The organism is Pseudomonas asplenii (assembly GCF_001293465.1).
In the GTDB taxonomy this organism is placed as follows: domain Bacteria; phylum Pseudomonadota; class Gammaproteobacteria; order Pseudomonadales; family Pseudomonadaceae; genus Aquipseudomonas; species Aquipseudomonas fuscovaginae_B.
Genome location: NZ_JSYZ01000011.1, coordinates 267,413 through 313,156, shown reverse-complemented (window position 1 = coordinate 313,156; position 45,744 = coordinate 267,413). Strand labels below are relative to the sequence as shown.

Below are 45,744 nucleotides of genomic sequence, written 5' to 3'. Positions count from 1 at the left end.
AAGGCACGGCAGCGGGATTGAAATCTTCCAGCAGATGCCGGCGTTCGGCGTGCGACAGCAGCGCCAGGTCACGCACCGCCACATCCGCCGTGCACTCCAAAGCCTCGACCAGCTCGGTCAAGGCCGTCTGCATATAGCCGCAGACCCGCTCACCGTCGACTCCGGCCGTGACCTGGACGCTCAACAGGAAACCTTCGCCCTGATCGTCCACCGACAAGGTGCAAGGGTAATTGGTCCGTTCGAGCACGCCGAGCACCTGGGTTCCGGCCCACTGATCGCCACCGCTGGCTTCGCGTGCCGGGCTGTGCCGGTAGTTCAGCAGCGCGCTGAACAGCGGCGACGAGGCCGCCACCGCACTGCAACGCTGGGCCAGGACCAATGGCGCATGTTCGTGCCCGAGCAGCGCGGTCAGGCGCTGGTGGGTCTGGCGCACCGCATCGCGCACCCCGCAGGCGCCAACGTCGACGCGCAACGGCAGGGTGTTGATGAACATCCCCAGCGCCCGATCCGCGCCCTCGCCGCTTTGCATCCGCCCCAGCAGTACCGTGCCGAACACCACGTCGTCACGCCCACTGACGCCACCCAGCACCCGGGCCCAGGCCAGGTGATGCAGGCTCGCCGCGCTCACCCCCAGTTGCCGGGCCTGGGTGCGCAGGCGTTGGCAAAGATCCGCCGGCAGATCGCGGCGGACTTCCTTGACGCCCCGCCCGTCGCCCTGCACCTGCAGCAGGCCGAACGGCAGGGTCGGCTCTTCGACATCGCCGAGCATCTCGCGGAAGAACGCTTCGTGCTGCTCGCGGCTCACCCCCAGGCGCGCCTGGCCCACGTAGTTGCGGTATGGCATGGCTGCCGGCAGTTGCCCGGCCACGCCCTGCAGATGGACGAGCATCTCTGCGCTCATCACGTCCAGCGCGGTGTGATCGAGAGCGATATGGTGGAACAGCAGGATCGCCACCCACCTCCGGTTGGCCGGATCCTCGGCGAACGCCAGGCGCATCAGCGGGGCCCGGGTGAGGTCCAGGCGACATTCGCGGGGGTCGAAGCGACGCTGCAACTGGCCGAGGATATCGCCCTCGGCCGGGTCCAGCGGCAATTGCTCCTGCGGCAGTTCGACATGGCGCAGAACCACTTGCTGCGGCTGCTCCAGACCTTGCCAGAGCAACGCCGTGCGCAGAATGTCATGGCGATCGATCACCGCTTGCAGGGCGTCGGCAAAACGGCGCAGCTGAGCCAGGTCCTGCAGGGCAAAGGTCGCCTGCAGCAGATAGGGATCGCCCTGTTCGGCACTGATATGGTGATAGAGGATACCTTCCTGCAACGGCGCCAGCGGGTAGATATCCTGCACATTGCCGACACCGCCAGGCACGCCGGCGACGATACGGTCGATGCTGTCCTGGTCCAGCTGGGTCAGGGTCAGCATATCCGGGGTGATGCGCTCGCAGTGGGCAGGAATGCCATTGGCCGGCACGACTATCTCGATCCCGCCACCCACGGCGGCCGCCAGCGCCGCCAGGGTCGGCTGGCCGAACAGCACGCGCACGTCGGCACTCAGGCCGGCCTGGCGCATGCGCTCGATCAGTTTCACCGCCAGCAACGAATGACCGCCCAGCTCGAAGAAATGATCCTGGCGGCCGACCCGTTCGACACCCAGCACTTCGCACCAGAGCGCGGCCAGGCTGGTTTCGATGGCACCGACCGGGGCCTGGTAGTCGCGGCTGACGAAGGCATCGGCCGAAGGTTCGGGCAGCGCGCGGCGGTCTAACTTGCCGTTGGGCGAAACCGGGAGTTTTTCCAGGTGCACATAGGCCGCTGGAATCATGTAGTCGGGCAGCAAAGCCTGCAAATGCAGGCGCAGGTCATCGGCCTCGGGAAGCGCCTGGCCGTCCTGCAGGCTGAAATACGCCACCAGGCGTTTTTCGCCGGGACGGTCCTCACGGGCCAGTACCGCCGTGTCCCGCAGGCCAGGGTACTGGCCCAGGCGCGCCTCGATTTCGCCCAGTTCGATACGGAAACCGCGAATCTTGATCTGGTCGTCGTTGCGACCCAGGTAGTCGATATGACCGTCGGGCTGCCAGCGACCCAGGTCACCGGTCCGGTACAGGCGCGCCCCTCCGGTGGTGGCGAACGGATCGGCGATAAAGCGTTCGGCGGTCAGTTCATCACGGTTCAGATAGCCTCGGGCGACGCAGGCTCCACCAATGTAGATCTCCCCCGCTACCCCCACCGGCACCGGCCGGCGTTGTTCATCGAGCAGGTAGATACGGGTGTTGGCCACTGGCTGGCCGATGCTCGGCAAGGTCGGCCAGGCCTGTGGATCGCCGCTCAGGGTCAGGGCCGTGGTGACGTGGGATTCGGTCGGGCCATAGTGGTTGTGCAGACGCGCCGCGTCCAGACGCTCGAAGAAGCGCCGCATCGGCCCGGTGATCCGCAACTGCTCACCGGCGGTGATCACATCCTGCAAGGCGCAGGCCGGCTGCCCGGTTTCGGCCGCCATGGCCTCGGCCAGGGCTTGCAGGGCAATGCACGGCATATACAGCCGTTCGATGCGCTGCTGGCAGATATGCTGGAACAGCCGGCGGAAATCCAGGCGGATATCGGCATGGATCAGCGACAGCTCGCCACCGGCACACAGGGTGCTGAAGACTTCCTGGAACGCCACGTCGAAACCCAGGGCGGCGAACTGCAAGGTACGCTGCACGGGCCGGCCCTGCTCGGCGGCCTGGGCAATCTGCCACTGCATCAGGTTGACCAGTGGCGCGTGGGGCATGGCCACGCCCTTGGGCAAACCTGTCGAACCCGAGGTGTAGATCAGGTAGGCCAGGTGTGCCGAGGTCAGCGCCGGGAGCTGCGGATTGTGCCGGGGCGCGGCGTCGATGCCGCTCTCGCCCCTGGCCTCGGCCTCCAGCCGCAACACCGGCATGGTCGCCTGGGGGAAACGCTCGCGCAGGCCACGCTGGGTCAGCAGCACCCTGGGGGCGCTGTCTTCCAGCATATAGGCCAGGCGCTCGGCCGGGTACGACGGGTCCAACGGCACGTAGCCGGCACCGGCCTTGAGAATGCCCACCAGGCCGGCGACCATTTCCAGGCTGCGCTCGACACAGATCGCCACCCGGTCGTCGGCGCCGATGCCCTCGGCGATCAGCCGGTGGGCAATCTGGTTGGCCCACTGGTTCAGCTCGGCATAACTCAGGCGCTGGCCTTCATAGGTGACGGCCACGGCGTCAGGTTGTGCGGCAGCGTGGACCTCGAACAGTTGATGGACCAGCAGTCCTGGCGGATAGGCGCGATCGAAGGCGTTGAAGTCCTCCAGCAGCTGCCGGCGCTCCTGCGGCGGCAACCAGTCCAGGCTGTGCAGTGGTGCATCGGGCCGGCTGTCCAGCGCTTCGGCCAGTTGCTCCAGCACGGTATGCAGGTAGCCGCAGATCCGTTGCGCGCCGACTCCGGCCACGGCCTGAACGGTCAGGCCGAAGGAATCCCCCAGATCGTCCACCGACAGCGACAGCGGATAGTTGGTCCGTTCCTCGCCACCGAGCACTTCGACACCACCCCAGATCCTGGCCTGACCGACGTCCTCCGGTGCCTGGGCACCCACGGCGGCATGCCGGTAGTTCATCAGCGCGCTGAACAACGGGGTCGGCGCCGCGACGCCACTGCAAGCCTGGGCCAGCGACAACGGTGCATGTTCATGACCGAGCAAGGCCGCCAGTCGCCCGTGGGTCGTGCGCACGGCTGCCTGGATACCCTGCTCCCCTGCCGCGATTCGCAACGGCAGGGTATTGATGAACATGCCCAGGGCGCGATCGGCGCCCTCGCCACCGTGCAGGCGGCCCATCAGCACGGTGCCGAAGACCACGTCCTGGCGAGCGGACAGACGCCCCACCACCTGCGCCCAGGCCAGGTGGTGCAGGCTGGCGTTGCTCACCCCCAGGCGCCGGGCCTGATCCCGCAGCCGCCCGGCCAGGACCGGATCCACCGGCAGGTGGGCCTCCTCGATGCCGCTGCCGTCGCCCTGCAGGTCCTGCAGGCCGAAGGGCAGGGTCGGCTCGTCGACATCGCCGAGCATCTCGCGGAAAAACGCCTCATGCTCTTCACGACTCACCCCCAGGCGAGCCTGGGCGACATGGTTGCGATACGGCACCGAAGGCGCCAGCTCGGCGCCCCGGCCCTGACTGAAGGCCTCGATCTCCCGGCCCAGCAGGGCCAGGGAAGTGGCATCGTCGATCAGGTGATGGAACAGCAGGACTGCGACCCAACCGCCGTTGGCGGCATCCTCGGCGTAGTGCAGACGCATCATCGGAGCCTGGTGCAGATCCAGGCGCATCCGGCGCGGGTCGAAGTGCTGTTGCAACTGGGTCGCCACGTCACCTTGATCCGGATGCGGCAGGAACGCCTCGAGGCGCAGCCGGGCCTGGCGCCAGACCACCTGGACCGGCTCGTCCAGTTCCTCCCAGGCCACGCTGGTGCGCAGGATATCGTGCCGGTCGATCACCGCCTGCAAGGACTCGCTGAAATCCAGCAACCGTTCGAAACGGTCGACCCGCAGCAGAGCCCGCAACAGGTAGGGATCGCCCTCGTCGCTGCTCAAGTGGTGATAGAGAATGCCTTCCTGCAATGGCACCAGGGCATAGATATCCTGGACATTGGCCGCGCCACCCGGCACGCCGGCGACCACGCGGTCGATCTGGGCCTGGCTCAATCGGGCCAGGGGCAGCATGTCCGGGGTGATGTGCCGGCAACCGGCGGGGATGCCGTTGGCCGGGACCTGCACTTCGCTTGCGTGGCCGCTGGCGGCCGCCAGGGCGGCCAGGGTCGGCTGACCGAACAGCACCCGCACATCGGCCTTCAGGCCGACCTCATGCATGCGTTCGAGCAGTTTCACCGCCAGCAGCGAGTGGCCGCCCAGTTCGAAGAACTGATCGTGGCGCCCCACCCTGTCCACGCCGAGCAACTCGGCCCACAACCCGGCCAGGGTCACTTCCACCGCGCCCTCGGGGGCCACGTATTCGCGCCGGGCATAGGCCTCGGCCGCAGGCGCCGGCAGGGCCTTGCGATCGAGCTTGCCATTGGCGGTCAGCGGGAAGGCCTGCAGACTGACGAAGGCGCTCGGCAGCATGTATTCGGCCAGCGTCAGGCGCAGTTGCTCGCGCAGTTGCACGGCGTCCAGCTCGACGCCGGCGGCAGAGATGACATAAGCCACCAGGCGCTTGTCACCCGGCTCGTCCTCGCGCACCAGCACCAGCGCATCACGCACGCCCTCGCAGGCGGCCAGTTGCGCCTCGATCTCGCCCAGTTCGATACGGAAACCGCGGATCTTCACCTGCTCGTCGTTACGCCCCAGGTACTCCAGGCTGCCGTCGGCCAACCAGCGACCCAGGTCGCCGGAGCGGTACATCCGCGCCCCGGGGGCCGGGTCGAACGGATCGTCGAGGAAGCGTGAAGCGTTCAATTCCTCACGGTTGAGATAACCCCGGGCCACGCCCGCGCCGCCGACATACAACTCGCCCACCACGCCAGGCGGTACCGGATGCCCATGGCCATCGAGCAGGTACAGGCGCAGGTCGGGAATCCGTTTGCCGATCGGACTGGCTCCCACGCGCTGGGCATCCTCGGCCTGCAACGGGTAGTAGGTCACGTGCACCGTGGTTTCGGTGATGCCGTACATGTTCACCAGTTGTGTACCGGCATTCACGGCCCGCGCATACCAGGGCTTGAGCATCGCCGTGTCCAGCGCCTCACCGCCGAAGATCACCTGGCGCAGGGCATGGGGCTGGGCGTTGTCGCCCTGGGCGGCAATCAGCTGGCGGAACGCGCTCGGCGTCTGGTTGAGCACCGTCACCCCGGCGCTGCACAGCAGTGCGTAGCAATCCTGTGGCGAGCGGCTGACCAGTTGCGGCACGATCAGCAGACGCCCGCCGTGCAGCAGCGCGCCCCAGATTTCCCAGACCGAGAAGTCGAAGGCGAACGAGTGGAACAGCGCCCAGGTGTCCTGTTCGTTGAAACCGAACCAGTCCTCGGTGGCCGTGAACAGCCGCGCGACGTTGCGGTGCTCGACCATCACGCCCTTGGGCAGACCGGTGGAGCCGGAGGTGTAGATCACGTAGGCCAGGCTCGCAGGCGTCAGCCCCGGCACCTGCGGATTGCGGACGGACTCGTCCCGTAGATCCAGATCATCGAGATTGATCACCGGCACCTGTACCGGCGGCAAGGCTTCCTGCACCGACTGCTGGCTCAGCAGGGCCACCGGTTCACTGTCGCCCAGGGTGTAGGCCAGGCGCTCGCGGGGATAGGCGGGGTCCAGCGGTACGTAGCCGGCACCGGACTTGAGGATCCCCAAGAGGCCGATGATCATCGCCGGGCCGCGTTCGACGCAGATCGCCACCCGGTCATCCGGGCGCACACCGAGGGCCAGCAGGCGATGGGCCACCTGGTTGGCGCGGGCGTTGAGCTCGCCGTAGGTCAGGCTTTCGTCCTGATGCACCAGCGCCACGGCGTCCGGCCGCTCGGCGGCGCGGGCCTCGAACTGCTGGTGGATCGTCTGCGTCTGGGCGAACGGCTGCTGCCCGGCATTCCATGCCTGCAACTGCGAGGCATCGCTCGCATTGAGCACGGAGAACGCGCGCACGGGCAACTGCGCATTCGCCAGCCCCTGGTCCAGCACATGCTGCAGGCGCTCGGCCATCGGCTCGATCTCGTCGGCCTGGAAATACGCCTCGTTGTAGATGTAGTGCAGCCGGGATTCATTGTCGTAGAGGTTGGTGCGCAGGTGGATGGCCAGCGGCGTCTGTTCATGATCGTTCGAGGACTTGTACACCCGGGCGCTCGATTGGCCGAAGCGGATCAGGTAATGGTGCGGCTCGTAGGAGAATGTCAGGTCGAACAGCTGCAGACGGTCGGTACGGCGCAGTTCCAGCAAGCGGTTGAGATCGCTGAGCGGAAAACGCTGGTAGCGGTAATCCTGCTTGACCGCCCGACAGATGCCCTGCACCAGCTCGGCAAACGACAGCTCATCGCCAAACCTCAGGCGCACCGCGCTGAGTTGGGTAAACAGCCCCAGGGTTTTCTTGAACTTGGCATTGGAACGGTTGAGGATCGGCACGCCGACCACCAGCTCATCGCGCGCATGGATCCGGGTGAAGTAGACGTACAGTACCGCCAGCAGAACGTGGAAACGCGAGGCCTGAACGCTCTGGGCCAGTTCGTCGAGGCTGATGTCGAAGTGCCGGGCAAAACCGCAGGTGAAATGGCCGCTGCGGATCGGGCCTTCGCCCTGGGCCTGGAGGTGGCGTGGGGGCAGCAAGGGTTCGGGCAGCTCGCTGTACTTTTCCAGCCAGTAGGCCTGGTCGTGGGCGAAACGCGGCGACTGGCGGTAAGCGTGGTCGTCCTCGATGAAGTCGACATAGGACGGCGCCGTCAGATCGGGCGTACGCTCATCGAGCAGTGCGTTGTAGAGCTGACCGAGAGAAGCGAAGAGCGCATCGATACCCCAGCCATCGAGCACGATATGGTGGGCGTGGATGACAAAGTAATAGCGTTGCTCTTCGATCCTGAGCAAATGGAGACGGAACAACGGGCCGCCGCGCATCTCGAAGGCGGTCTCGATCTGGCGTTGCATCCAGCGCTGGGCAGACTGCCGGGGATCCGCCTCGCCCCGCAGGTCGATCGGTGCCACGCACATCGGCAGTGTTTCGGCAAAGGACTGCAGCGGCACGCCCTCCTCGTCGCGCTGGTCGAGCAGGACCATGCGCAAGGCGTCGTGCTTTTGCATCAGCAGGTCGACCGACCGCTGGAACACCTCGGGATCGAGGTGCCCCTCGATATCCAGATAGCCGCCGATGTTGTACAGCGGCGAATCGCCTCGGGTCATCTGGTCCAGCCAGATATTGCGTTGGGCAGCGGTCAGAGCAAACGCCATACATTTCTTCTCGCAAAGGGTCGGCCTCACCACGACGAAAAGGTGGCGATAGCTAAAAGTTGAGTCGGGTCCGGGGGTGACCTCGCCCAGCCTGGCGAAGCCGCCTCCCGGGAAGCGTCAAGAAGCGCTGGTATTCAGGCGCGCTTGCCCTGTACCGCACAATTCACGTCGGAGACGATCTGCCCGTCCACCAACTTGATGATGCGATCGGCCAGTTGGAAGTACTGGTCATCGTGGGTGATGATCAGGACTGTCTTGCCGCGGCGCTTGAGATCCGGCAGCAGCTCTTCGTAGAAGAAACGCTTGAACGGCGGGTCCTGGTCGGCGGCCCATTCGTCCAGCAGGTAGATCGGCCGATCTTCCATGTAGGCGCAAACCAGGGCCAGGCGTTTCTGCTGCCCATAGGACAGCGCCTTGGTCGTCGAGTAGCCCATCCCCTCGATGCTGATCTTGTCGGCCAGGCCCAGGGTCGCCAGGTATTTCTGCGCGAGTTCCGTGCTGGCATCCTCCTGCTCGTCCGGGCCGATCAGGCGGTTGAACAGCTGGAAGTCGGAGAACACTGCGGAAAACAGGTCACGGTAGTGGTTGCGCGAGGTGTCGGTGATCGGCTTGCCGTCGAGCAGTACCTGCCCCTCCTGGGGGATGTAGAGTCCGCTGAGCACCTTGGCCAGGGTACTCTTGCCGCAGCCGTTGCCACCGACGATATAGATCAACTCACCGGCACGTACCGTCAGGTCGATGGGCCCCAGGGCAAAACCGGAGCCGCTGATCGGATCCACGTAGTTCATGCGCACATTCTGCAACTGGATGCTGTTCCAGTCCCTCTTGTGATCCAGGAACAGCACGTTGGCGGTTTCGCTGGCGAGGGCTTCGGGTTCGGGATGCGGGTCGTTGATGGAGAAACCGAACTCCGCCAGGCGGGCACTGGCGACACGTCCCTGGGCCAGCAGCGGCATGGCGCTGACCAGCAGCGACAGCGGGCCCATGATGTACAGCACGGCCAGCACACTGGCGCTCAGGGTCTTGCTGTCAATTGTGCCGGCCATGGGGGCCACGAACAGCAGGCAACCGATCAGCAGCGACAAGGTCAGTTGACCGACATTGTCGGCCGCGGTGTACCAGAGCCGTTCGAAATAGTTGTAGCGGGCCACCTTGGTCGAGGACTCCTCGATCGCCGAACGGCTGAACCAGCGGCGGCGAATGCCGTTCAGCTTGAGCTCCTTGAGACCGAACACCAGGGCATGGGTGTATTCGTTGAACGCGGTGAACTCGTCGCGCACCTTGCGGGTGACGCTCATGCCCCCCATGAAAAAGCCCATGTAAAGCGTGACCCCCAGCACGATCAGGCCCATGGTCAGTGCGAACACGATCCAGGACAGATAGGCCAGGTAGCCGATACCGAACAGAAACACCGCCGTTTCCACCAGCACCGTCGGCATGATCACCAGGGTACTGTTCAATTGCGGGATATCGTTGGTGAGCATGGTCAGGACATTCGGCGCCCCGCGGCGATCGACCTCTTCCAGGGGCGTCACCAGGATCCTGCGGCACAGGGCAATACGCAGGCGGGTCATGATGCGCATGCTGGCATAGGCGGGAAACAGCGCGGCGCCATTACGGAACAGCAGCGCCACCACGCTCAGACCGACGAACCAGTACACCGTCTGCCACTGGAAGCGCTCCTCGTGGATCGCCTGGTTGATCACATTGACCACCGCGATGGAGGCTACGCCGCTGATCACCCCGGTCAACAGGGTCATCAGGGTCAGCCAGGGATGGTTGCGCCACAGCAGGCGCATGACCGAGCCGGGTTTGGCCTTTTTCTCTTGCCCGTTGTTCATTGGTGACTGTCCTTGAATGCTGGGGCCCGCTCGCCGGCCGGCCGTTTAAAGTCCTGGGAGACCCGGCGTGGGGTCGTTCAGACGGGCTTCCAGACATCGTCCCGGGCGGTCATTTCACCCATGGCGACGACGATCAGCCGAGGTTCCTCGTAGGGGTCGCGGGCATGGGCGGCGAGCATGTTGTCCAGCATCACCACATCGCCCTTGCGCCAGTCGAAACGCACTGCGCAATCCTCGTAGGCCTCGCCGATCAGGGCCATGACCGAGTCTTCGATCGGTGAGCCGTCGCCATAGCTGACCAGCCGTGGCAGGCGGTCGGCACCGAACATGTCCAGCAGGTCCTCGCGCATTTCCTCACCCAGGCAGAATGGATGGTGCAGTTGCACCTGGTTGAAGAAGCAACGCTCACCGGTGAACGGATGGGTGATCACCGCCGGACACTGGGTGCGGATCTGCAGGGTATCGGCGTCGAGCCACTCGAAATCGGTGCCCTGCTCGCGGCAGCGCTGTTCGACGACGTCACGCGAGGAGGTGCCGAAGAACGATTCCCAGCCCGGTTCGACACCGGCGGTAAAGGTGCGGCTGTACATCAGGCCCTTGCGTTCGAAGCGCTCGACCACCTCGGCCGGCAGGCGCCCGAGCACTTGCCGGATATCGGCCAACGGCGTCGCCCCGCCGACCCGCGAGGGTTGTTCGCAGAAGAACCATTGCTTGCGCGGCCAGCTCTCCAGGTGCGAGCTTTCGTTGTGGTAAAGGATCATCTCGCGTTCGGGATAGGGCGTGGAGCGATAGACATTGCGCCCACCCTCCTTCTTCGGCAGGTCGCCGTAGCTGCCATGCAGGCCCGGCGACAGCGCCTCGGCGAAGGTTTCGAAGGCCGCGACCGAACCCAGGTCGAAGCCGCGGAACAGCAGCGCGCCGTATTGGCACAGCAACGCCTCGATCGCCTCGCGTTGCGTGGATGCCCACAGCGCCGGATCCAGGCCGGCCGCGACGGGCTCGACCACCACCGGCAGGCTGATGCCGGGGGCCAGGAAGGACAGGCGCACCAACGGGTCGCCCACTCCATCGGGCCAGGCCGGCGAATTCGGCAGTTCGTCAGCGGTGAAAACCGGCGCAGCGTTAGCTTGAAGACTCATTGAACACTCCTGGACCACAGCCCCTCACATCCACGTTGTATGGCGCGAGACCGAACCGGTCCCAGCGCCGCGCAAGGATAAGAACATCGATGGCGGGGAGCTGTCTGTCACTGCAAACCGGGACAGGCGCCGCGTATGCCGCCCGTGATGGCTTTGTCCCCATTTCCCGCGACAGACGCCGGCGACCGCTCAATGCTGAAATGCGGCCACTGCGGATCGTGCCGGCTCTTTCGCAATGGGTCCCCAGGCCGCAGGGACGTCTCAAGTGCAGCGCAACTCGTCAAGGCGCCGATTCGCTGCACCTGGTTATTACACAGGAGCGTAAGTCATGCCGATCAAGAACACTGGCGAATCGGTCAACACCGCGCCAGCCCCTCTCACGTCCGGTGCTTTCCTGCATGAGATATTCGGTGCACGGGCGCGTGAGTTTCCCGAGCGAACGGCGGTGTCCGACGCCACTCGGACATTGAGCTATGCGCAACTCGACGCGCTGTCGTCGAAGCTCGCGGCGCGCCTGCGCCATGAGGGCGTGAAGGATGGCATGCGTGTCGGCATGTACCTGCCACGCAGCGTCGATCTGGTCATCAGCCTGCTGGGCATCCTCAAGGCCGGCGGTACCTATGTCCCGATCGATCCGCAGTATCCGGGCAAGCGTGTCGAGCACATCGTGCGCGACAGCGGCCTGAACCTGGTGATCGGCGACGCCGCGAACCTGCCGCAGAGCCCGGCCCTGCGCGTGCTGCCACTCGACCAACTGCTGTCCGCGCCGGCACTGGAGCCGAGTGCCGATGTCGGCCGTCGCGACCCGGACCAGGCCACCGCCTACATCATCTACACCTCCGGTTCCACCGGTGAGCCCAAGGGCGTACAGGTTGCCCACGGCAACGTCAGCCGCCTGCTGGAAAGCACACAACGCGTCTACGGTTTCAACGCCCAGGACGTCTGGTCGATGTTCCACTCCATCGGTTTCGACTTTTCGGTCTGGGAAATCTGGGGCGCCCTGGCCCACGGTGGCCAGGTCAGCGTGGTGCCGTATGACGTCTCCCGCTCTCCGAGCGCCCTGCGCCAATGGCTGTCGGACCAGCGCGTGACCGTGCTCAGCCAGACCCCATCGGCCTTCCGCGGCCTCGACGAGGCCGATCGTGGCAGCAAGGCGCCCCTGGCCCTGCGCTATGTGGTCTTCGGTGGCGAGGCGCTGCCGACCACCGTGCTGCGTTCCTGGGTCGCGCGCCATGGCGACCAGAAGCCGGCACTGATCAACATGTACGGCATCACCGAAGCGACCGTTCACACCACCTTCAAGCGCGTCCTGGGCCAGGACCTGGAAACCGGCGCGATCGTCTCCGTCGGCCAGCCGCTGGATGGCTGGCGGCTGCACCTGCTCGACGCCAACCAGGCAGCGGTGCCCCGGGGCACCGCCGGCGAGCTGTATATCGAAGGCGCCGGCGTGGCCCAGGGCTACCTGAACCGTGCCAGCCTCAATGCCGAACGGTTCATCCAGTTGCCCGGCACCTCGACCCGCGCCTACCGCACCGGCGATCTGCTGATCCTGGGTGAAGACGGCGAGTACCGTTACGCCGGTCGTTGCGACGAGCAACTGAAGATCAGCGGTTTCCGCATCGAGCCGGGCGAGATCGAGGCCTGCCTGCAGACCAGCCCGCACGTGGCGGCCGCCCATGTCGGCGCACACGACTATGGCGATGGCGACCTGCGCCTGGTGGCCTATGTGGTCCCAAGCCATGGCCTCGGCGCCTGGACCGAGCAGGTCCGTGGTGAAGTCACCGCCCTGGTGGCCGCCAGCCTGCCGGACTACATGCGTCCTTCGACCTACCTGGCCCTGGCGCAGTTGCCGGTGACCGCCCATGGCAAGATCGACAAGCAGCAACTGCCCTCGCCCACCGGCGGCGTCACCCCGGTCGGCGCGGCCGGCAACCCGGAGCTCAACCAGGTCGAGCAGTTCGTGCTCAAGGTGTGGAACGAGGACCTGGGCCTGAAGAACATCGGTCTGAACGACGACTTCTTCGATTTCGGCGGCACCTCCCTGGCCCTGATCCGTTCGCTGAACAAACTCAAGACCCACTTCCAGATCAGCCTCGACCCCGGTGTCCTGGCGAACGGCGCAACCGCCAAGGTGCTGGCCGACTATATCTCCCGCACGCAACTGGCTCCCGAACAGTTCGTGCTCAAGGTCTGGAACGAGGACCTGGGCCTGAAGAACATCGGTCTGAACGACGACTTCTTCGATTTCGGCGGCACCTCCCTGGCCCTGATCCGCTCGCTGAACAAACTCAAGACTCACTTCCAGATCAGCCTCGACCCCGGTGTCCTGGCGAACGGCGCGACCGCCAAGGTCCTGGCCGACTACATCTCCCGCAACCTTGTTCAAGCCCATTGACCAAAAGGAAAGACCCGTGAGCAAAAAATTCGCCCTGACCCCGGAAGAACGCGCCTCGTTCGAAAAGAACGGTTTCATCGGCCCATTCGATGCCTATTCGCCGGAAGAAATGAAAGAGGCCTGGAAGCGTACCCGCCTGCGCATGCTCGACCGTAGCGCGGCGGCCTACCAGGACCTGGATGCCATCTCCGCCGGCACCAACATCGCCAACTACGACCGTCACCTGGATGACGACTTCCTGGCCGATCACATCTGCCGCGCGCAGATCTGCGACCGCGTCGAAAGCATCCTCGGCCCGGACGTACTGTGCTGGCGCACCGAGTTCTTCCCCAAGTACCCAGGCGATGAAGGCACCGACTGGCACCAGGCCGACACCTTCGCCAACGCCTCCGGCAAGCCACAGATCCTCTGGCCGGAACACGAGGACTTCGGCGGTACCATCACCGTCTGGACCGCGTTCACCGACGCCACCATCGCCAACGGTTGCCTGCAGTTCATCCCCGGCACCCAGAACAGCATGAACTATGACGAAACCAAGCGCATGAGCTACGACCCCGAGGCCAACAACAGCTCGGTGGTCAAGGACGGCGTACGTCGCGGTTTCTTCGGCTACGACTATCGCCAGTTGCAGATCGACGAGAACTTCAAGCCCGACGAATCCGCCGCCGTGCCGATGGTGATGAAAGCCGGCCAGTTCATCATTTTCTGGTCGACCCTGATGCACGCCTCCTACCCGCACAACGGTGAGTCCCAGGAAATGCGCATGGGCTTCGCGTCGCGCTATGTGCCGTCGTTCGTGAAGATCTACCCGGACTCCGATCACATCGAGGAATACGGCGGTCGCATCAGCCTGGAGAAATACGGCGCGGTACAGGTGGTCGGTAACAAGACGCCGGACTACAACCGCCTCGTGACCCATACCACCCGCGGCAAGAAATTCGAAGTGGCCTGATCCCTACCAGCCTGACGACAGTTGGCCTGCGCAATGTGCCTACAGGAGTTGAAATCCATGACTATTTCCACCGACGCAACGTTGCGCCTGTGCGAGACCGTGAGGATGCTTAGGCACCTTGCCATCCACCTGCCCGATCCCGTTTGCCTGAGCTTTCTCGCCCACGGCGATGGCCCGCTCCCCGAGCAGGCCTCGCCCAGCGTCAGGGCCACGGAACGCGCGGTCAACGCCGCCTTTGCGCGGATCGGCGTGCATGCCCTGCAGTACCTGCACGGGGGCGAGGCCCAGCTGTCGTCCTTCGAATACTTTATCAGCCGCAAGATCTGCGAGGCGCTCGACTACCGCTACGATCACTTCGACGATGACGAAGAGAGCACGGCGTTCAAGCGGGCGCTCAAGCATTTCGATTTCAGCGGTGCCGCGCCGCACATCGAGGCGCTGCACCTGACCACCCGCGACAACGTCGCCCTGTCGGTCTATGCCGGCACCCACCGGGAGCGTCCGGCAATCGTCCTCGCCCTGCCCTGCGGCATGCCCTTCGACCTTTGCCGCGACTGGTTCGACGCACTGAGCGAACGCTTCTTCGTGGTCACCTGGGAGACCCGCGGGCTGTTCGGTGCCTGCGAGTCCTTCGATGGCATCGCCGTGGACACCCAGGCCCAGGTCGCCGACCTGATCAGCGTGATGAATCACTACGAACTGTCCACCGCCCACCTGATGGGCATCTGCGGCGGCGCGGTGATCGCCCTCAGTGCCGCCGCGGCCCACGGCGACCGGGTCAGTTCCCTGAGCCTGTGGCATGGCGACTACAACCTGGGCGACGACAACCTGCGCACCGCCCATCAGCAGAACTTCGAGTGGCTGATGGAAGCCGCGGCCCAGGACCGCCACGAGGCCAGCGACCTGCAGACGATGTTCCTCGACCAGGCGACGCTGGCCACCACGCCCGAGCCGATCGCCCATGTCGCGCTCTATCCCTACGTCAACCCGGAGCTGTTCTATCGCTATGCGCGCCTGAACGACGCCTTGAACAAGACCGAGCTGGCCTCGCAGCTGGCGCGGGTCGCGGTACCGACCCTGGTGGTCGCCGGCGACGCCGATGCCACCACGCATATCGGCGGATCGCGCCACATCGCCGCCTCGATCGAGGAGGCCACCCTGCATGTGGAACGCGATGGCAGCCACCTGGCGTTCTTCGAGTCCACCCAGCTGGCCAAGCAGACCGCCTTCAACTTCCTGGAAGAAGTCCTGCAGCCGACTTTCGCCTGACGGTTGCGGACAGACAACAAAAGGGGGCTTGCGCCCCCTTCTTCGTTCCTGCCGCCGGCGACGGCCAAAGCGGCCCGTTTGCGCGGACCGCTGCGTCCGCTATCAGGCGGCGATCATGTTCTTTTCGCGATAGAACTCGAGGTACAGAACGGTACGGAAATCCCGCGAGGCATTGACCGCGAAGTGATCGAGCGAGCCATCGAAGATCACCAGGTTGCCATTGGTGCTCTGGTTGAAGTTGCCGTTGACGTTGAGGTAGGCGTAGTTGCCGGTGACGGGAGCATCGATGGTCAGTTGCATGTGCAGCAGCCCCTCCTCCCAGGTGCCGGTATGGGCATGGGTGCCCAGGAACACGTTGGGTTCCATGCGCAGCAGGGCACAGAGCTTGACCCCAGGGATCTGGGTCAGCAGCTCGATGGTTTCCGGCATCGCCTCACGGGCATAGGGAATCGGTGTGTCGTAGGCCATCAGGCCATACTGGGTCCACTCGGGCATCACTTCCATGTTGTCGCCCCAGCCCCAGATCCAGCCGTACTGACCACCGGCAGCCATGTGTTCATCGACTTCGTTGACGATATCGGTGATCTGCTTGCCGACCCGGTTGATGGTCAGGGTCGGCGCATTCAGGGCGAGAAACTCCTTGCGAATCACCTCCCAGTTGTTGGCCAGGTGCTGAAGCTTGGGGAAGTGACTGGGATCATAAAATGACGGACGCATAGGTCCTCCTCTATCGATTGTTGTCGGCTCGGATGGCGATGCGGGCGCAGTCCTGACGACTGCGCGAGAGCCTGCAAAGGTTGACCCAGCGCCCCTGGCCTGTCTGTCACGGGAATCTGGTACAACAGGCCCGCCACGCGGCCTTCAGGGCTTTTTCACAGGGCGTCGGCCTGTACCGGATCAGCCGTGTGCCGCGGTGCCGCCTCGGGCTGCGCGCCCTCCAGGCGGCGCATCGGCCCATGGCACAGGACACTCAGGGCCAACAGCGCAAAGCAGGCCCCGGCCACCACGAACAGCATTGCCACCCCGCGCCCCGGGCCGACCCCCAGCCAGCGTCCGATCGATTCGGCATAGGCCCCGCCAGGCACCAGCGCCGGTTGAAACCAGTGGTCGACCAGCAGGCCACCGACGAAGATCGTCAGGCTGGTGGTGGCAATGGTCAGCATGCTGATCAAGGCAAAGACACTCGCCCGGTTGCCGGCGGGGATCCTGCGCATCCAGAGCGAGTTGACACTGGCGTCGGCCACGCTCGCCGCGGTAATGGCGACAAAGGCCAGCGAGCAGTAGGCAAAGGCGTGGGAGACCACACCCAGGGCGATCACACACAGCGCCAGCAACAGATCAGCCGCGGCCACCAGGGCCATCAATCGTCGCGGGTTGCCCATGGATATCAGCAGCCCGGCACCGGCGAGCCCGCCCAGGGCCGCCCAGGTGTAGGCCATGCCCAGGGTCTGGCTGCCCAGGGTGGACAGCAGCAACGGCGTCATCATCAGGGTGGCCAGCGACAGCATGGCATTGCGCAGCATGGTGTAGACCAACAGGCCGGCCATCAGCCGAGTGCCGGCAAAAAACCTCAGGGCGGCCGCGACGTTCCCCATCGCTCCGTGCAGCACCGTGCCCTTGGCAGGGCTGTCAGGTCGTTCGCAGGACTGCCGCAGATGGGAAAAGGCCTTGATCACCAGCAAGGTGCCGGAGCAGAAGGTGATCAGGTCCACCGCCAGGATGGTCACCAACCCCGCGTGGGCCATGATCGCACCCGCCAGCAACGGCGCAACCAGCGCCGAGGCGTTCTTGCTGATCCCCATGAGGCCCGAGGCACGGGTGAACTTGTCGGGGGCGACGATCGAGTTGACGGCTGCCTGGTAGGCCGGCTTGCGGAAGGCCGAGACGATCGAGGCCAGGCAGTTGAAGATATACAGGTGCAGCGGCTCCAGGCGATCGAACCAGAGCAGCCCCATGACGGCGAAGAGCAGCAGCGCCAGGCTGACGTCGCAACAGATGATGATCAGTCGATGGCTGACCCGGTCGGCCAGCCCACCGGCCAACGGCAGGAACACCACCGCGGGCAGCGTCGCCGCCAACACCACGTTGGCGAAGGCCACTGCCGAGCCGGTATGGGAGTAGACCCAGACCCCGAGGGCGAACTCCATAAGGGCGGTGCCGACGATCGCCAGGGACTCGCCGCACCACAGAAAATAGAAACTTCGTCCCAGGTCGAAGGATGGCCGACGGCGCGAGAGGCTCATGGGCGCACATCGCGAGGGCTGAAGAGATCACTCACCTTCTGCGCCAGCTGCCAGGCCAGGGAGTAGGCCACCGCGCCCAGCACCAGCGGCGCCAGCCGGGAAAACAGATAGGTACGCAGCACCCGCCTGGCGATCGGCGAGCGGATATCGCCACTGACATGCAGGGGCGTCGGGAAGGTTGCCGCAACGGTGGCACCGAACGCGTCGTCCATCGATTGCACGGCGTGCCACCAGTACACCGGGATGTACAGCGCATCGCCCGGTTCCACCACCGTGCGCAGCGCCTTCAGGTCGCGCGTTCCGGGGAAGCGCCGGGTATCGATGTCATACAGGTAGCCCGCCTCTTCGATCACCGGCCGCAGCGCCCGCCAACTGGCCTCGTCCGGTGGCAGCAGGAGCACTTCCTTGGCACCGACCACCTGGGCCATGAAAGTCTCGTCGACCACATGGAAATGCCAGTCGGTATAGGAATTGCGGTAGAGGAAACTGCGATGGGGCGGGTAATGCCGGGATTTGGACAATTGCGGCATGAACGGCAGGCCGCCGACGTCATCCTTCATCTGCTCGATGGCCGAGCCCTCGGAAAAACGGCAGCTGTCCGCCACCAGGGGATCATGCCCCTCGCCCAGGCCGTCGAGAAACTCGTGAAACGGCATCTCCCGGTAAACCGTGTCGGCATACGCGGTCAGCGCCGCCTTGACCTCGGGTTTCGACCAGCCGATGACTTCCGAGACGATCTTCGAACGCACCACCACCGGCTTGTTGCGCGAGTTCGCCTTGAAGTAGTCCAACTGCTGCCATTTCTGGAACGCCGGCCAGTGGCGCACGGCATTCTTCACCAGGCACGGACGGTTGCGGTTGACGTAGCGACGGATGAATGCCTCCCGGGTAATCGTCAACGCATCGATCACTTCGACAGGGCCTGCCTGAGGATGGTTGGGAAAACGCGACAGACTCCAGAACTTCGACTCAGGGCGGTTCACTTCGGCAATCGATGACATGGTGCGACCCTCGCAAGAACACTCAGGGCCGTTGATATAACAGAGTCACACGCACGCGCCCAAACGCACCGATGCCCGCACCGCGCGGTTGTCCCTGCTTCCCATGACAGACATCAACGGGTGGATGCTCTAGCTTTTTTCGCACGCTTTCCCTCGTCCCGCCGACCGACAATCGAGCCTTCGCGCCGTGCTGTCCCTCGCTCGGAGACGAGCCCACTGATTTCTGCAAACAGGTGCTCCGAAATGGATTCGTCGACCGAAAAGCTGTCCGCGCAAACCAGCGTGTCCCACGAACTGGCTTCGGTCCAGCAGGGTATCTGGCTCGATCAGATCGCCCACCCTGATCTGCCCTACTACAACATCGGCATGTCCCTGGAGATCCGCGGCGAGATCGACATCCCGCTGTTCGAGAAAGCGATCGAAATGGTCGCCAACCGCAACGACACGCTGCGCCTGAGTTTCAGCCATGAAGGCGGCACCGGTCGCCAGCGGGTCTTGCCCGAGGTCAAGGTCAAGCTCGAAGTGGTGGAGTTTTCCGAGGCCGACGACGACGCCGGCCTGGCCATGGAGTATCTGCGCGAAGCCTTTCGCAAACCGTTCGAGTCCTTGACCGGCCAGCTCTGGGAGGCGCGCATGGTGCGTTGCGGACCAAAGCGCCATTACTGGCTCAACCGCTACCATCACCTGGTCACCGACGGCATCGGCGTGGCGCTGATCGGGCATGCGGTGGGCGCCGCCTACAACAGCCTGCTGGCCGGCAACGAGGAAGTCGCCGAGGGCCACTCCTACCTGTCGTTTCTCGAGGAAGACCGTGCCTACCTGCAGTCCTCGCGCTACGAGCGCGACCGTCAGTTCTGGCAGGAAGTCTACGCGCAACTGCCACCGCCGCTGTTGCAGCGCCGCGCCGACTTCAAGGCCGGCAAGGCCAACGAACTGGCGCCCAGCGCCCAGGTCCAGGCGATGCTGCCGCGGTCGCTGTACAACGCCCTGACGCAGTTCGCCAGCGAACGCAGCCTGTCGGTGGCCCATGTGCTGATCAGCGTGGTCGGCACCTATTTCTGCCGCACCGTGGGAGTCGATGAAATCGTCATCGGCATGCCGGTGCACAACCGCACCACCGCCCGCCAGAAAGCCACCGCCGGCATGTTCTCCTCGGTCAGCCCGATTCGCCTGGCGGTCGACCCGCAAGGTTCGCTGCTGGACCTGATGAACGCCGCCGGTGCGCAACTGCGTCGCTGCTACCGCCACCAGCGTTTCCCCATCGCCGAGCTCAACCGCACCCTGCGCCTGGCCCAGACCGGGCGTCGGCAGCTGTTCGACGTTTCGCTGTCGTTCGAAAGCCTCGACGGCGACGATCAGTTTGGTGGCACCTCGTCGCGGGTGATCACCATGGACAACGGCTACGAGCAGACGCCGATGGCGATTTTCGTGCGCGACTACCATCCGTTCGAAGACGTGCACCTGGACTTCAACTTCAATACCGCCTACTACAGCCTCGAAGAGGCCCAGCGCCTGCAACAGCGCATGTTCGCCATGCTCGAAGCGGTGCTGGAACAGCATGACACCCCCGTGGCGCACTTCCCGCTGATGGGCGAGGAGGAACGCCGGCAGTTGCAGGTCGGATTCAACGATACCGCCCGCGTCTATCCGCGTGACGTACTGATCCACCAGTTGGTCGAACAGCAGGTCGCCCAGCGGCCGAACGCCTGTGCCGTACGCGGCGACAGCGGGCCGCTGCTCAGCTACGAACAACTCAACCGCCAGGCCAACCAGCTCGCCCACCGGCTGATCGAACTGGGGGTGGAACCCGATGCCCGGGTTGCCGTCAGCCTGCGCCGCGGCCCGGAGATGGTCATCGCCCTGCTGGGCATTCTCAAGGCCGGCGGTGCCTATGTGCCGGTCGACCCGGACCTGCCGAGTGCCCGCCAGGCCTACATGCTCGACGACAGCGCGCCACGTGCGGTCCTCACCGTCCAGGCGCTACGGGACGGGCTGCCGGCCCTGAACGTGCCGGTGCTGCTGCTCGACGACCCCGACGACAGCGCACAACTGGCGGCACAGCCGACCTTCAACCCGGATCCCCGGGTCCTCGGCCTGCAGCCCGGGCACCTGGCCTACGTGCTCTACACCTCGGGTTCCACCGGGACACCGAAGGGGGTGATGAACGAACACCTGGGCGTCGTCAACCGCCTGCTCTGGGCCCGTGACGAATACGCCGTCGACGCTACCGACCGGGTGCTGCAGAAGACCCCGTTCGGTTTCGACGTGTCGGTCTGGGAGTTCTTCCTGCCGTTGCTCGCCGGTGCCGAACTGGTCATGGCCCGTCCGGGTGGCCATCAGGAACCGGACTACCTGGCCCGGGTGATCCGCGAGGCCGGTATCACCCTGCTGCACTTCGTGCCATCGATGCTCGATCTGTTCCTGGAACATCGTGCCAGTCGCGACTTCCCCGACCTGCGCCGGGTGCTGTGCAGCGGCGAAGCCCTGCCCCGTGGCCTGCAACGACGCTTCGAACAACAACTGGCCGGTGTCGAGCTGCACAACCTCTATGGCCCGACCGAAGCGGCCATCGACGTCACCGCCTGGCAGTGCCGTCCCGGCGATCCGGGCGAAAGCGTGCCGATCGGTCGCCCCATTGCCAATATCCAGATGCACGTGCTCGATACCCTGGGCCAGGTACAACCGCTGGGCGTGGCCGGTGAGTTGCACATCGGCGGTATCGGCGTTGCCCGGGGCTATCTGAACCAGCCTCAACTGACGGCCGAGCGCTTCGTCGCCGACCCGTTCTCCAGCGATCCCCAGGCGCGCCTGTACAAGACCGGCGACCTGGGCCGCTGGCTGGCCAACGGTGCCCTGGAGTACCTGGGGCGCAACGACTTCCAGGTGAAGATCCGCGGCCTGCGCATCGAGATCGGCGAAGTCGAGGCTGCCCTGGCCCTGTGCGCCGGGGTTCGCGAGGTGGTGGTGATCGCCCGTGAAGACGAGCCCGGCCAGGCGGAAAGCAAGCGCCTGGTGGCCTATGTCTGCGGCGAACCGGCACCCGCCGAACAACTGCGCAACGAACTGCTCAAGCACCTGCCCGAATACATGGTGCCCAGCGCCTTCGTGCACCTGGACAAGCTGCCACTGACCGCCAACGGCAAGCTCGACCGCCGTGCCCTGCCCGCCCCGGGCGTCGAATCCCTGGCCAGCAAGGCCTACGAGGCCCCTGTCGGCGAGACCGAAGTGGCCATCGCCGAAATCTGGAAAACCCTGCTCGGTCTCGACCAGGTCGGTCGTCACGACGGCTTCCTCGAACTGGGCGGCCATTCGCTGCTCACCGTGCAACTGCAGGCCCGCCTGCACCAGGAACTGGGGGCCGAGATCGACCTGCGCACCCTGTTCGGCATCGGCTCCCTGCAAGCCCTGGCCCAATGCGTGGACCAGGCCGGCCGTTCCTCGTTGCAGACCATCGAAGCCGTGGCCCGCGACCAGGACCTGCCACTGTCCCTGGCCCAGCAACGCCTGTGGTTCCTCGACCAGCTCGACCACGCCGCCAGCATCGCCTATCACATGCCCGCGGCCCTGCGCCTGCGCGGCCAGCTCGACCGCCAGGCCCTGCAACGGGCCCTGGACCGTATCGTCGCGCGTCACGAAAGCCTGCGCACCACCTTCGAACGCCAGGGCGATCACGTCCGCCAGCGCTTCGCCCCAGAGGACATCGGCTTCAGTCTGCTCGAGCATGACCTGCGGGACCTGGACGAGCAGGCCCGGCAACAGGCCGTCGAGCGACTGGGCCGTGAGGAATCCGGCGCACCGTTCGACCTGAGCCAGGGTCCGCTGATTCGCGGACGCCTGCTGCAACTGGCCGAGGACGAACATGTGCTGCTGGTCACCCAGCACCATATCGTCTCCGATGGCTGGTCCGTGGCCGTGCTGATCGGCGAGTTCAATCGCCTCTACAGCGCCTTCAGCCAGGGCCTGGACGATCCGCTGCCGGCGCTGACCCTGCAATACGCCGACTACGCCGCCTGGCAGCAACAGTACCTGCAAGGCGAACGCCTGCAGGCCCAGACCCGTTTCTGGAACGAGCACCTGAGCGGTGCGCCAGGCCTGCTGGAACTGCCGGCCGATCGTCCGCGGCCCCAGGTACAGAGCTACCGGGGCGCCACCCTGCCCCTGGAACTGCCGGCCACCCTCAGCACCCGGCTGCGCCAGTTCAGCCAGCAACAGGGCCTGACGCCGTTCATGACCCTGCTGGCCGCCTGGTCGATCCTGCTCTCGCGCCTGAGCAACCAGGCCGAAGTGGTGGTCGGTACTCCGGTGGCCAACCGGCCGCGCCAGGAAACCGAGGCGCTGATCGGCTTCTTCGTCAACACCCTGGCCCTGCGGGTCGATGTCCAGGCCCACGAACGCGTCGAGCAGTTGCTGGCGCGGGTCAAGGCCATCACCCTGGAGGCCTACGACCATCAGGACCTGCCGTTCGAACAGGTGGTCGAAGCCCTGCAGCCGGAGCGCAGCCTCGGCCACAGCCCGCTGTTCCAGGCCATGCTGGTGCTGGGTAACACTCCGCAGGACCAGGCGCTGTCGCTGCCCGGCCTGGAACTGACGCCACTGCCCCAGGCCAGCGGCACCACCCAGTTCGACCTGAGCCTGTCGCTCAATGACGACGGCGCAACCATCCGTGGCCAGTTCGAGTACGCCACCGATCTGTTCGACGCCAGCACCATCGAACGCTGGAGCCGCCACCTGCTGCACCTGCTCGACGCCCTGCTTGGCGATATCACGCAGCCGCTGGCAACCCTGCCGCTGCTCGATCACCAGCAGCGTCGCGAACTGCTCACCGGTTTCAACCGGACCTACGTCCCGTTCGCCGAAGGCCTGCGCTTGCAGGACCTCTTCGAACAGCAGGTGCAGGCACGCCCCGAGGCCATCGCGGTGCAGGCCGAAGGCATCGCCCTGAGCTATGCCGAACTCAACACCCGGGCCAACCGCATCGCCCATCGCCTGATCGCCGCGGGCCTGCAGCCGGATGAGCGGGTGGCCCTGCTGGTGGAGCGCAGCCCGGAAATGATCGTCGGCATCCTCGCCATCCTCAAGGCCGGTGGCGCCTATGTGCCGCTCGACCCGAACTATCCGCAGGACCGCCTGCAACACATGCTCGACGACAGCGCGCCACGGGTGCTGCTGAGCCAGAGCGATCTGGCCCGGCAACTGCCGCCACTGTCGATTCCCAACCTGTCGCTGACGGACAGCCCCGGTAACGACGCCAATCCCCACGTCGCCCATCTGACCTCGCGGCAGCTGTGCTACGTGATGTACACCTCCGGCTCCACCGGCAAGCCGAAAGGCGTGATGCTCGAGCACCGTTCCGTGTGCAACCAGATCGGCGCCCTGCAGGAACGCTACGGCCTCAATCCAAAGGACCGCGTCCTGCAATTCGCCACCATGACCTTCGACATGTCCGTCGAGGAGATCTTCGGTGCCCTGCTCTCCGGCGCCACCCTGGTGCTGCGCTCGGACGCCTGGATCGCCGGCACCGCCGCCTTCGCCGCGCTGTGCGAGCAGTACGCGATCACCGTCGCCAACCTGCCTACCGTGTTCTGGCAACAGGTCGCCCGCGATGCCCATGTCCCCCTGCCGACCTCCCTGCGCCAGTTCATGATCGGCGGCGAAGCCGTGGGCAAACAGGCGGTGGCCCAGTGGTTCGAGCGGGAAACCCATCGTCCGGCGCTGTTCAACGCCTACGGTCCGACCGAAGCCACGGTCAACGCCTCGATCCGCCTGATGGAACGCGACAACGAAGACTTCCGCTCCATCGGCACGCCGGTGCGCAATACCCAGCTGCATGTGCTGGATGCCGCCGGTAACCTCGCGCCCCTGGGCGTGGCCGGTGAGTTGCATATCGGTGGCGTCGGCGTGGCCCGCGGCTACCTCAACCGGGCCGAACTGAGCGCCGAACGCTTCATCACCGATCCGTTCAGCACCGCCTCGGACGCCCGGCTGTACAAGACCGGCGACCTGGCCCGCTGGCGCGCCGACGGCACCCTCGAATACCTGGGCCGCAACGACGACCAGGTGAAGATCCGCGGCTTCCGGGTCGAACTGGGGGAAATCGAGGCCGTGCTGGCCGCCTGCGAAGGCGTCAGCGAAGCCGTGGTCGTGGCCCGGGAAAGCCAACCCGGCCAATCCGAAAGCAAGCGTCTGGTGGCCTACCTGTGTGGCGACGCCGTGCCCGTCGAGCAACTGCGCGCGGCCCTGCTGGAGACCTTGCCGGACTATATGGTGCCGAGCGCCTACGTACACCTGGAGGCCATGCCACTGACCCCCAACGGCAAACTGGACCGCCGCGCCCTGCCCGCTCCGGGCCAGGAAGCCTTTGCCAGCCGCGCCTATGAAGCCCCGCGCGGCGAGGTCGAGCAGATCGTCGCCGGGGTCTGGCAGGACCTGCTGGGTATCGAGCAGGTCGGTCGTCATGACCGCTTTTTCGAACTCGGCGGCCACTCGCTGCTGGCCGTCAGCCTGATCGACCGGCTGCGCCAGCGCGGCCTGCATGCCAGTGTCCGCACCGTGTTCACCGCGCCCAGCGTGTGGGAGATGGCCCAGGCCATCGGGCGCGACAGCCAGGCCCTGTTCCAGGCACCGGCCAACCGCATTCCGGCCGGCTGTACCGAACTGACCCCGGACATGCTGCCGCTGGTGAACCTGAATGCCACGCAACTGGAGCGGATCGTCAGCGCCGTCCCCGGCGGGGCCGCCAATATCCAGGACATCTACCCGTTGGCGCCACTGCAGCAAGGTATCCTCTTCCATCACCTGCTGGGCCACGAAGGCGACGCCTACCTGGTGCGCTCGCTGATCGAGTTCGACGACCGCCAGCGCCTCGATGCCTTTGTCGAAGCCCTGCAGACGGTCATCGACCGCCACGACATCCTGCGCAGCTCGGTGCACTGGGTCGGCCTGCCGCAGGCCGTGCAGGTGGTCCATCGCCAGGTGCGACTGCCGCTGGAAACACTCACCCTGAGCCCGAACCAGGACCCGCGCAGCCAGCTGGAGCAACTGAGCGATCCACGACGGCTGCGCCTGGATCTGCAACAGGCGCCGCTGATGCGCGCCTGCATCGCCCGTGATCCACACGCCGAGCGCTGGCTGCTGGCCCTGCTCGACCACCACATGATCAGCGACCACGTGTCCCTGGGCATCGTGCTCGAGGAAATCCGTGCCCTGATGCAGGGCCAGGGCGCCGAACTGCCGGCTCCGCAGCCTTACCGGGAGTTTGTCGCACAGGTCCTCGCCACCCCGGCCGAAGTGCACGAGGGCTACTTCAGACGTCGCCTGGCCGATGTCGACGAGCCCACCGCACCGTTCGGCATCCTCGATGTCCAGGGCGACGGTGCCCGGGTCAGCGAGACCAGCCAGCATCTGGACCCGGCCCTGAGTCTGCGGATCCGGGCCCGTGCCCAGGCCGCCGGGGTCACTCCGGCCGTGCTGTTCCATATCGCCTGGGCCCAGGTGCTCGGGCGCTGCACCGACCGTGATGACGTGGTGTTCGGCACCGTGGTCGCCGGCCGTCTGCAAGGCTCGGCGGGGGCGGACCGCGCCCTTGGGGTGTTCATCAATACCTTGCCGGTGCGCGTGCAACTGGCCCGCTCCGGGGTCGGCTCACTGGTGGACGAGACCTATCGCGACCTCAGCGAAATGCTGGCCCACGAGCAGGCCTCCCTGGCCCTGGCCCAGCGTTGCAGCGGCGTCGCGGCGGGCCTGCCGTTGTTCACCACGCTGTTCAACTATCGCCATTCCTCCGACGGCGGCTCTCTGGCCAACCAGGAGCACGTGCTGGCCTGGGATGGCGTGCGTTTCCTGAGCAACGAAGCGCGTACCAACTACCCGATCGAAGTGGCCGTGGCCGATGAAGGGGGCGGTTTCTCCCTGACCACCCAGGCCATCGACGGTATCGACCCACGGCGTATCGCCGACTACCTCGTCCACGCCGTGAGCGAACTGGTCGCTGCCCTTGAGCAGGACCCCGCGCGTCCGGCCGCCGACCTGAAGGTCGTGCCCGAAGCCGAACGGCAACAGTTGCTCAACGACTTCAACGACACCGCCACCGACTTCGGACCGGCCCAGCCGATCCATACCCTGTTCGAAGCCCAGGTCCGCGCCAACCCCGACGCCGTAGCCCTGCTCTGCGAAGACCGCCAGTTGAGCTATCGCCAGCTCAACCGCCGTGCCAACCATCTGGCCCGGCAACTGCTGGCACTCGGTGTGCAACCGGACGAACGCGTGGCCATCTGCGCCGAACGCAGCCTCGACATGATCGTCGGCCTGCTCGGCGTGCTCAAGGCCGGGGCCGCCTATGTGCCCATCGACCCGGCCCACCCGGCCGAGCGCATGGCCTTCATGCTCCAGGACAGCCAGCCACGGGCATTGTTGACCCAGGCCGCGCTATCGCTGCCGGCCGGCGACCTGCCGCTGTTGCTGCTGGACACCGCCGAATCGCTGCAGGCCGTGGACGAGGCGGTTTTCGACGTCAACCCGGTCGTTGCGGACCTGACGCCTGAGCACCTGGCCTATGTGATCTACACCTCCGGCTCCACCGGCCAGTCCAAGGGCGTGATGGTCGAACACCGCTCGGTGTTCAACTTCTGGCACGTGCTGACCCGCACCACCCACCAGCACTGCCCGACACCCGCCACCGTGGCGCTCAATGCCGGCTTCTTCTTCGACATGTCGATCAAGGGCATCTCGCAGCTGTTCTCCGGGCACAAGCTGGTGATCATCCCGCAACTGATCCGCGCCAGCGGCAGCGAGCTGCTCGACTTCCTCGAACAGCACCAGGTGCACGCCTTCGACTCGACCCCGTCGCAGCTCGACACCCTGCTCGCCGCCGGCCTGCTGGAGCGTCGCAGCTACCAGCCGGTCAGCGTGCTGCTCGGTGGCGAGGCACTCAACGCCAGTACCTGGGAGAAGCTGCGCAACTGCCAGACCATCCGCTTCTACAACATGTACGGCCCGACCGAGTGCACGGTGGACGCGACTCTCGACCTGATCCGTGATCTGGGCGAAAAACCGAGCATCGGCCGGCCGTTCGCCAACGTCCAGGTGCATGTCCTCGATGCCCGGGGCGAGCCCGCGCCGCTGGGCGTGGCCGGGGAAATCCATATCGGCGGCGTCGGTGTGGCCCGTGGCTACCTCAACCGCGACGCGCTGAGTGCCGAACGCTTTATCGCCGACCGCTTCAGCAAGGTGCCCGGGGCCCGCCTGTACAAGACCGGCGACCTGGGTCGCTGGCTGGCCGACGGCACCCTGGAATACCTGGGTCGCAACGACTTCCAGGTGAAGATCCGCGGTTTCCGCATCGAACTGGGGGAAATCGAGAATGCCCTGCTGGCGGTTCCGGGTGTTCGCGAAGCGGTGGTCATCGCCCGCGATGACAGCCAGGGTGACTCGGATAACCAGCGGCTGGTCGCCTATGTCTGCGGCGAGCCGGTGCCGGCCGAGCAGTTGCGCAGTGCCTTGCTGGGCGGTCTGCCCGAATACATGGTGCCCAGTGCCTTTGTGCATCTGGACAAGCTGCCATTGACCGCCAACGGCAAGCTCGACCGTCGCGCCCTGCCCGCTCCTGGCCAGGACGCCCTGGCCAGCAAGGCCTACGAGGCGCCGCAAGGCGAGACCGAGGAGGCCATCGCCGAGATCTGGAAAGGCCTGCTGCACCTGGACCAGGTCGGCCGCCATGACGGTTTCCTCGAACTGGGCGGACACTCGCTGCTGGCCGTGCAGTTGCTCTCGCGGCTGCGCCGCAAGCTCGGCGCCCGGATCAGCCTGCGCGAGCTGTTCGACGACCCCACCGTGCGGGGCCTGGCCGCGCTGGTCAACGCCAGCGCACCGAGCGAGGCACAATCGATTCCCCGGGCCAACCGCTCGGGTCGGCTACCGCTGTCGTTCGCCCAGCAACGCCTGTGGTTCCTCGATCACCTCGATCACGCCGCCGGTGCCGCCTACCACCTGCCGATGGCCCTGCGCCTGAGTGGCCGGCTGGACAAGGTGGCCTTGCAGGCGACCCTGGATCGCCTGGTCATGCGCCACGAAACCCTGCGCACCCGTTTCGAACTGGTGGATGGCGAGCCGCTGCAGAAAATCGCTCCGGCCGATACCCGCTTCCCGCTGACGGAACAGGACCTGCGTGCGCTGTCGGCCGAGTCCCGCGAGGCCACGCTGGCCCGTCTCGGCCAGGACAATGCCACACAACTGTTCGACCTGAGCCAGGGGCCGCTGGTGCGCGGCCAACTGCTGCAAGTGGCGGAGGACGAGCATGTGTTGCTGATCACCCTGCACCACATCGTTTCCGACGGCTGGTCCAACAGTGTCCTGGCCCATGAAGTGAGCGTGCTGTACAACGCCTTCAGCCAGGGGCAGAAGGATCCGCTGCCGGCCCTGGCGCTGCAGTACGTGGATTATGCCGCGTGGCAGCGTCAGGCCCTGGACGGCCCGGCGCTGCAGGCCCAGGTCGACTTCTGGCGCAAACACCTGGAGGGTGCGCCCACTCTGCTGAGCCTGCCGCTGGATCGGCCACGTCCGGCGATCCAGAGTTATGCCGGCGGCATCGTCGAGTGCGCCTTCTCGCCAAGCCTGAGCGCCGACCTGCGCGCCTTCAGCCAGGCCCAGGGCAGCACGCTGTTCATGGTGCTGCTGGCCGGCTGGTCGGTATTGATGCACCACCTCAGCGGCCAGCACGATGTGGTGGTCGGCACCCCCGTGGCCAACCGCCAGCGGCCGGAACTGGAGTCGTTGATCGGTTTCTTCGCCAACACCCTGGCGCTGCGTATCGGTACCGACCGCGAGCTGCGGGTGAGCGACCTGCTCGGCAGGATCAAGGACCTGACCCTGGCAGCCTACAGCCATCAGGACCTGCCCTTCGAGCAGGTGGTCAGCGCCCTGCAACCGACCCGCAGCATGAGCCACAGTCCGTTGTTCCAGGTGATGCTGAGCCTGGACAACACCCCACCGGCTCCGCTGCAACTGCCCGGGCTGCAGGTGACGTCCCTGGACAGCGCCCACCGCACCACGCAGTTCGACCTGTCGTTGTCGCTGGTGGACACCGGCGAACGTATCCGCGGCAGCCTGCAATACGCCAGCGACCTGTTCGACGTCAGCACCGTGCAGGCCATTGCCGAGCTGTTTGCCAAGGTCCTGGAAAATCTGCTGGGCGATGCACAGCAGTCCATCGGCCAGTTGCTGGAGAACACGCCGGCATTGCCGCGTTCGGCCGATGCCGTGGCGATCGCGGCACCGGTCGAGGAGCCGAGGCCCGAGCCGCGGCCTTACGAGGCGCCGCAGGGCGATACCGAAATCGCCATCGCCCAACTCTGGAAGGAGCTGTTCAAGCTGGAGCAGGTCAGCCGGCATGACGATTTCTTCAGCCTCGGCGGTATTTCGCTGATGGCCGTGCAGATGGCCTCGCGCCTGCGCAAGGTGCTCGGCAAGCCGATCGCGGTGCGTGACCTGTTCGTCGAGCCGACCATCGCCGGCTTCGCCCGGACCCTGGACGGCCAGGCGCGTCCCGGTCAGCACGGCAACCTGGTGGCTGTGCGCCGCACGGGCTCGCAACGACCGTTGTTCCTGGTCCACCCCCTGGGCGGTGAAGTGCAGTATGCCCGCGATCTGGCTCCGACACTGGATCCGCAGGTGCCGGTCTACGGTCTGGCAGCCAGTGGCCTGGTCGCCGGGGAAACGCCGCTGTTCGAGGTGCCGGCCATGGCCGCGCGCTACCTGGCAGCCATTCGCCAGGTCCAGCCGCAAGGCCCTTACCGGATCGCCGGCTGGTCGGCCGGTGGCCTGATCGCCTATGAAATGGCCAGGCAGTTGCAGGCCGCAGGTGAGTCCCTGGAGTTCGTCGGCATCATCGACGCTTCGGCACGTCCCGAGCCGGCCCCGGCGCAGTCCTTGAGCGAAGCGCAGTTCCTGATGGCCTGGCTGCCTACGCAGGTCGAACCCCAGGTGCGGCAGCAACTGGCCGCACTGGCGCAGGAGAATGCCATCGAGGCGATGCTGGCGTTGTGCATGACTCATCGCCTGCTTCCGCAAGAGCTGCCCCAGGACGTCGATGCCGACCTGCTGCGGAGCCATCTCGCGGTGGCCTATGCGATACGCCTGGCCATTGGCGCCTATGTGAGCCCGGCCAGCTCGCTCAAGGTCTCGCTGTTCACCGCCAGCGGGCAGGAACGCAACGATCCGCTGTTGGGTTGGGGGGCGTTGCTGGAAGCCGCGCCAGTCGTCACGGCACTTCCCGGAACGCACAACACGCTGGTCCAGCCACCCCATGTCGGGGCCCTGGGCCAGGCGATCTCCCGGGCGTTGAGGGAGAGTGCCGTTCAATCATCCTGATGGAGAAGCGCTTCACTCTGGAAAAGTCGGCGCCAGCTAAACTGGCGCCGGCTCAGCCGTGTAGGATGTCCCTGTTTTCTACTACAGACTTATCCTACGTAGCTGGGTCTAATGATTCAGTACTGAATCGTTTTTGTGGATGGATTCACACGTCATGCCTGGGCTGCCAGGTATCAGGCAAGAAATGGTTTGAGCGTCGAAGGGTAATGGACGGATCGCCTCTGCCCTGCCGACAGAATTGCAAGCTATTACTGATATGCAGGATCAGCATATGAGCCCACGAACGAATGTCAAAGAAGCAAAGAACGCCCATATCTATCAAGAACTGGGGAGACTGATTTCCAGCATCGGGGACGAGACGTTTCTGAGCAACATGCATCAGTTGGTCAACGCCTCGGTGGCTGTCAGCCGGATCGAACTCAGCGAATGGACCGTCGACGACAGCCAGTCGTCGGTTGTCGATGTCCAACTGCTGGGGCATGCGGGCCTCGAATTGAGCCCGCAAATGCAGGCGGTCTGTCCGACCAACGCCATGCACCGCAACGACCACCCTCTGGTCAAACGGGTGCTGGAGGTGCAGGACGCACTGCTGATTCATCTGAACGCCCGGATGAAAGACGAGAAAGACAACAATTGCCTCGGCACGTCCCATCAATGCAGTCTCATTTCACGCAAGGCCAACCGTTGCTGCGTGATCTCGCTGCACCGCCCGCGGGTGGAACGCGATTACTCCCTGCAGGAGCTGTCCTTCCTCAAATGCCTCTCCGAGACGTTGCTGCCGCTGGCGCAAAGACACGCCCGTGCCTGTCGACAGGCCAGCGCCAGAAACCCGCAGGGCAAGACAGCCCATGCCTCGAGCCTGGAACAGACACAACTGCAACAGGAGTTCGGTGAGCGCTTAAGTGCCTGCGAGATCACGTTGTCGGCACGGGAAAAGGAGGTCTGCCTGGGATTGCTGGCCGGCGGTACCGTACCCGAAATCGCGGAGAAACTCTGCGTCAAGAACAGTTCCATTGAAACCTACCTCAAGCGCTCCGCCGCCAAACTGGGTGTCAGCGGGCGACATGGATTGGCCAAGTGGATGATAGGAGCAGAATGAACAGATCCCTCAGTCCCTGGTTGCTGGCCGCGCTGGCCCTGGGCGGTTGCTCGCTGATTCCGGACTACCAGCGCCCGGCGGCGCCGGTCGCCGCCCAATACCCCGGCACACCCGATCAGGCCACGGCCCCGGCGACGCTGGCGGCGGACGTCGGCTGGCGAGAGCTGTTTCGCGACCCGACACTGCAACAACTGATCGAAAGCGCCTTGCGCAACAATCGCGACTTGCGCGTGGCGGCCCTCAACGTCGAGGCCTTCCAGGCGCAATACCGGATCCAGCGCGCCGACCTGTTCCCGGCGATCAGCGCCACTGGCAGCGGCACGCACCAGCGCGTGCCGGCCAGCATCACTCAGACCGGCAAGGCGGCCATCAGTCACAGCAACTCGGTGACGCTGGGCATCAGCGCCTACGAGCTGGACCTGTTCGGGCGTGTCCGCAGCCTGAGCGACCAGGCCCTGCTGACCTACCTATCCACCGAGCAGGCCCGCCGCAGTACCCAGCTGAGCCTGATCGCCAGTGTCGCCAATGCCTACCTGACCTGGCGCGCCGACCAGGAACTGCTGGCCCTGACCCGGGACACCCTCGCCTCCTACGAGCAGAGCCTGCGCCTGACCGAACACAGCAACCAGGTCGGTACGGCCTCGGCCCTGGCCCTTAGCCAGTCGCGCACTTCGGTGGAGAGCGCCAGGGCCAGCCTGGCGACCTTCCAGCGCCAGGTCGCCCAGGACCTCAACAACCTGACCCTGCTGGTGGGAGCACCGGTGGCGGACAGCCCGTCCAGCCAGCCGCTGGCCGCCGACTGGATCACCGAACTGCCGGCGGGCCTGCCTTCGGACCTGCTGCAGCGACGTCCGGACATTCTCCAGGCCGAATACCAGCTGCAGTCGGCCAATGCCAGCATCGGGGCCGCCCGCGCGGCGTTCTTCCCGAGCATCACCCTCACCGCCAACGCGGGCACCTCCAGCAATGAATTGTCGGGGCTGTTCAAGGGCGGCTCGGGAAGCTGGCTGTTCCAGCCGCAGATCAACCTGCCGATTTTCAACGCCGGCAGCCTGCGGGCGAGCCTGGACTACGCGAAGATCCAGAAGGACATCCGCGTTTCGCAGTACGAGAAATCGATCCAGACCGCCTTCCAGGAGGTCTCCGATGGCCTGGCCGCCCGCCAGACCTACAAGGACCAACTGCAGGCGCAGGACGCTCTGGTACAGGCCAACCAGGCGTATTACCGCCTGGCCGAGCGTCGCTATCGCGTCGGCGTCGACAACAGCCTGACCTTTCTCGATGCCCAGCGCTCGCTGTTCAGTTCCCGACAGACCCTGATCACCGACCGGCTGGCGCAACTGAGCGCCGAGGTCAATCTGTACAAGGCCCTGGGCGGAGGCTGGATGGAGCGCGGCGGCAAGAACCTCTGAGGAGCAGACGATGGGCTGATGCGGGCGCTCGCGGCGATCATCGCGCCTGGGCCCGCATCGCCATCGCTCGCACCGCCGCTACCACCCTCAGGGAATGCAGGCCTCGCCGGCATGGCGCTTGAGCCACTGGCGCAATTCGGTCTTGAGGATCTTGCCGACGTTGTTCCTGGGCAAGGTGCTGCAGAGGATGTACCTGTTCGGTTTCTTGAATGCCGCCATGCGCTGGATGAACCAGGCGTCGAGCGAGGATTCGTCGAGCGTCCCGGCACTACGTGGCACGACGAACGCCACCACCGACTCGCCCAGCTCGGCATCGGGTTGCCCCACCACGCAGACATCGAAGACCTGCGGATGCTGCGCCAGCACTTCCTCGACCTCCCTTGGATACACGTTGACTTCACCGCTGATGATCACGTCCCTGGCCCGGTCAGTGAGCGTCAGGTAGCCGGCATCGTCGATAAAGCCCACGTCGCCGGTCAGCAGCCAGCCATCCACCAGGGTACGCCGCGTTGCCAGGTCGGTCCCCCAGTAGCCGCGCATGACCGTGGGCCCACGCACGGCGATTTCCCCCAACTGCCCGCACGGCAGCGGCTCATGTCCGGCGTCCAGCACACGCAGTTCCAGGCACGCCAGGGCCCGCCCCACGGACGCGGCCAGCCTGGTCCAGTCGGGGTGGCTTCGAGCCGCGACCACCTCACGGGACAGGCTGCTGATCAACGGGCTCTCGCCTTGACCGTAGATCTGCACCAGCCGCGGACCGAACGTGTCGAGCGCTTCTTCCAGATCCGCCAGGTACATGGGCGCGGCACCATAGACAATGGTCTTGATGCCCTCGCCGCCATAGCCCTGGCGGCGGGCCTGCTCGACCATCTGCCGCAGCGTGGCCGGTGCCACGAAGACACAGACACGCTCCAGTCGTGCGGCCAGCTCGAACAACTCATCGGCGTTGAAACCGCGGGAATCCGGGACTACGTGACGGGCGCCGCAGCGCACGTGGATGCAGCTCAACAGACCGGAACCATGGGACATCGGCCCGGCATAGAGCACGGCATCCTCGGCGCTGACCGGGTCGACATCCAACTGATAGCACAGCGACATGGCAACCAGATTGCCATGACTGAGCATCACCCCCTTGGGACGCCCGGTCGTGCCCGAGGTATAGAACAGCCACGCCAGGTCGTCGGCATGCCGTGGGCAGGGCGTGTCCGGCAGTACCGCATCCATCGGAGCGAGCGCGCCCATGTCCTCCCGTTCCAGCTCACGACATCCGCGGGGCAAGGCCTCGCGCGGGAACAGTCCGCCGTTATCGGTAAAGATCAGCCGGGCCTGGGCGTCGCCGATGATGCAGCTGGCTTCGCTGGGGTGCAGCTTGCAGTTGATCGGCACCGCCACGGCACCGACCCACCAGATGGCATGGAGCAGTTCGAGGTATTCACAGCAGTTGGGCATGAACAACGCGATGCGGTCGCCGGGAACGATGCCGTGCTCGCCGGTCAGATAGGCGGCACGGTGGCGGACCAGTGCGGCAAAAGTGCCATAGTCGGCCACCTCCCGCGTTCCCTCGAACAAGGCGGGCCGCTGCGGACAACGCCGGCCGGCGTCATCCAGCCAGTTGGCGATATTCATTGCTCAGCTCCTGCGTGCCTGAAGGAGCGAGGTGCGGGCCTTTTCCCTGTTGGCGGCACAATCGCCGGGACACGCGAAAGGCAAACAGCTGGCCGCGACAATGGGGACACGGTCATGGATCATGGCGATTTCCTTCTTGGATTGGCTGAAGCATCGATTACAATGGAATACCAACGGGATCGCTCGCCAGTTGGTACAACTACGTACATGGGGTACGTAAGCCAGCCTTGGGCTCATCAATAACAACGCCCCCACCGAATCAGGATGTCAATGAGCGCTATCGTGCAACAACAGGATCTGCAGCGCCTGGCATTCATGGCGTCACCCGCCCCCCAGTTGATCACCGGCGACCGTGTGATACTCGACTGCAACGCCGCCTTCCTGGAACTGTTCGGTTACTCGCGCGAAGAGCTGCTGGGACAACTGACCCTGCTGATCCATCCTTCCCCGGATGACTACCGGGCCTTCGGCACTCGCAGTCGCAACGGGCTGCGGCGCAGCAAGAGCGGTTCCTACTCCGATGAGCGCCTGCTGCAGCGCAAGGACGGCGAGGTGTTCTGGGCCAGGTCGCAGGGCTATACCCTGACCCCGAGCGACCCGTTCAAGCTGATCGTCTGGCACCTGGAGCGCCTGGGCCGGATGCAGCGCATCGCCGTGGACCTCACGCCCCGCGAACGTGAGGTGTCGATGCACATCGTCAAGGGCCTGACCTGCAAGGAAGTGGCGAAGCAGCTGCAGATTTCCCATCGTACCGTGGAAGTCCACCGCGCCAGGCTGATGAAGAAACTCCAGGCCAGGAACAGCGTCGAGCTGGTGTCGAAGATCATTCTCGTCGATTGAGGCCTGCGCCCGCAGGCTTCGCCCGGCCCTGCCTCCCCTCCGGGCGTCACGCCTGCCGGGGAAACACCGGCTCGCCCAGGTTGAGCATCAGCCGGTTGGCCCAGGCGAAAATCGAAATGGCATGGATCAGGTCCAGCACCTGGCCATCGTCCAGCCCATGCTCGCGCAGTGCCAGGATGTGACCGGCGCCCAGGTTCGTCGGAGCCAGCGTCAGGTCGATGGAGAACTGCACGATGGCCCGCTCGCGGGGCGTCGTGCCGGCCGTGGCCGGGTCGGCGAAGATCTCGCGGATCACGTCGTTGCGCTTGGCCAACTGCTCGAAGCGTTGCGCGTGGACCGAGGCGCAATAGACACAGCGGTTGATCCGCGAGACCACGGTGCTGGCCAGTTCGCGCTCGGCGCGGGACAGGCCGCCCGGGGCGTACATGATCGCGTTGAACGCCTGGGAGCGCTGGCGCAGGATGTCCGGGTGATGGCCCAGGGTCAGGTAATAGTCCGAGGTCTTGGCCTGCGGGTGACTCTCTTCGAGCACCGCGATCTGCTCCGGCGTGGCGCTTTGCAGGTCGATGGTCGGCAGCCAGGCTTTCCAGCCCAGCACTTCGTTGGTGAAACCATTGCTGCGGATCGGTTCGCTCATCAGGCGGCTCCTGCGCGGGACAAGGCCGTGAGGCCGGCGGCCAGGCGGACCTGGTAGGACACAAAGGCGATCAACTGCGCCAGGACGACGATCTCTTCGGTACTCAGCCCCTGCTGTTGCAGCGTTCGCAGTGCAGCCTTGTCGCCATGTACCGGGGACTCGATCAGCGTACGGGTAAAGCCCAGTATCGCTGCCAGGCGGCTATCGCCCAGCGCTTCGAGGTTTCCCGCGTCGATGCTGGCCAGGGTGGTGTTGTCGATACCCTGTTCATGCAGTTGCGCCAGGTAGTGCGCGGCGAGCGCCGCCTGCGGAGTCAGTCGCGCCGCGTAGTAGGCCACCCACAGGCGCTCGCACAGCGACAGGTTGTTGCCCAGTTCGGCAGCGAAAAACAGCTCCTGGCTGCCCTGGGTCGCCGAGACGACTTTCTCCCGGGCATGGCGTACGTCGTGCAAGGCCGTGCCGGGCTGGAGGTTCAGCAGGCTGTCGAGCAGATCGGGCACGACAGCGTTGGCGGTGATGGAAGACATGAGGTTTCCTGCGGATCGATGACAGCCTTCCCGCCCAGGCAGGAAGGCATTGGGTTCAAGGTTGCTCGGTGACCATCAGCGCCGCGGTACGGTCGCTGACCAGCGGCTCGACCTTAAGGCCTTTGCGCGCAGCCCAGATATTCTGGTAGTGGAACAGCGGAATGATGCCGACATCGTCGCTGACCACTTTCACCGCATCCTGGAGGATCTTGCGCCGCCTGGCCTCATCGAATTCGGCGGTGGAATCGATCAGCGCCTTGTCCACCAGCGGGTTGCTGTAGCGCCCCCAGTTGGAGGCGCCCTGCCCCTTGCTGCTGTCGACGGTGGTGAGGATGTTGGTCAGCGCATAGGCCGCCTCGCCGGTGCCATTGCCCCAGGCGATCACGCTGACCGCCAGCTCGTTCTTGTTCGCCTTGCCGGCGTAGACCGCCCAGGGCAGCACTTCCAACTGCACCTTGAGACCGATGCGGGTCCAGAACTGGGCCACCGCCTGCAAGGTTTCCGGTGCCTGCGGGTAGCGGTCGCCGGGAACGTGCACGGTCAGCTGGAAGCCGTCCGGGAAGCCGGCCTCGGCCAGCAACGCCTTGGCCTGTTTCGGGTCGTAGGGAATGTTCTTCACCTGCGGGTTGTAGCCGAAGGTGTTGGCCGGCATCCACTGGTTGGCCTCGGTGACCGTACCCTGCATGATGCGCTGGTCGATGGCCTGGCGATTGATCGCCAGCGACAGCGCCTTGCGCACCCGCACGTCTCGCAACGGGTTCTGCGCCAGTGGCTTGCCGCTGTTGTCGCGAACGAACTCGTTCGGCCCCTCGCGGAAGCTCGGCTGGATGATCAGCGCGCGCAGGCCCTGGTAGGCGAAGACGTTGATCCCCGGGGTCTTGCGCAGGCGCTCGACATCGGTCGGCGAGACCTTGTCGATCACGTCGACATCGCCGGCCAGCAGCGCCGCCGTGCGGTTGGCGGCGTTGGCGATGAAGCGGAAGTCGACCTTGTCCCAGGTCGGCCTGGGGCCCCAGTAGCTGTCGTTGCGCGCGAAGATCGTGCGATCGCCCGGCACGTAGGACACGAAGCGATACGGCCCGGTGCCGATCAGGGCCTTGCCCGAGTTGTAGTCGGCGCTGCTGGCGGTGGCACCGGCATGGCGGCTGACGATGTAGATCGAGTCGACATCGGGCAGCAGGTTGGCGTTCGGTGTGCGGGTCTTGATCAGCAGCGTATGGGCATCCTTGGCCTGCACCGACTCCACGGTGCGCGTGGCCCCGGCGTAGGAAGCGACACTGCCCGGCACGTTGCGCGCCCGCTCGAAGGAGAAGACGAAGTCGTCGGCGGTCAGCGGCGTACCGTCCTGCCACTTGACGTCGTCGCGCAGCTCGAACTGCCAGGTGGTCGGGTCGAGCACCTTCCAGCTCCTGGCCAGGCCCGGCAGGGTCTTGTCATCGTGGCGATTGACCAGTGACTCGAAGGCGTGCAGCGCCACCGAGCGGTCGCCGGCATAGTTGTTCAGTTGCGGGTCGAGGGAGGAAACCGGGTCGGCGTAGCCGATGCGCAGGTCCTGGGCCGAGACGCCGCCGGCGGCCAGGAGCAGCGCCGAGGCGATCAGTGAGCGAACACGTGGTTGCATGGGTGATTCCTTGTACGCAATGGCGAAAAGCATGCCGGGCATCAGCGCGCCCGTTCAGGGATGCTCGTTGAGGTGACACGCACTCAGGTGGTTCGGCGAAACCTCCCTGAGGGCTGGAACTTCCTCGCGGCAACGCGCCGTGGCGCGCGGGCAGCGAGGATGGAAATGACACTCGCCGGGCGGGCTCAGCGGACTGGGGATTTCCCCTTGGATCGCGTCATAACGGGAATTGCGGACATCGAAGCGCGGAATCTGCGCCAGCAGGGCCTGGGTGTACGGGTGGTTGGCGCGGGCGAACAGCTCGTCCACCGACGCGCTCTCCACCACCCGGCCGAGGTACATCACCACCACGCGGTCGCACAGGTGCTCGACCACGCCAAGGTCGTGGCTGATGAACAGGTAGGTCAGGCCGAGCTGGTCGCGCAGGTCCATGAACAGGTTGAGGATCTGCGCCTGGATCGACACATCCAGGGCCGCCACCGACTCGTCGCACACCAGCAGTTGCGGCTGCACCGCCAGGGCCCGGGCAATGCCGATGCGCTGGCGCTGGCCGCCGCTGAACTGGTGCGGATAGCGCTGGCGCAACTGCGGGTCGAGCCCGGCACGTTCGAGCTGGGCACAGACGTAGTCGTCGAAACCGCGCCGGTCGGTGAGACCGTGCAACAGCGCGCCCTCGCCGACGATACGATCGACCCGCAGGCGCGGATTGAGGCTGGCCGACGGGTCCTGGAAGATCATCTGCACCTTCAGGCGCACGGCCTGGCGCTGCCCGGCCGTCAGGCTGTCGAGGTCGAGGCCGTCGACCCGGACGCTGCCCGAGGACACCGGCAGCAACCCGGCGACCATCCGCCCGAGGGTCGACTTGCCGCAGCCCGACTCGCCCACCAGCCCGACCACTTCGCCGCGGGCGATGCGCAGGTCGACCCGGTCGACGGCGTGGGTCCGCAGTTGCGGGCGGGTCAGGCACAGGCGTTGCAGCAGGTGCTGAAGGGTACGCTCGCCAGGCGCCTTGCCAAAGGTCTTGCTGACCTGGTTCAGCTCGATGAGAGGTATCTGCTCACTGCGCATCGGCGGCTCCCGGGTGAAAACAGCGGACGATCCGTCCACGTGGCATCTGCAGGGGCTGAGGTTCTGCCGCGCACAACGGCGAAGCCCGCGCGCAACGGGCGGCGAAGGCACAGCCGACGGGCATCGACAGCAGATCCGGCGCCATGCCGGGGATCTGCCGCAGGCGCTGGCCGCGGCTGTTGCGGCTGGGCAGGCTGTCGATCAGGCCCTGGGTATAGGGGTGCTGCGGCTGGTCGAGGACATCGCCGACCGTGCCCTGCTCGACGATACGCCCGGCGTACATCACCGCCACGTCGTCGGCCAGGCCGGCCACCACCGACAGGTCGTGGGTGATCCAGATCAACGAGGTCCCCTGCTCGCGCACCAGTTGCTGCACCTGGCTGAGGATCTGCGCCTGGATCGTCACATCGAGGGCGGTGGTCGGCTCGTCGGCGATGATCAGGTCCGGCGCATGCAACAGGGCAATGGCAATCGCCACGCGCTGACGCATGCCGCCGGACAGTTGATGGGGATAGGCGCGCAGGCGCTCCTCGGGGCTGGCGATGCCCATTCGCGCCAGGGTACGCGCGGCGTGCTCACGGGCCTCGCGCTTGCCCAGCGATCGATGGGCACGCACCGCCTCGACCATCTGCGTATCGATGCGCAGCACCGGGTTGAGGGTCATCATCGGGTCCTGGAAGATCATCGCGATGCGGTTGCCCTGCAACTCGCGCCGTTGCGATGGCGAGAGCCGGGTCAGGTCGCGCCCCTGGAACAGCACCTGGCCGCCGCTGATCCGCCCGGGTGCATCGACCAGGCCGAGGATGGAGAAACCGGTGACCGACTTGCCGGAGCCGGATTCGCCCACCAGGCCGAGAATGCGCCCCGGCTGCACCCGCAACGACACGTCACGCACCGCCGGCAACACGCCGGCACGGGTGTGGAACGAGGTGCAGAGGTTGCGCACTTCGAGCGTCGGCACGCCGGCCTTGTCCGTTGCGGCGACAATCGCCGATTCAGGCAGGTTCATCGTTGCAGCCTCGGGTTCAGGACATCGCGCAGGCGGTCGCCCACCAGGTTGATCGCGACGATGGTGACCAGCATCGCCAGGCCCGGAAACAGGCTGATCCAGTATTCGTTGCCGAGCATGTACTGGAAGCCGTTGGCGATCAGCAGGCCCAGCGAGGGTTCGGTCACCGGCACCCCCAGGCCCAGGAACGACAGGGTCGCCTCCAGGGTGATCGCCCGGGCGATCTGCAGCGCGCCGATGACGATCAGCGGCGGCAGGCAGTTGGGCAGGATGTGGCCGATGACGATCCGCCACGAACCGATGCCCTGCCCCCGCGCGGCGTCGACATATTCGCGACGACTCTCGGTCAGCGCCTGGCCACGGGCGGTGCGGGCGTAGTAGGCCCATTCGAGCAGTACCAGGGTGAGCATCACGTTGCCCACGCCCTTGCCCAGCCAGGCGAGGATCATCAGCGCCATGAGAATCACCGGGAACGACAGCAGCAGGTCGACCAGGCGCATCAGCAAGGCGTCGACCCAGCCGCCGACGTAGGCCGACAGCAACCCGAGCAGCGTGCCGATCAGCGCGGCGATCAGCGCCGAGCCGATGCCCACCCACAGACTGATGCGCAGCCCGTAGAGGATCGCCGACACCAGGTCGCGGCCCTGCCCGTCCGTGCCCAGCCAGTAGGTGTAGCCGCTGTCCATATTGGCGCTGCCCGGTGGCAGGCGCGCATCCAGCACGTTGAGCTGCATCAGGTCATAGGGGTTCTGCACCACGATCCAGGGGGCCAGCAGCGCCAGCAGCATCACCGCGAGCAACAGCACCAGGCCGGTCACGGCCGAGGGGGAGCCGAGGAACTCCACCAGCACCCGCCGCCACGGCGATTGCGCTGACAAACGATGGGCGAGCACGGCGGTCATCGGCCAGCCTCGATACGAACACGTGGGTCGAGCAGGTAATACAAACCGTCGACCACCAGGTTGAGCACGACGAAAATCACCACGACCACCATCAGATAGGCCACCACCACCGGACGATCCAGGGTGTTGATACTGTCCAGGATCAGCTTGCCGGCGCCCGGCCAGGAGAAAATGCTTTCGGTCACCACCGCATAGGCGATGGTCGAACCCAGTTCCATCGCCAGCACCGTCACCACCGGGATCATGGTGTTGCGCAGCACGTGCATGACCATCACCCGCAGCGGTGACAGGCCCTTGGCCCGGGCGAACCTGACGAACTCCTGGGGCAGCACCTCTCGCACGCCGGCGCGGGTCAGGCGCAGCACCAGGGAAATCTTGAACAGCGCCAGGTTCAGCGCCGGCAGCAACAGGTGCTGCAAGCCGTCGAGGGTCAGCCACGACCATTGCACGCCGAACAGCTCACGGGTGGCGCCACGGCCGCTGGCCGGCAGCCAGCCGAGGGTGATCGAGAACAGCAGGATCATCATCAGCGCGACCCAGAATGCCGGCAGCGAGAAACCGATGATGCTGCCGGCCATCATCAGTCGCGACAGCGGGTGCTCGGGGTATGTCCCGGCGAACAGGCCCAGCGGTACGCCGATCAGCACCGCCAGGCACAGCGCGCTGAACGCCAGTTCGAAGGTGGCCGGCAGGCGTTGCAGGATCAGGCGCATGGCGTCTTCGTGATAGACGAAACTCTGCCCGAGGTTGCCGTGCACGGCGCCCTTGAGGAAGATCAGGTACTGCTCCCACAGCGGCTTGTCCAGCCCCAGGTGGGCGATGGCCTGCAGGCGCTCGGCCTGGTTGAGGTCTTCGCCGACCAGGATGTCCATCGGGTTGCCGATCGCATTGAGGCCGATGAACACCACCAGTGTCATCAGCCAGATGACCAGCAGCGACTGGCCCAGCCGGCGCAGGGTCCAGCCGATCATTGCCGCATCTCGTGGGCGTCCGGCTGGCTGGCAACCCACTCGTCACCCAGCAGTTCCGGTTCGGCGTAGTCGCGCATGGCCGCGTAGTGCTGCTCGATATCGGCGTTGAACAACTCGCCAATCAGCGCCTGGGCCAATCGCTTGGCGCCTTCGCTGATCGCCGGAATGTCGCCCGATACCGCACCGAAGCTGAGGGCGGCGGGATAGCTGAAACAGTGGATGTGATTCAGGCCGGGACAGCTTCCGGGGATTGTTTCCTGGAACTCGAAGTTGCTGCCCAGGTCCGGCAGTTCCGCCAGCTCCGCGTCCGCCTCGTCGGCCGGGGCCTCGAAACGATCGCGCCAGGTCCGTACCTGCGCGCAAAACGGCGAGAACTCCGGGCGCAGACGGAAGTCGGTGCGAAAGCCGGTGGCGAACACCACGAAGTCGGCTTCCAGACGCGCGGTCGGCGTGTCCAGCCAGACGCCGCCGGCCGGGTTTGCCTGCACGGCCAGCAGCGGGCTGTTCAGCAGAAAACGCGCGCGGCCCGACTGCGAGACCCGCAAGGTACTGCCCCGTGGCGGTGGCACCTGCTGGGTGTTGAGATAGTTGCGCAGGCGCCATTTCCAGGCCGCCGGCAGCCGCCAGTAACCATGGGTCATCCCCGGGTTGCCGGCGCCCTTGCCCTTGTTGATGCGCGGCAGCTCGGCGCGACGGATCAGCAGGTCGACCCGGCTGGCGCCGGCCTCCAGTGCGGTCGCCGCACTGTCCATGGCCGAAGCGCCGCCACCGATGACCGCAACCCGCTTGCCTTCGAACCACTCGTTGCGCAGTCCGTCCGCCGAATGCGCCCACAGCTCATAGGGCAGTGCCCGCGCCAGGTCCGGAACCCACGGCCCGCCCAGCCCATCGCGGCCGGTGGCGAGCACCACATGGCGGGCGAGCAGCTGCTGCGTCTGGGCGCCAGCCTGCACCTGCAGTTCCACCAGGCCGTCGGCGCGTGGCGCCACCCGGCTCACCCGGTGTTCGTTGCGCACCTCCAGCGCCAGGGCCTTGCGATACCAGCGCAGGTAATCGGCCCACTGCAGGCGCGGAATCTTGTCCAGGCGCTCCCAGGCCTCCAGGCCGAATTGCGCCTCGAACCAGGCGCGGAAGGTCAGCGCCGGCAAGCCCAGGGCCGGCCCGGTCAGCTGTTTTGGCGAGCGCAGGGTTTCCATGCGCGCGGTGGTCGCCCATGGCCCCTCGAAGCCCGCGGGCGCCTGATCGAAGATCACTGCCGCCACCCCCTGGTGGCGCAACTCGGCAGCCAGCGCCAGGCCGGCCATGCCGCCGCCGATGATCGCCACGTCCAGCACGGCTTGACCGTCGTGCAGGCGTGGCTTGACCCAGGGTTTGGCGGGCAGATCGAGCCAGTCGAGATCCTGGCGCAGGCGTGCTTCCAGTTTCGCCAGGCCGGTGGCGGCAGTTACATCGGACATGTATGGGGTACTCGGCATGAGGTCGGGAGATCGGCCCCCGTCCCTTGAATCGCATTTCTGCAAAGGCCGCTAACATTCAAATATGAATTCTTGGCGGCCTTCAATTCGTAATCCGAATACTAAGAGGCGTTTTTTATTCTCGCAAAGCACAAAAAAGCATATTTATATAACCAATATGATTTTCAGGCGGTCGTGCCTGTCGAGAAGCCGCCACGTGCGCGTGTCTTACTCGGCATAGATACTTTGCAGCAGCGCGTCATGGGCTGCCGCTTCGTGCATGAGCATTTGCGGCAAGAGCAATCTTGCCGAATAGGCGATTTCATCGATCAGTGCCCGGGCCACGTCCGACAGCGGGCTGGCGAAGGCCGAGATCAGGCCGAAGAAGAATGGGATATGGCAACCGAGCGGACGCACCACCACGCCTTCCACCGGCACGCCCCTGGCCGTAAACGGATCGACCAGGGCGACGCCCAGGCCGGCGCGGGCCATCTGCATGGCGATCAGCGAGGTGTTGGTATCGAGCATGCGGGGCGTGCCGCAGCCCGCGTCGCGGAAAGCCTTGTCGATGCGCCGCCGAAAGCGGTAGGGGTTGGCCATGGTGACCAGTGTCTGGCGGGCCAGCAGATCCATGGGCAGCACTTCATGGGCCGCCAGGGGCGAATGCTGCGGCAGTACCGCGACACAGGAGGCTTCGCCGATCCAGTGGATATCCAGCCCGCGATGTTCGAGCGGCAGGCTGACCGCGCCGAGGTCCATGGTCTTGGACAGCACCGCCTGCACCACGTTTTCCGGCGACATGCTCTGCAGCTGGACCTGCTGCGGCCGCAGAGTCTCGGGCAGGCGAGCCAACGCCGCCGGCAGCAGGCCGGCGGCCAGGGCCGAAATCGCCACCAGCTTGATCTGGTGATTCTCCTCCTGGGCGATATGCTGCGCGCGCTGGCGGATATTGCGTATCCCCAACAGCGCGCTCTCGACTTCACCATACATCATGAAGGCCTTGTGCGTCGGCGTGACCTTCGGCCCGCTGCGTTCGAACAGGGCGAAACCCAGCTCCTGCTCCAGTTCCTGAATCACCCGGGTGACCGAGGGCTGCGAACGGCCGAGCATCTTCCCCGCGGCGGTGACACTCCCCGCCGACATCACCGCAGCAAAAGCTTCCAACTGACGCAGATCCATACGCACGCCTTACCGTTACCGATCACGGAAAATCTGGAAGTCTACACGCAAAAATGTGAGAGCCGGCTTGCTGGCGATGGCATACGCATGGGCCCTTCAGTTTTTTTTTGCTGAACGCCACACCGCCGCGAAGCTTTTGCTTTTGCTTTTGATCTTGCTCTTGATCCACCCGCCCCGTTCCCAGCTGGCTGAGTGGAGGTTCTGTTTCGAGAGTTGCCCGGCAGGGATGCCGGGCGAGCCGTGTTGGGCCATGGATGGCCCGTCACGGCGTGCTCTCGAAACAG

The 45,744-nt window shown here is 65.6% G+C and carries 23 protein-coding genes and 1 pseudogene; 7 read left to right on the top strand and 17 right to left on the bottom strand.

All coding sequences use genetic code 11. The features are described from left to right. From PF66_RS16850 to PF66_RS16840, 3 genes are all read right to left on the bottom strand, one after another. A partial coding sequence (locus PF66_RS16850) for a non-ribosomal peptide synthetase (protein ID WP_152973042.1) occupies positions 1 to 7,912 on the bottom strand: 7,912 nt, incomplete at its 3' end. A gap of 134 nt (positions 7,913 to 8,046) precedes the next feature. Further along, positions 8,047 to 9,753 carry a cyclic peptide export ABC transporter gene (locus tag PF66_RS16845; protein WP_054056608.1) on the bottom strand — a complete coding sequence of 569 codons (1,707 nt, stop codon included), beginning with the start codon at positions 9,751 to 9,753 and terminating at the stop codon, positions 8,047 to 8,049. Positions 9,754 to 9,830: 77 nt separating this feature from the next. Continuing rightward, the gene (locus PF66_RS16840; RefSeq protein ID WP_054063322.1) at positions 9,831 to 10,892 is read right to left on the bottom strand and encodes a TauD/TfdA family dioxygenase; all 1,062 of its coding nucleotides are present in this window, start codon (positions 10,890 to 10,892) and stop codon (positions 9,831 to 9,833) included. Between the two features lie 328 nt (positions 10,893 to 11,220). On the opposite strand from PF66_RS16840, the gene PF66_RS16835 reads away from it, so the two are divergent. Genes PF66_RS16835 through syrC form a run of 3 tightly spaced genes read left to right on the top strand, consistent with a single transcriptional unit; the run spans position 11,221 to position 15,508 of the window. Then, positions 11,221 to 13,287 carry an amino acid adenylation domain-containing protein gene (locus PF66_RS16835; RefSeq protein WP_054063321.1) on the top strand — a complete coding sequence of 689 codons (2,067 nt, stop codon included), beginning with the start codon at positions 11,221 to 11,223 and terminating at the stop codon, positions 13,285 to 13,287. A 16-nt stretch (positions 13,288 to 13,303) separates the two neighbouring features. Continuing rightward, positions 13,304 to 14,239, top strand: a complete 936-nt coding sequence (syrB2, locus tag PF66_RS16830) for a syringomycin E biosynthesis L-threonyl-[L-threonyl-carrier protein] 4-chlorinase SyrB2 (protein WP_017904096.1) — start codon at positions 13,304 to 13,306, stop codon at positions 14,237 to 14,239. 57 nt (positions 14,240 to 14,296) lie between these two features. After that, the gene (syrC, locus tag PF66_RS16825) at positions 14,297 to 15,508 is read left to right on the top strand and encodes a syringomycin E biosynthesis aminoacyltransferase SyrC (protein WP_054063320.1); all 1,212 of its coding nucleotides are present in this window, start codon (positions 14,297 to 14,299) and stop codon (positions 15,506 to 15,508) included. A gap of 102 nt (positions 15,509 to 15,610) precedes the next feature. Here the strand turns inward: syrC and PF66_RS16820 are convergent, their stop codons facing one another. The 3 genes from PF66_RS16820 to PF66_RS16810 all read right to left on the bottom strand — a co-directional run bounded on the left by PF66_RS16820 (position 15,611) and on the right by PF66_RS16810 (position 18,752). Continuing rightward, entirely contained in the window at positions 15,611 to 16,225 is a 615-nt protein-coding gene (locus tag PF66_RS16820) for an aspartyl/asparaginyl beta-hydroxylase domain-containing protein (RefSeq protein WP_054056604.1), read from the bottom strand. A gap of 155 nt (positions 16,226 to 16,380) precedes the next feature. Continuing rightward, positions 16,381 to 17,751: an MFS transporter gene (locus tag PF66_RS16815; RefSeq protein ID WP_054063319.1), complete on the bottom strand. Its 1,371-nt coding sequence runs from the start codon at positions 17,749 to 17,751 to the stop codon at positions 16,381 to 16,383. Beyond that, positions 17,748 to 18,752 carry a cupin-like domain-containing protein gene (locus PF66_RS16810; protein ID WP_054056602.1) on the bottom strand — a complete coding sequence of 335 codons (1,005 nt, stop codon included), beginning with the start codon at positions 18,750 to 18,752 and terminating at the stop codon, positions 17,748 to 17,750. The genes PF66_RS16815 and PF66_RS16810 overlap by 4 nt, the downstream gene beginning before the upstream one ends. Before the next feature lie 243 nt (positions 18,753 to 18,995). Here PF66_RS16810 and PF66_RS16805 point away from each other — a divergent pair, with 243 nt between their 5' ends. The 3 genes from PF66_RS16805 to adeC all read left to right on the top strand — a co-directional run bounded on the left by PF66_RS16805 (position 18,996) and on the right by adeC (position 33,626). Continuing rightward, positions 18,996 to 31,115 carry a non-ribosomal peptide synthetase gene (locus tag PF66_RS16805; protein WP_054063318.1) on the top strand — a complete coding sequence of 4,040 codons (12,120 nt, stop codon included), beginning with the start codon at positions 18,996 to 18,998 and terminating at the stop codon, positions 31,113 to 31,115. Positions 31,116 to 31,386: 271 nt separating this feature from the next. Beyond that, complete coding sequence (locus tag PF66_RS16800) at positions 31,387 to 32,214, top strand: helix-turn-helix transcriptional regulator (protein ID WP_054063317.1); 828 nt, start codon at positions 31,387 to 31,389, stop codon at positions 32,212 to 32,214. Continuing rightward, positions 32,211 to 33,626, top strand: a complete 1,416-nt coding sequence (gene adeC / locus PF66_RS16795; protein ID WP_054063316.1) for an AdeC/AdeK/OprM family multidrug efflux complex outer membrane factor — start codon at positions 32,211 to 32,213, stop codon at positions 33,624 to 33,626. Before PF66_RS16800 ends, adeC begins: the two co-directional genes overlap by 4 nt. Before the next feature lie 87 nt (positions 33,627 to 33,713). Here the strand turns inward: adeC and PF66_RS16790 are convergent, their stop codons facing one another. After that, entirely contained in the window at positions 33,714 to 35,252 is a 1,539-nt protein-coding gene (locus tag PF66_RS16790; RefSeq protein WP_054059180.1) for a class I adenylate-forming enzyme family protein, read from the bottom strand. A gap of 270 nt (positions 35,253 to 35,522) precedes the next feature. Here PF66_RS16790 and PF66_RS16785 point away from each other — a divergent pair, with 270 nt between their 5' ends. Then, positions 35,523 to 36,092, top strand: coding sequence for a LuxR C-terminal-related transcriptional regulator (locus PF66_RS16785; protein ID WP_152973041.1), 570 nt, complete (start codon positions 35,523 to 35,525; stop codon positions 36,090 to 36,092). Between the two features lie 46 nt (positions 36,093 to 36,138). Here the strand turns inward: PF66_RS16785 and PF66_RS16780 are convergent, their stop codons facing one another. The 10 genes and pseudogenes from PF66_RS16780 to PF66_RS33295 all read right to left on the bottom strand — a co-directional run. Further along, on the bottom strand, positions 36,139 to 36,729 hold the full coding sequence (locus PF66_RS16780) for a peroxidase-related enzyme (RefSeq protein WP_054063315.1): 591 nt from the start codon (positions 36,727 to 36,729) through the stop codon (positions 36,139 to 36,141). After that, the gene (locus tag PF66_RS16775; RefSeq protein ID WP_054059183.1) at positions 36,729 to 37,256 is read right to left on the bottom strand and encodes a CMD domain-containing protein; all 528 of its coding nucleotides are present in this window, start codon (positions 37,254 to 37,256) and stop codon (positions 36,729 to 36,731) included. Before PF66_RS16775 ends, PF66_RS16780 begins: the two co-directional genes overlap by 1 nt. 55 nt (positions 37,257 to 37,311) lie before the next feature. Next, on the bottom strand, positions 37,312 to 38,877 hold the full coding sequence (locus PF66_RS16770; RefSeq protein WP_054059184.1) for an ABC transporter substrate-binding protein: 1,566 nt from the start codon (positions 38,875 to 38,877) through the stop codon (positions 37,312 to 37,314). A gap of 54 nt (positions 38,878 to 38,931) precedes the next feature. Further along, positions 38,932 to 39,945 (bottom strand): ABC transporter ATP-binding protein, encoded by a 1,014-nt coding sequence (locus PF66_RS16765; protein ID WP_054063314.1) that lies wholly within the window; start codon positions 39,943 to 39,945, stop codon positions 38,932 to 38,934. Beyond that, a complete protein-coding gene (locus tag PF66_RS16760; RefSeq protein ID WP_054063313.1) occupies positions 39,935 to 40,954 on the bottom strand; it encodes an ABC transporter ATP-binding protein in 1,020 nt (339 codons plus the stop codon). Before PF66_RS16760 ends, PF66_RS16765 begins: the two co-directional genes overlap by 11 nt. Next, complete coding sequence (locus PF66_RS16755; protein ID WP_054063312.1) at positions 40,951 to 41,856, bottom strand: ABC transporter permease; 906 nt, start codon at positions 41,854 to 41,856, stop codon at positions 40,951 to 40,953. Before PF66_RS16755 ends, PF66_RS16760 begins: the two co-directional genes overlap by 4 nt. Then, complete coding sequence (locus PF66_RS16750; protein ID WP_054058372.1) at positions 41,853 to 42,827, bottom strand: ABC transporter permease; 975 nt, start codon at positions 42,825 to 42,827, stop codon at positions 41,853 to 41,855. Before PF66_RS16750 ends, PF66_RS16755 begins: the two co-directional genes overlap by 4 nt. Next, the gene (locus tag PF66_RS16745) at positions 42,824 to 44,284 is read right to left on the bottom strand and encodes a SidA/IucD/PvdA family monooxygenase (RefSeq protein WP_054063334.1); all 1,461 of its coding nucleotides are present in this window, start codon (positions 44,282 to 44,284) and stop codon (positions 42,824 to 42,826) included. The genes PF66_RS16750 and PF66_RS16745 overlap by 4 nt, the downstream gene beginning before the upstream one ends. Positions 44,285 to 44,509: 225 nt before the next feature. After that, the gene (locus PF66_RS16740) at positions 44,510 to 45,460 is read right to left on the bottom strand and encodes a LysR family transcriptional regulator (RefSeq protein ID WP_054063311.1); all 951 of its coding nucleotides are present in this window, start codon (positions 45,458 to 45,460) and stop codon (positions 44,510 to 44,512) included. A gap of 96 nt (positions 45,461 to 45,556) precedes the next feature. Beyond that, positions 45,557 to 45,744: pseudogene (locus tag PF66_RS33295) on the bottom strand (hypothetical protein); the annotation flags it as partial.

Bases quoted from the DNA above. Each gene is read 5' to 3' on its own strand.
- PF66_RS16790 (WP_054059180.1), bottom strand. From the start codon at position 35,252: ATGAATATCGCCAACTGGCTGGATGACGCCGGCCGGCGTTGTCCGCAG.
- PF66_RS16770 (WP_054059184.1), bottom strand. From the start codon at position 38,877: ATGCAACCACGTGTTCGCTCACTGATCGCCTCGGCGCTGCTCCTGGCC.
- PF66_RS16810 (WP_054056602.1), bottom strand. From the start codon at position 18,752: ATGTCATCGATTGCCGAAGTGAACCGCCCTGAGTCGAAGTTCTGGAGT.
- PF66_RS16775 (WP_054059183.1), bottom strand. From the start codon at position 37,256: ATGTCTTCCATCACCGCCAACGCTGTCGTGCCCGATCTGCTCGACAGC.
- PF66_RS16765 (WP_054063314.1), bottom strand. From the start codon at position 39,945: ATGCGCAGTGAGCAGATACCTCTCATCGAGCTGAACCAGGTCAGCAAG.
- PF66_RS16755 (WP_054063312.1), bottom strand. From the start codon at position 41,856: ATGACCGCCGTGCTCGCCCATCGTTTGTCAGCGCAATCGCCGTGGCGG.
- syrC (WP_054063320.1), top strand. From the start codon at position 14,297: ATGACTATTTCCACCGACGCAACGTTGCGCCTGTGCGAGACCGTGAGG.
- PF66_RS16800 (WP_054063317.1), top strand. From the start codon at position 31,387: ATGAGCCCACGAACGAATGTCAAAGAAGCAAAGAACGCCCATATCTAT.
- PF66_RS16740 (WP_054063311.1), bottom strand. From the start codon at position 45,460: ATGGATCTGCGTCAGTTGGAAGCTTTTGCTGCGGTGATGTCGGCGGGG.
- PF66_RS16785 (WP_152973041.1), top strand. From the start codon at position 35,523: ATGAGCGCTATCGTGCAACAACAGGATCTGCAGCGCCTGGCATTCATG.
- PF66_RS16815 (WP_054063319.1), bottom strand. From the start codon at position 17,751: ATGAGCCTCTCGCGCCGTCGGCCATCCTTCGACCTGGGACGAAGTTTC.
- PF66_RS16840 (WP_054063322.1), bottom strand. From the start codon at position 10,892: ATGAGTCTTCAAGCTAACGCTGCGCCGGTTTTCACCGCTGACGAACTG.
- PF66_RS16750 (WP_054058372.1), bottom strand. From the start codon at position 42,827: ATGATCGGCTGGACCCTGCGCCGGCTGGGCCAGTCGCTGCTGGTCATC.
- PF66_RS16845 (WP_054056608.1), bottom strand. From the start codon at position 9,753: ATGAACAACGGGCAAGAGAAAAAGGCCAAACCCGGCTCGGTCATGCGC.
- PF66_RS16805 (WP_054063318.1), top strand. From the start codon at position 18,996: ATGGATTCGTCGACCGAAAAGCTGTCCGCGCAAACCAGCGTGTCCCAC.
- PF66_RS16780 (WP_054063315.1), bottom strand. From the start codon at position 36,729: ATGAGCGAACCGATCCGCAGCAATGGTTTCACCAACGAAGTGCTGGGC.
- PF66_RS16745 (WP_054063334.1), bottom strand. From the start codon at position 44,284: ATGTCCGATGTAACTGCCGCCACCGGCCTGGCGAAACTGGAAGCACGC.
- adeC (WP_054063316.1), top strand. From the start codon at position 32,211: ATGAACAGATCCCTCAGTCCCTGGTTGCTGGCCGCGCTGGCCCTGGGC.
- PF66_RS16835 (WP_054063321.1), top strand. From the start codon at position 11,221: ATGCCGATCAAGAACACTGGCGAATCGGTCAACACCGCGCCAGCCCCT.
- PF66_RS16760 (WP_054063313.1), bottom strand. From the start codon at position 40,954: ATGAACCTGCCTGAATCGGCGATTGTCGCCGCAACGGACAAGGCCGGC.
- PF66_RS16820 (WP_054056604.1), bottom strand. From the start codon at position 16,225: ATGCGTCCGTCATTTTATGATCCCAGTCACTTCCCCAAGCTTCAGCAC.